The organism is Bacteroides sp. PHL 2737 (assembly GCF_004115325.2).
Classification (GTDB): Bacteria; Bacteroidota; Bacteroidia; order Bacteroidales; family Bacteroidaceae; genus Bacteroides; species Bacteroides hominis.
In genome coordinates this window covers 5478788-5522430 of the sequence record NZ_CP040630.1, presented here as the reverse complement: position 1 = coordinate 5522430, position 43643 = coordinate 5478788, and the positions used below count along the sequence as shown (strand labels likewise).

Annotated in this window: 31 protein-coding genes and 1 tRNA gene (1 of these 32 cut by a window edge); 16 read left to right on the top strand and 16 right to left on the bottom strand. The window is 42.7% G+C overall.

Annotated features, from left to right (window positions below; genetic code table 11):
• Positions 1-348: 348 nt before the first annotated feature.
• The gene (locus tag DBK98_RS22920; RefSeq protein WP_005781423.1) at positions 349-1242 is read right to left on the bottom strand and encodes an MlaD family protein; all 894 of its coding nucleotides are present in this window, start codon (positions 1240-1242) and stop codon (positions 349-351) included.
• 19 nt (positions 1243-1261) lie between these two features.
• On the bottom strand, positions 1262-2515 hold the full coding sequence (locus DBK98_RS22915; RefSeq protein ID WP_032536993.1) for an N-acetylmuramoyl-L-alanine amidase: 1254 nt from the start codon (positions 2513-2515) through the stop codon (positions 1262-1264).
• A gap of 108 nt (positions 2516-2623) precedes the next feature.
• Here DBK98_RS22915 and DBK98_RS22910 point away from each other — a divergent pair, with 108 nt between their 5' ends.
• The 3 genes from DBK98_RS22910 (at position 2624) to DBK98_RS22900 (ending at position 5172) form a co-directional block, all read left to right on the top strand.
• A complete protein-coding gene (locus DBK98_RS22910) occupies positions 2624-3517 on the top strand; it encodes a hypothetical protein (RefSeq protein WP_005808451.1) in 894 nt (297 codons plus the stop codon).
• Between the two features lie 95 nt (positions 3518-3612).
• Positions 3613-4083 (top strand): GNAT family N-acetyltransferase, encoded by a 471-nt coding sequence (locus DBK98_RS22905; RefSeq protein ID WP_005808450.1) that lies wholly within the window; start codon positions 3613-3615, stop codon positions 4081-4083.
• Between the two features lie 348 nt (positions 4084-4431).
• Positions 4432-5172, top strand: coding sequence for a CPBP family intramembrane glutamic endopeptidase (locus DBK98_RS22900; protein WP_005808448.1), 741 nt, complete (start codon positions 4432-4434; stop codon positions 5170-5172).
• Positions 5173-5194: 22 nt separating this feature from the next.
• Here the strand turns inward: DBK98_RS22900 and DBK98_RS22895 are convergent, their stop codons facing one another.
• Positions 5195-7288: a retroviral-like aspartic protease family protein gene (locus tag DBK98_RS22895; RefSeq protein WP_033572602.1), complete on the bottom strand. Its 2094-nt coding sequence runs from the start codon at positions 7286-7288 to the stop codon at positions 5195-5197.
• Between the two features lie 194 nt (positions 7289-7482).
• The gene (locus tag DBK98_RS22890; protein ID WP_005781411.1) at positions 7483-9789 is read right to left on the bottom strand and encodes a family 20 glycosylhydrolase; all 2307 of its coding nucleotides are present in this window, start codon (positions 9787-9789) and stop codon (positions 7483-7485) included.
• Between the two features lie 461 nt (positions 9790-10250).
• Here DBK98_RS22890 and DBK98_RS22885 point away from each other — a divergent pair, with 461 nt between their 5' ends.
• A complete protein-coding gene (locus DBK98_RS22885) occupies positions 10251-10787 on the top strand; it encodes an HD domain-containing protein (protein ID WP_005808444.1) in 537 nt (178 codons plus the stop codon).
• A gap of 89 nt (positions 10788-10876) precedes the next feature.
• Complete coding sequence (locus tag DBK98_RS22880) at positions 10877-13585, top strand: putative LPS assembly protein LptD (RefSeq protein WP_005781407.1); 2709 nt, start codon at positions 10877-10879, stop codon at positions 13583-13585.
• Positions 13586-13674: 89 nt separating this feature from the next.
• Here DBK98_RS22880 and ung read toward each other — a convergent pair whose 3' ends face one another.
• Positions 13675-14337, bottom strand: a complete 663-nt coding sequence (gene ung, locus DBK98_RS22875) for a uracil-DNA glycosylase (RefSeq protein WP_005781405.1) — start codon at positions 14335-14337, stop codon at positions 13675-13677.
• A gap of 6 nt (positions 14338-14343) precedes the next feature.
• A complete protein-coding gene (gene asnA / locus DBK98_RS22870; protein ID WP_005781403.1) occupies positions 14344-15381 on the bottom strand; it encodes an aspartate--ammonia ligase in 1038 nt (345 codons plus the stop codon).
• A 218-nt stretch (positions 15382-15599) separates the two neighbouring features.
• On the opposite strand from asnA, the gene DBK98_RS22865 reads away from it, so the two are divergent.
• Positions 15600-15671: transfer RNA gene (locus DBK98_RS22865), tRNA-Arg, on the top strand.
• A 55-nt stretch (positions 15672-15726) separates the two neighbouring features.
• Here the strand turns inward: DBK98_RS22865 and DBK98_RS22860 are convergent.
• Positions 15727-16455 (bottom strand): HAD family hydrolase, encoded by a 729-nt coding sequence (locus tag DBK98_RS22860; protein ID WP_005808441.1) that lies wholly within the window; start codon positions 16453-16455, stop codon positions 15727-15729.
• Positions 16456-16552: 97 nt separating this feature from the next.
• Here DBK98_RS22860 and DBK98_RS22855 point away from each other — a divergent pair, with 97 nt between their 5' ends.
• The gene (locus tag DBK98_RS22855; protein WP_005781399.1) at positions 16553-17059 is read left to right on the top strand and encodes a DUF5035 family protein; all 507 of its coding nucleotides are present in this window, start codon (positions 16553-16555) and stop codon (positions 17057-17059) included.
• A gap of 78 nt (positions 17060-17137) precedes the next feature.
• On the opposite strand, the gene DBK98_RS22850 is transcribed toward DBK98_RS22855, so the two are convergent.
• The 3 genes from DBK98_RS22850 to lysS form a co-directional block, all read right to left on the bottom strand.
• Positions 17138-18475 (bottom strand): glucose-6-phosphate isomerase, encoded by a 1338-nt coding sequence (locus DBK98_RS22850; protein WP_005781398.1) that lies wholly within the window; start codon positions 18473-18475, stop codon positions 17138-17140.
• 25 nt (positions 18476-18500) lie between these two features.
• Positions 18501-19496, bottom strand: coding sequence for an NAD(P)H-dependent glycerol-3-phosphate dehydrogenase (locus DBK98_RS22845; RefSeq protein WP_005781396.1), 996 nt, complete (start codon positions 19494-19496; stop codon positions 18501-18503).
• Positions 19497-19595: 99 nt separating this feature from the next.
• Positions 19596-21323, bottom strand: a complete 1728-nt coding sequence (gene lysS, locus DBK98_RS22840; protein WP_005781393.1) for a lysine--tRNA ligase — start codon at positions 21321-21323, stop codon at positions 19596-19598.
• Between the two features lie 107 nt (positions 21324-21430).
• On the opposite strand from lysS, the gene DBK98_RS22835 reads away from it, so the two are divergent.
• Together DBK98_RS22835 and DBK98_RS22830 are read left to right on the top strand one after the other, a co-directional pair.
• Positions 21431-22819 (top strand): MATE family efflux transporter, encoded by a 1389-nt coding sequence (locus tag DBK98_RS22835; protein ID WP_005808434.1) that lies wholly within the window; start codon positions 21431-21433, stop codon positions 22817-22819.
• Between the two features lie 79 nt (positions 22820-22898).
• The gene (locus tag DBK98_RS22830) at positions 22899-25109 is read left to right on the top strand and encodes a patatin-like phospholipase family protein (RefSeq protein ID WP_032536997.1); all 2211 of its coding nucleotides are present in this window, start codon (positions 22899-22901) and stop codon (positions 25107-25109) included.
• Between the two features lie 141 nt (positions 25110-25250).
• Here the strand turns inward: DBK98_RS22830 and DBK98_RS22825 are convergent, their stop codons facing one another.
• On the bottom strand, positions 25251-25403 hold the full coding sequence (locus tag DBK98_RS22825; RefSeq protein WP_080594325.1) for a hypothetical protein: 153 nt from the start codon (positions 25401-25403) through the stop codon (positions 25251-25253).
• 161 nt (positions 25404-25564) lie between these two features.
• Here DBK98_RS22825 and DBK98_RS23700 point away from each other — a divergent pair, with 161 nt between their 5' ends.
• Positions 25565-25747 (top strand): hypothetical protein, encoded by a 183-nt coding sequence (locus DBK98_RS23700; protein ID WP_128900005.1) that lies wholly within the window; start codon positions 25565-25567, stop codon positions 25745-25747.
• A gap of 241 nt (positions 25748-25988) precedes the next feature.
• Here the strand turns inward: DBK98_RS23700 and DBK98_RS22820 are convergent, their stop codons facing one another.
• The 3 genes from DBK98_RS22820 to DBK98_RS22810 all read right to left on the bottom strand — a co-directional run bounded on the left by DBK98_RS22820 (position 25989) and on the right by DBK98_RS22810 (position 28963).
• A complete protein-coding gene (locus DBK98_RS22820; protein ID WP_032536998.1) occupies positions 25989-26342 on the bottom strand; it encodes a hypothetical protein in 354 nt (117 codons plus the stop codon).
• 657 nt (positions 26343-26999) lie between these two features.
• Positions 27000-27569, bottom strand: coding sequence for a Crp/Fnr family transcriptional regulator (locus DBK98_RS22815; RefSeq protein WP_005781385.1), 570 nt, complete (start codon positions 27567-27569; stop codon positions 27000-27002).
• 41 nt (positions 27570-27610) lie between these two features.
• A complete protein-coding gene (locus DBK98_RS22810) occupies positions 27611-28963 on the bottom strand; it encodes an MATE family efflux transporter (protein ID WP_005781382.1) in 1353 nt (450 codons plus the stop codon).
• Between the two features lie 163 nt (positions 28964-29126).
• Here DBK98_RS22810 and DBK98_RS22805 point away from each other — a divergent pair, with 163 nt between their 5' ends.
• Entirely contained in the window at positions 29127-29756 is a 630-nt protein-coding gene (locus tag DBK98_RS22805) for an AAA family ATPase (RefSeq protein WP_005781380.1), read from the top strand.
• Positions 29757-29843: 87 nt separating this feature from the next.
• Here the strand turns inward: DBK98_RS22805 and DBK98_RS22800 are convergent, their stop codons facing one another.
• Entirely contained in the window at positions 29844-31508 is a 1665-nt protein-coding gene (locus DBK98_RS22800; RefSeq protein ID WP_032536999.1) for a putative transporter, read from the bottom strand.
• 923 nt (positions 31509-32431) lie between these two features.
• Between DBK98_RS22800 and mutA the strand changes: the two genes are divergently transcribed.
• Together mutA and scpA are read left to right on the top strand one after the other, a co-directional pair.
• On the top strand, positions 32432-34330 hold the full coding sequence (gene mutA / locus DBK98_RS22795) for a methylmalonyl-CoA mutase small subunit (protein WP_005808421.1): 1899 nt from the start codon (positions 32432-32434) through the stop codon (positions 34328-34330).
• Position 34331: 1 nt separating this feature from the next.
• Positions 34332-36479, top strand: coding sequence for a methylmalonyl-CoA mutase (scpA, locus tag DBK98_RS22790; protein WP_005781369.1), 2148 nt, complete (start codon positions 34332-34334; stop codon positions 36477-36479).
• A gap of 129 nt (positions 36480-36608) precedes the next feature.
• On the opposite strand, the gene DBK98_RS22785 is transcribed toward scpA, so the two are convergent.
• Positions 36609-38000, bottom strand: a complete 1392-nt coding sequence (locus DBK98_RS22785) for an alpha-L-fucosidase (RefSeq protein ID WP_005808417.1) — start codon at positions 37998-38000, stop codon at positions 36609-36611.
• A 124-nt stretch (positions 38001-38124) separates the two neighbouring features.
• On the opposite strand from DBK98_RS22785, the gene DBK98_RS22780 reads away from it, so the two are divergent.
• The 3 genes from DBK98_RS22780 to DBK98_RS22770 form a co-directional block, all read left to right on the top strand.
• Complete coding sequence (locus tag DBK98_RS22780) at positions 38125-40275, top strand: DNA topoisomerase 3 (protein ID WP_032537012.1); 2151 nt, start codon at positions 38125-38127, stop codon at positions 40273-40275.
• A gap of 89 nt (positions 40276-40364) precedes the next feature.
• Positions 40365-41087 carry a DUF4396 domain-containing protein gene (locus DBK98_RS22775; protein ID WP_005808413.1) on the top strand — a complete coding sequence of 241 codons (723 nt, stop codon included), beginning with the start codon at positions 40365-40367 and terminating at the stop codon, positions 41085-41087.
• A gap of 245 nt (positions 41088-41332) precedes the next feature.
• On the top strand, positions 41333-43643 hold the 5' portion of the coding sequence (locus DBK98_RS22770; RefSeq protein ID WP_032537001.1) for a bifunctional proline dehydrogenase/L-glutamate gamma-semialdehyde dehydrogenase. It continues 1121 nt past the right edge of the window; only the first 2311 of its 3432 coding nucleotides appear in the window; its start codon is at positions 41333-41335; its stop codon lies beyond the right edge, outside the window.

Genomic DNA, 43643 nt, shown 5'->3' with positions numbered 1-43643 from the left:
AGCGGCTGTAATACATTTATTAATTAAGCAAAACTTCTACGATTGCAAAATTGGGAATCTTATTTGAGAAAAACAAATCTCTTTTTTCTTGTATTTCTCACTGAAAGAATAATGTGTTTACTTTCAATGACTTATCATTTTCCTGTAAAATACCCCTTGCCGGAAGCTATTGCTTTTTTGTAACTACTTATTAATTAATTGTTTATCAGATAAATTTCCACATACTATTCTTGAACCTGATAGCCGGTACAGATATCCTTTCTGTCTATGGATAGACTTTTAAAGGATTTCATCCTGTCCTTGTTTTGTAGGCGCTTATTTAGATAAATTCTATTTAAGAGGTTTCACCTACTTATCTTTTTTGCCAAACAGGGAGAAGTGGACATATCGTTTGGGATGTTCCTTCAGGTCTTCAAGCAAACTTGCTGCATTGATGGTAGTTTGGTTCAGGTTATTGTATAATTGTGGATCGTTTAGCAGCAAACCAACGGTGTTATCTTTGCTGTTAAGCTTTTCTGTAAGCATTTTTACGTTACTGAGGGTTGCGTCTATTTTTTTGAACGTAGTGGCATAATCAATTTCTTTCAGATTGCCACTGATTACGATAAAGTTGTCTCCGATGGTATTCAGCTTCCCTGTTAATTGTGGAATATCATTATTCATCAATACTTTCAGCTGGCGGCTGGTAACTTCCAGATTGGCCGTCGTCTTTTCAATAGAATGCAGAGTTGCCGGGATACTTTGATCCGCCATAATCGTGTTCAGTGAAGTGAGGATAGAATCTAATTTAGGCAGCATCTTTTCTACGGCGGGCATCATAGCTGCTACCTTTTCCATCATTCCGTTGTTCAGAGTTCCGGGAATTGTATCACCTACCATATAACGTTCGCGCGGATTATTAGCCAATAAGATATTCATTCTTACTCCTCCCATCAGTTCGGGCACCAATTCGGCAGAGCTTCCTTTCGGTATGCGAAGATCAGTGTCTACTTCTACTTCCACGATGACATTTTCCGGTTGGTTGTAATCATAGGCAATATCACGGACAATACCTACACGGACACCGTCGGCAAATACCGGGCTGGACTGTGCCAGACCGTTTACATTATGGAATTTTACATAAAAATAGCTGGCAGGCTTAAACATATTAATGCCCTTCAGATAGTTAATTCCGAAAACGAGTAAGCACAAGGCTGCAATACCTGCTATTCCTATTCTGACTTCTTTCGTAATGAGTTTCATGTTTTGTTATTTAGTCTTTTTATTTATTTCTTCTTTTCTTAAATTCGGCTATAGCCTCATTGATATTCATTTTCTCTCCGTTGCGGAATGCAATGATGAAAGCATCCTTAAATAATGGAGTCACCGTATTACGGCGCGTCCGCAGCACCTTGTTATAATCAGGAGATGCCCCGTAAGTGTATTTGTATATTCCGCCTTCTTTATAGTAATCTACGTCTTTCAATCCCTTCAGTCGTTTGTCATTTTTGGCCAATGGACGTGAGGAAGTAAGTATTTGTATCTTAAACGTAATTTCGGAGTCGTTTGTTGTGCTTTCTGCAACAATTGGACGTTGAGTTTTCGCTTCTGCCATTAACTCTTTGGGGCGTGAAGAGTTTTTAGGTCTTTCTGCTGCTTTTTCTTGTGCACTATCTGTCTGTACAATCACAGGTGCTTCTGTAGCTTCTTCGTCATCATTTGGCAAAATGGTACGACTGGCACCGGTCAAACGGATTTCGTGTTCTCTTTTATAAGCCAGAAATGCCCGATAGATTCCTCTTGCCAAAGTAGTAGTTCCTTCATCCGTATTCAGATAGCGTTCCTCTTCAGGAGTGGAAATGAAACCAAGCTCAACGAGAATACTTGGCATGGCACTGGCCTTTAATACCAGAAACCCGGCTTGGTGTACACCACGGTCTATCCGTTTGCAATGATGGCGAAACTGTTTTTGAACCAGAGATGCCAGATGCACACTCTGCTCCATATATTTATCTTGCATGAATTCGAAGATGATATATGATTCTGCAGAATTAGGGTTGAAACCTGCGTAACGGGTTTTATAATCATCTTCATATAGGATTACAGAGTTCTCCCGTTTGGCGACTTCCAGGTTGGCATCCGATTTGGCCAGACCTAATGTCCAGGTAGAAGCACCTTTGGCTGTCCGGTTATTGGCTAAAGCATTGGTGTGGATTGAAATAAATAGATCGGCTTTGGCATTATTGGCAATTTCGGCACGGCGATCCAGTGGTATAAAAACATCTTTGCTGCGGGTATATACTACTTTTACGTCGTTGCAGTTTTGCTTAATCTGATTTCCCAATTTCAATGCTACCTTCAGATTGATGTTTTTTTCTTTAGATATCTTTCCGATGGCTCCGGGATCATGACCGCCGTGTCCGGCGTCAATAACGACAACAAAATCTTTTGCCCAGGTACTACCGACGTTTAGTGGAGAAACGAGTAGCCAAAGGCAAATCAGTATATATAATATGTGTGGTCTACGTAGTTCCATATAAAAATAATGTGCAAATGTAGCAGAATTTTGTTGAAAACTCACTATTTAGTGTTAAGTTTTGAGTTTTTTACCTTACTTTGCACTCGAAATTTAAATGATATAACGATGCTGAAGTTCTTGAAAAATTGGACGCTTCCGGTAGCGATGTTGTTAGGCGCCATTGGTTATCCTGTATTTATCAGCCTTTCTTTTTTGACTCCGATACTGATTTTCACTATGTTACTGCTTACTTTTTGTAAAGTATCTCCTTGTGATCTAAAGCCTAAACCCTTACATTTGTGGCTTTTGTTGATCCAGATATTCGGTTCATTGGCGGTTTATCTTCTTCTTTATCGTTTTAATAAAATTGTAGCGGAGGGAGCAATGGTTTGTGTCATTTGTCCTACAGCTACGGCAGCGGCGGTCATTACTTCTAAATTGGGTGGAAGTGCTGCCAGTCTGACTACTTATACGTTGATTGCAAATATTGGGGCAGCTGTTGCAGTTCCTATTTTCTTTCCGTTAATAGAGGCAAATCCGGATATTAGTTTTATAGATGCATTTCTGGTTATTTTGAGTAAAGTCTTTCCATTGTTGATTTGTCCTTTTCTGGTGGCCTGGTTTCTGCAGAAGTTCATTCCCAAAGTTCATCAGGTATTGTTAAGCTATCACGAATTAGCATTTTATTTGTGGGGTATTTCTCTTGCCATCGTAACGGCACAAACTATTTATTCGCTGATTAACGATCCGGCGGACGGACTGACGGAAATCATGATTGCAGTAGTTGCTTTGATAACTTGTTGCTTGCAATTCTTTTTAGGGAAAACCTTGGGTAGTGTCTATAATGACCGAATCAGTGGAGGACAAGCTTTGGGGCAGAAGAATACGATTCTTGCCATTTGGATGGCTCATACTTATCTGAATCCACTTTCGGCTGTGGGACCGGGGAGTTATGTTTTATGGCAAAACATTATTAATAGCTGGCAATTGTGGAAAAAGAGAAAGAATGATATGAAATAGAGAATGTAAGATACCGATTTGAAGCTGTTGGACTTTGTTTTATTACTGGATTACTATACTGGCGATGTTGTCAGAAAATAAATAAGGATGTAATTATGGATATTGTTTCATTGCGAAAGAATCCTCAATATTTAGAGGAAGCGATTGCTTATTTCCAAAGTAAATGGGCTGACGAAAACAGTAAAATGGTCTATGACAACTGTTTTAGAACCTGTGTGGTGTCAGAATCTCCCTTACCACAGTTCTATCTTCTGATGGATAACGAAGAAATAATAGGTTGTGCCGGACTTGCAACAAATGATTTTAATTCACGAATGGATTTGTATCCGTGGCTGGTTGCCTTATTCATAGAGGAGCGATATAGAGGACATAATTATGGAAGATTATTAATCGAAACCGTAGAAAAAGATACCCGACAATTGGGGTTTGGGGATTTATATTTGTGTACAAAACATATAGGCTATTACGAACATTTCTGTTTTAATTATGTAGGAGATTGCTATCATCCGTGGGGGGAGCATACACGAGTTTACCAAAAACATATCACTTTCTCAGCTGATCTTTAGAGATACTTCTGGCATTTACACGTTTGCCACAAGTTTAGTATATTCCTTTGTTTATATAGCAAACTAAACCTTACTTCTATTGGAACCAAAATATCTGTGGTAGTAAAAAGAAAAACAATCTTTTTCTTTTTACCAGCTTTGTTTTTATGATTGGCTACCTTTTGTTACCTTTGTGTATCAGGCTCATTATTCGGTGAATATTTTTGTTTTCTTACTATCTTATTACCCCGTTATTAATTATAAGAGTATATTTAGTTTGGTATATCTATAGCCGGTATAATGTACAGTGGAGATAAAGAATTTAAAGTGCCCTCTATCCGGTGGGACGGAACTATAAAATATTGGATTATGGATAAAATATTGCGAGCTTTCTGGAATCGTTATTTTCATTATGATTGGGCTTTTGGTCTGTTCCTGATTTTATTATTCGGTGTTCCCCGGTTTGTTATTGTCCTGCAATCTTACGTGACAAGAAGTTATGGTATAGTGATGTTTGTTTTTTTAGCCATGTGGTTTGTACCCTTTATTTTCCTTACCGGATACGGACGAAAATGTATTGGCATAAGGAAGCCTGATCACTGTGGACGTTTGTTTTTGTCTTTTATTGCGGGAGGGATGTCTTGTGCTGTTATATTTGCCCTTTTCTTTTTATTATATGATAAAACAATAGATAACGCGTTTGTATATATAGGAGGGAATAATCCCGGGGCATTCATTTCAGGACCTGATAAGCAGCTTTATTTTTGGATAGCTGTTATTCCAAGTATGATATTTAGCCCGATAGGGGAAGAGTTTCTATACCGTGGGATGATACATGGCAGTTTTGTTCAAAGGTTTGGTGAGTCGAAGGCCTCTGTTTTAGATTCATTGGCCTTCGCTGTTACCCATGTTGCCCATTTTGGTATTGTTTATGTTTCTGGTATTTGGCAATTTCTTCCTTTCCCGGCTATTCTTTGGGTTTTATCCATGTTCGTAGTCAGCCAAATTTTTTTCAGATGTAAGCAGTTTTGTAATTCCATTTGGGGAGCCGTGTTTGCACATGCGGGTTTCAATTGCTTTATGATGTATTTTATTTTTTATCAGTTATAGAACACACTCTCACTTTCTGAATTTAGTTAAGTTCTGATAGTTTCATGTGCTCTACATCGAATACTACTTTTTTGTTTGCTCTGCTTAATTCCTGCAAAGAAATCTGTTGGGCATTGGGAGTGGGATTACCTATCGAATACCGTTTTGTATTGTCGTCCGGATCACGGAAACAGAATGTATAGTTTATCAACAGTAGCGGGTATTGTTTGGCATTGGGATAGGTCTGAGGGTGTTGTACCAATACGATCCTTTGATTTTCAATAGAAAACTGAGGAAGCAGGCGTATGAAAGTGTTCCCTAATACAATTTCTATTTCCTCTGCGATGTCGAACTGTACATTGTTTATCAATAGGTCACCTAACCTCAATTCATCGGCTATTGCCATGCGCTTCTTGCCACCTTTACCAGTACTGTCTTCAAATTCAATGATTTTCATTTTAAGTTTCTGGGCATCGGCTTCCGATATGCTTGAAAAACTGTGGTCTGGAGCAAAGTAGAGTTTACTTTTTATTTCATTTATCTTTCCCCTTACTAAAAGTCCTTTTTCGTCAAGAGTAGTACTGATAGATACTTCCGGTTTTGTCCAAATGAGCCGCTGTGCCCCGAAAGGCTCTAAAGCTACGCATTTATTGTATCCGTTTATTATGTCAGGGACAGCTTGTGCACAGATTTTCATTAATTCGCCTGCCTCTTTATACATTCCCAGATAGGCTAATGAAGCGGCACGCAGGTTGAGTACAGAAAGTATACTTCCCCCAAGCTCCTGTTGGTATTTGCCTAACAAACTGTCTGTGTAGTGGATACAGCTTTCCGGATTATTTTTCATAAACCCGATAAATGCATTGGTAAGCCATCTGCCTATTTCGTCGGTAGTTTTCTCTATCCGTTCATATTGAGCATCCAAGCCCATAATGTCTCCGCTATTGATATATTCTGAATAATTTTTACGTAACTGATAATCTTTGCCGGAGAAGTTCATACGGTCGAAGTTGAGTGTACAGGTTTCGAATCCGTAGAAGAATGGGAACCCTAATAATCCGGATTGTCTGGTTATGGAATCCGCTGTATATGTATTGAAGAATTGTACCGGACAATCATTCACGTCCATCACTTTGACGGAAGCCGTGTCCGGTGTGTGTATGAAACTTCCTTCTCCGCCTGTGTCTAATAGATAACTCCGGTTGTTCGCGAATAGAAAAACACAACCGGTTTCTGCGAAACATATATTAGGATCGATGGGCTGCCTTTGCTCCTCTTTTCTGAAAGTTAATTTGCCAAATTCGAATTCTATTTTAGAGATTCTCCGGAGTTCTTTTATTCCTAAGATGGCGTCGTGACCGGAAAAGATAGGATCCTTTTCAACAAGAGAAACATGGACTACCGTGTTGTGGAAAGTGATATTACCCAATTGTAAAGTCTCTACGAAACCGGTGGTGGCTTGTGAAGTACCGAACATGCTGTTTACGGATATGGTATCTCCCATACATGTCACGTTACATTTGCGTGCCATCTCCTGAGTGAGAAAAGTATAGGGTGCTCCTGTATCGAAGATGGTGTTAGGCAATTCGGTTTCATTTATTGTCATTGAGAGTATTAACGGATATGTATAACTTGTAGGAAGTGTACAGGATGTTCCTGGAAAATCTATCCGGAAATTATTTTTTTCCGATAAACCTTGGATTGTTTTTTCTGAACAAAGGAAGTTTCCTTTTCCTTCTATCGCCTGGTAGAGCTTTTTATCTTTGCGCAAGGTCTGCCACCAGGAATTGAGTTGTCTGTAGTTCCCTTTTTCCAGAAGTTTCTCTGTTTTGGCATAACAATAGGCCAACTTTTGTTCCGGAGTACATTCTTCCGGATATAGAGTGAGGAGAGAGTCTACGCATTGAAGCATTTCGTCGGGGCGATTAAAATAATAATTCAATGATACTTTTGCATGTAACCGGGTTGCTTCATCCATCACAGAAGAAGAATCGTTATACAATTTCCACAGTTGTGGAGCATCCTGATAATCGTCTAATGCTAATATTTTCGACCTTAAAGAAGTGGTTGTTTGTGAAAAGGCAGTCATTGAAAAATAAATTGTACAAGTAAGAATGCCGAGCTTTAGTCTTGCCATAGTAGTATATGTTATAATTCAATTAGTTCTTGTGAGTTTATGTGTTTGTTATGCGGAGTCATCAGTGTCGGCATCAGAATCCGGCATCCTTTTTATATAAGCCATAGATTACACTAAATGTAGATAATCTGTCAGTTCTACCTTCAATGTAATCTATGGCATATTAATGTAGTTTTGTTCGTTGACCCGAATCTTTAGTGTGCGAACAAGTCGTTTGTCGGAATTTTATTTCCTTCGCTACCTGTTACAGTCATTTTCAGTTGTCCACCGTTTTGGTCAAAGTATCGTACTTCTATTGGGTGATATCCTTTGGCCAATGCTTTCTGTCCAATCACTTCGCGCGGTCCGTGCGGTCCGTCGTTGTTGATAACTTCTTCACCGTCTATCAGTAAGGTACTGCCGTCATCAGACAGCAGGGCAAAAGTGTAAATGTCATCTTTCGGAGCATTGATAAATCCCTTGATTACCAAACCGATGTTTCCCTTTGCTTTTTCTGGGATCATTATTTTCTCAATGACATAAGTTCCGTTCAGTGGAGCTTTGGGGATGTCATCGCATTTGCTGCCTTTAAATTCATACCATTCAGCTTCCAGACCTTTGTTGGAAGGAGTGGTAGTTGTGGCTGGAGCATATTCGCTCTTAATGAAACGCGTACGTGCGATATCACCGGCTTTCCCGTTAGGACGGAACGTACGGAAGGTAAAATCGGTTGTTTCTTTCACTGGGATAGGACCTTCGTATCTGGATGATTGCAGCGTCGGAATGCTTCCGTCGGTAGTATAACGAATATCTGCACTCGGATCCAGGCAAGTCACACTAACACTTCCCTCACCAATGAAAGCGTTGTTGCGGTGGAAACCTTCCAGATCGGGGATACGATAATTGATACCCATGATGTTGAGGCGTTCGAACTGATTGGCCAACCGTTGCGCGAAGGTATTCCAGTCTTTCTGCGAAGCCTGGCTCCATCCCAATTCGGCAATAGCCAGCAGACGTGGAATAGCCATGTATTGCATCCGTTCGCGTGAGGGAATCCATTCGCACCAGATGTTTCCTTGTACGCCTTTGATCAGTCCTTGTTGTTCAGGAGTCGCTCCCTCGATCGTCAGGTCGAGATCGTAAATGTTGCGTACAGAATTCTTATCTTGCTGATAATCCAAGTAGAACTGGCTGTTGGGGGAGAAGATGATTGGGTTGCCCTGTTGGGTAGTCTTTTGCGGAGCATCCTTGACCCAGCTTCTCCACCACATGACGGTAGCAGTCGGGCTTAATCCACCTTCGATGATTTCGTCCCAACCGATCATCTCTTTGCCTTTTGAGTTGAAAAACTTTTCCATGTTATGGATAAACCAGGCTTGCAGTTCTTCTTCTGTCTTCAATTGGTTGTCTCGCATACGTTTCTGGCAGTCGGGACATTTTTTCCAGTTTGTCTTTTCCACTTCATCGCCGCCGATGTGCACGTATTTATAAGGGAACAGGTCTATCAGTTCGCTATATATGTTTTTACAAAACTCTATTGCCGATTCTTTTCCGGGGCAAACAGGAGAGGAGAAAGTGCTTCCCCAACCTACTTTGTCTGTACAGGCTACTCCGGAATAATTGCTGACGGCTGCCAGCATGTGACCCGGCATATCGATTTCGGGAACAATATCGATGCCGCGTACTTTGGCATATTCTATCACTTCTTTTATATCCTCTTGTGTATAATATCCGCCATACAGCGTGTCACCTTCCACGATGCGAAGCTTGTTTACCGGAATCTGATAATCGGGGTTATCTTCCGATTTAGCCAGTTCCATGCATGACCGGTCGTGTGAATTGAACGTACGCCAAGCTCCTTTTTCGGTGAGTAACGGATATTTTTTGATTTCAATGCGCCATCCCTGGTCATCTGTCAGGTGCCAGTGGAACTTATTCATTTTATAAAGTGCCATTACGTCAAGCAGTTCTTTTACTTCTTCTTTGGTATAGAAGTGGCGGGATACGTCGAGCATAATACCACGCCATTCGAAGCGCGGGGCATCTTCAATCTGTACGGCGGGTATGGCCCATGTCACGCTGTCCACCATCTGCTTCGATTCAATCTGAGGTGGAAATAACTGGCGGAGTGATTCGATACCGGCTATCACACCGTTATAAGAATTTCCCGTAATCTCTATTTGATCGGGTTTTGCGGTGAGCGTATATGCCCCCTCCTTGCCTTCTATGGCAGCGGTAGAAAGAGTGATGTTTCCTTTGCCTTCTTTCACCTGGATGTTATATCCGGTGGCTACTGACAGAATACCTTTCAGGTACTCTGCTGCTGGAAGCAGTTCTGGATTGGTGGTACCGATGATGGTGTTTGGGGTTAATACAAACGCACCATGGTTCTGTTGCACTTTGTTTGGCAACGGTACAATAGAAACATCTCTGGTAGCGGGAGTGGGGCTACAGCCCGTCAGCAGTAATGCGCCGGTGAAAGCACAGGTTGCTAACCATTGTTTGTAAGATGGTTTTGTCATAAGGATAATTATTGGATTGTTTTTCAAATTAGTTTTAGTCTGCTTACTTTTACTGTATGAAAAGCACAAATATACAATCAATTCTTTTGATAATCTTCATTCCTGATTGAAAAACTGTTGCTATCTTTGCTCTTACGTAAACTTTCGCAGTCGGCTGTATGTTTCTTCTTCAGAAGAAATCGGTTTATTAAGTTGCTTTTTGCCTGTTTGTCAGTGTTTGTCATGGGATGGCTAATGTTTTGACGTATTGCTTCTTTCGATTTATGTACGTGCCTTCTTGAGACCACGGCTGTGATTCAAAGAGATCGCAATTGTGAACTGATGGAACCACAGTTGCAGATTGAACTGAATAACAAACTAAAAACTGTTGATAAATGCGTGAAATTGATAAGATAAACAGTGTGAATTTGCTTACTGAATAAGGAATGAGCAAGCCGGAAATTATAAAAAGTGAATAGAATATGGGAGCGCTTGATTTAATTGATAAATATTATCCTCAGGATAATGAGTTAAGAAATATATTGTTGGTTCACAGTCGTTCGGTTGCCGATAAGGCATTATGGATAGCCGATAAGCACCCGGAGTTGAACCTTGATACTACTTTTCTGAACGAAGCTGCCATGTTGCATGATCTCGGAATTTTTCTGACACATGCTCCGGGCATTAAGTGTTTGGGTAAGGAGCCATATATTTGTCATGGATATCTGGGAGCCGAGCTGGTGCGCAAAGAAGGTTTTCCGCGACATGCTTTGGTTTGTGAGCGTCATACCGGTGCGGGACTTTCACTGGAAGAGATTATTAAACAGCAGCTTCCTATTCCGCATCGTGAAATGTTGCCGGTCAGTATAGAAGAACAAGTGATTTGCTTTGCTGATAAATTCTTTTCGAAAACACATCTTGATCGTGAAAAATCGGTGCAAGATGCCCGTAAAAGTATTGCCCGGTACGGTGACGAAGGACTTCGACGCTTTAACAATTGGTGTGAGCTGTTTCTTTAGTGCCTAAAAAAGAATTAAAAATCAAGATTCTCAAGTATATTTGGTGAAGATTGTGTACTTTTGCCCCTTCAAGCGTAAACTATTAGTTAATGACGCCATTGAAAGCAAATACAATACTATCATTTATACTATTATTGATCCTCTTGATGCTTCCGGATGAAGCGATGGCTCAACGTCGCCGTGTCAGAGAGGTGAAGGGGCCTATCACTTATTCGCCCCAGCAAACTGATTCATTAAAAGCAGATACGTTGAAGGCTGATACCTTGTCGTTGCAATCTGCCAGGAAGAAGAAACAACCTCTGGATGCCCCTGTGGTTTATTCGGCTAACGATTCCATTGTTTTTACCGAAGGTGGCTTTGCACATCTGTATGGCGATGGTAAAGTGAATTATGAAAAAATAGAATTGGGGGCACAGATTATCACCATGAATATGGATAGCAGTACGGTGTATGCTCGTGGTGTGACTGATTCGTTAGGGGTTGAACAAGGCAAACCTGTGTTTAAGGATGGCGATACGCCTTATGAAACCAAAGCAATCCGGTATAATTTCAAAAGTAAAAAAGGATTTATCAATAACGTTGTAACTCAGCAGGGTGAAGGATATGTTGTGGGTAATAATGCCAAGAAAGGAGCTAATGATGAACTGTTTATGGAAAACGGACGTTATACGACCTGTGATCATCACGATCATCCACACTTCTACATGCAGTTGACCAAGGCCAAAGTTCGTCCCAAGAAGAATGTGGTGACTGGGCCTGCCTATTTGGTGGTAGAAGATGTACCGTTGCCATTGGCTGTACCTTTCTTTTTCTTTCCTTTTTCCAGCAGTTACTCTTCTGGTTTTGTGATGCCAAGCTACATGGACGATTCCAGTCGTGGTTTCGGATTGACGGGAGGTGGTTATTATTTTGCCATCAGCGATATAATGGATCTTAAGTTGACCGGAGATATATTTACGAAGGGGTCATGGGCCGGTAATCTGGAGACTAATTACAATAAACGTTATAAATATTCCGGTTCGTTACAGGCCGGATACCAGGTTACTAAATTGGGAGATAAGGGATTGGCTGACTATTCGGTTGCCAAAGACTTTAAGATTGTATGGAATCATCGGCAAGACCAGAAGGCCAGTCCGAACAGTACTTTCTCGGCAAGTGTGAATTTTGCAACCAGTAGTTATGAGCGTACCAATATCAATAACCTCTATAATTCTCAGCTAATGACTCAGAATACGAAAACTTCGAGTGTCAGTTACTCTCGCAGTTTTCCGGATCAGAAGCTGACGCTTGCAGGTACTTTCAACATAGCCCAGACCATGCGTGATTCTTCAATAGCTGTCACTTTGCCTGACTTAAATATCACTCTTAGTACTATTTTCCCTTTTAAACGCAAACGTGCGGTAGGTGAAGAGCGTTGGTACGAAAAGATTTCCTTGCGTTACTCGGGGCGTCTGACCAACAGCCTGAAAACCAAAGATGACCGCTTGTTTAAAGCAGGTTTTAGAGAGTGGGAGAATGCGATGCAGCATAACATTCCAGTGCAGGCTACTTTTACTCTTTTCAAGTATTTGCAGGTAGTGCCTTCATTCAATTATACAGAGCGTTGGTATACCCGTAAGGTGATGAAGAGCTATGATGAAACTACTCAGAAATGGGATACACACCCCGGTGATACGATTCATGGGTTCTACCGGGTATTTAATTATTCGGCCAGTTTGTCGTTGAGCACAAAGATGTATGGTATGTATCAACCTCTGTTTATGAAGAAAAAGGAAATACAGATTCGTCACGTCTTTACACCGCAGATTTCGTTGAATGGTTCTCCAAGCTTCGGACAGTTTTGGGAATACTATCGTGATGCAGACGGTAATGACCAGTATTACTCTCCTTATTCCAGCCAGCAGTTTGGTACGGCTCCGCGTGAAAAGTCTGGAACGGTTAGTTTCGATGTATCGAACAACCTGGAAATGAAATACCGTAACAAGAAGGATTCTCTTATGAAAATAAGTCTGATCGATGAGATAGGCTTTAATCTTTCTTATAATATGGCGGCAAAGAAACAGCCGTGGAGTAACCTGAATATGCGTTTGCGTATGAAGTTTAAAAAGTTTAATAACTATACGCTGAACATGAATGCGGTGTTTGCCACTTATGCTTATACATTCGATAAGTCGGGTAATGTAATAGTCGGTGATCGTACAGAATGGTCTTACGGACGTTTCGGACGATTCCAGGGATGGGGATCTTCTATCAACTATACTTTTAACAATGATACTTGGAAGAAGTTGTTCGGAAAAGATAAAGATAGCGATCAAAAAAAGAAAAAGGATAGTGCTGACGACGAGGGAGGAGATTCAACCGGTGACGAAGTGGTTACTGAAAAGAAAGTTGAGAAAGCACAGGCAGACAGTGACGGATATCAGGTTTTCAAGATGCCATGGTCACTGAATGTTAACTATTCGTTCCGTATTAGTGAGGACCGTAGTAAGCCGATCAACCGTAATACCATGCGTTATCCGTTTAAGTATACGCAAAATATCAATATGTCGGGTAATCTGAAGATTTCCAATAACTGGTCGTTTACATTCAATTCCGGATATGATTTCGAAGCGAAGGAGATTACTCAGACCTCTTGTACGATTACTCGTGATTTGCACTGTTTCAATATGTCCGCCAGTATTTCTCCTTTCGGACGTTATCGCTATTATAACTTTACGATCCGTGCAACGGCCAGTATCCTGCGTGATTTGAAGTGGGATAAGAGAAGCCAGACTCAAAGCAACATCCAGTGGTATTAATAAATATCTATGAACGATAAACGGTGAACAATTTGTAGCATGAAGGCGTAAATTGTTCACCGTTTATCGTTCATAGATGGCTGTCTTCACTACCAGTTTATCTCTGTTTTTCCGTGGGTCTTCAAGTATTCATTCGTTTTGCTGAAATGCTTATTCCCAAAGAAGCCGTTGTAGGCAGAGAGGGGAGAAGGGTGTGCCGAACTAAGTACCAAATGCTTGTTACGATCAATAAAGGCACCTTTCTTCTGTGCATAACTTCCCCATAGGATGAATACCAGATTTTCTCTTTCTTCCGCCAGAACACGGATAGCAGCATCTGTAAATTCTTCCCATCCGTGGCGTTGGTGCGAACCGGCCTGATGGGCACGTACTGTCAAAGTAGCGTTGAGCAACAGGACACCTTGTTCAGCCCACCGTGTCAGATTACCAGTGGGAGGAGTTGCCGTACCAATATCTTCTTTTATTTCTTTGAATATATTCACCAAAGAAGGTGGAAAGGCTACTCCATCATTTACCGAGAAACAAAGACCATGTGCTTGTCCGGGACCGTGGTAAGGGTCTTGTCCGATAATGACTACTTTTACTTTGTCAAAGGGACATAAATTGAATGCGTTGAATATCAACTTTCCAGGAGGAAAGATCTGGTACTGGCTATATTCGCTTCTGACAAATTCGGTCAGTGTGCGGAAGTAGTCTTTCTCAAATTCTGGTTGTAAATGAGCTTTCCAGCTCTCTTCTATTTGTACGTTCATAGGCTATTAAATAAGGTGTATATTAAGGGCTGTACATTCACGACGCATTTCTTCAGGCCAGATACTTGCTTGAATCTCACCGATATGCGCTTTGCGCAAATAGAACATGCATAAGCGTGACTGACCGATACCTCCACCGATAGAGAGTGGAAGGGTATCATCCAATAATCTCTTATGGAAATAGAGTTCCAGTCTTTGTTCTTGATTTTCTTGTTTTACTTGGCGCAAAAGAGCTTCTTTATCCACACGGATACCCATGGAAGACAATTCAATGGAACGTTGTAGTACATCGTCCCATAATAACAGGTCACCGTTCAGGCCAGGTAAGTCGTTCAGCCCTTTGCTGGTATAGTCGTCATAGTCCGGAGCACGTCCGTCATGTTTTTTACCATCACTCAGTTTGCAACCGATACCAATGATAAATACGGCTCCATACTTTTTACAGATGGCATGTTCACGGCATTTAGGTTCCATATCCGGATATAACTGGCGTAATTCTTCAGAGTGGATGAAGTGTAACTTTTGTGGCAGGCAAGGTTTGATCTGCGGATACATTTCGTATACCATATATTCCGTACGGATCATGGCGGCATAGATACGGTTGACAATCTCCTTAAGGAAGTCTGCATTGCGGTCCTCGGCAGTAATTACCCGTTCCCAGTCCCACTGGTCTACATAAAGTGAATGCAGGTTACCCAGTTCTTCGTCCGAACGAATTGCGTTCATATCCGTATAGATACCATAACCCGGTTCAATGTGATAATCTGCCAAAGTAAGTCGTTTCCATTTAGCAAGTGAGTGGACTACTTCAGCTTGTGCATCACCCAAGTCTTTAATAGGAAATGAGACAGGACGTTCTATGCCATTCAAATCATCATTGATACCCATTCCTTTGAGCACAAAGAGTGGAGCTGTCACACGTCGCAGACGTAATTCCGATGAAAGATTCAACTGGAAGAACTCTTTAATTTGTTTGATGCCCAATTCTGTCTGTTTCAGGTCAAGCAAAGGTTTATAATTCTGAGGTTTTATTAGGTAACTCATAGGTTTATTGATTGTTATTTGTCGGCAAAGATATGAATAATATCTATATCTGTACGAATAATTGGCTAAAATGTTATCAAATTGATCGTTTTATATAGCATAAGAGTTGCAAAATAATATTTGAGGATATGGCGTTCGGTAGATAGATACTACAAAAAATGGTGAATCATTAGGAAAATGCGAAGTTTTTTTATACTTTTGTCGTCGCATAAAACAATGCTCCTGTAGTTCAACGAATAGAATGTAGGTTTCCGGTACCTAAGATAAGGGTTTGATTCCCTTCGGGAGTACAAAGATATAGCTGATAATTATTTAATTATCAGCTATTGTTGTTTTAAGGAGCGGTTAATGTAAGAACCGGGCTAACGCTTCCCATGACTCACATAGAGCTTGCATGGAAGGAAAGAGTAAATCGGCTCCGGAGTTTAACAGTACCTGCCCATCCAATGGACCAGTATTAACAGCAATGGTGAATATTCCGGCTTTGTGTCCGGCCTCTACTCCCAAAGGGGCATTTTCAATAACAATGGCTTCATAAGGCTTTAATCCTCCCTTTTCCAGTGCCATCAAATAGGGTTCCGGATTCGGTTTTCCGTATTTGACGTCGAAAGCAGTTACCATCAGTTCTTGTCGGAACATTCCCGGAAAATTGTGTTCAAGTCTGTCTAATAATGAAGCTTGTCCGGATCCGGTGACTACAGTCGGAATGATACCTTCAGATTTAATTTTTTGTAGTAATTCCCAGGCACCCGGCATACGTTCGGCTTGGGGATGCTTGTTGAACTCAATGCTCTTTTCATGATAAATACTCTCTATCTCTTCCGGGGTGGCGTCGCGTCCCAGTTGACGCTGACATACGATGTTGATGGTTCCCGCTCCGGTGCGGCCTTCGTGCAAATAAGCTTCTTCTTTGCTCAAATGAAGTCCGTGAGCTTCCATCGTTTTGTGCCATGCTTCGGCGTGATAAGGCATGGAGTTGAAAAGTACGCCGTCCATATCGAAAAGTGCGGATTTCAACTGAATGGATTGATAATGATTTTGTTGGAGATATTGCGTAATTGCTTCCTGAAACATGATATATACCTATTGATTTGGAGTGCAAAGATACGATTATTTTGGTGAATCGAACAGAATATGTATTTTTGCAAAATCTATAAAGTGATATGATTGCATGAGAAAACTATTTTTTCCTTTACTGTCGTTATGCTTGCTGACTACTGCTTGCAAAGATTCTGTTCCCAGTCCTACAATCGAAATGGAAGGGCTTTATATCAATGACGGAGAGATGGATTATGCCCGGCAAATGGAGGCATTACCCCCTCTAAAAGTAGATGATGAACTTGAAATTTCGCTGAAACTGGATGGAAACGGAGAAGAACTAAATACGTTTCTGGTGAAGGAAGAGACTTTGGGTAGTGAGGTAAACGCTGTGGCGATTGATTTTAATGAATTGCCGGAAGAAGCTCTCAGTGATGATAAGGAGTTTACGGATAAGGATAATGGTAAATTAGGTTTTAAAGATGGAGTCTCTCAGACTAAAGTGGGGCTGCGGGCAAAGGTGCAGCAAGTCACCGAGGATGGAGTGAAGCTTAAGTTTTACCTTTTTTCCAAGCCCGTCAATTGCGAGGGAGCTAAGTATGAACTGGAAATTAAAACTTCCGAGAATCAAACAGATTAATTGGATGACCCGATATATAAAAAGAGCGATGCTTCCAACAGCATCGCTCTTTTTATATATCGGTAATCTTATAGCTTTTTACAGTTTCGCCCGGATTGCTTTTGATTCTTCTTCATATCCCGGCTTGTTCAGCAAAGCAAACATATTCTTTTTGTATGCTTCCACACCCGGCTGATTGAATGGGTTTACGCCCAGCAGATAACCACTGATACCACATGCTTTTTCGAAGAAATAGAGTAACTGTCCGATGCTGTATTCACTCAGTTCAGGAATGACGATACGCATGTTAGGAACACCACCGTCTACATGAGCCAATTGAGTTCCCAGTTCGGCCATCTTGTTCACTTCGTCTACACGTTTGCCTGCCAGGAAGTTTAAACCGTCCAGGTTAGCTTCGTCCGAAGGAACTTCCAGCTTATGATTCACTTTATCTACCGAGATCACTGTTTCAAAGATGGTTCGTTCACCTTCCTGAATCCACTGACCCATCGAGTGCAGGTCTGTAGAGAAGTCTACTGCTGCCGGGAAGATACCTTTGTTGTCTTTTCCTTCAGATTCTCCGTAAAGCTGCTTCCACCATTCACTCACGTAGTGCAGTTTCGGACAGAAGTTTACAAGAATTTCTATCTTCTTTCCACTTTTATACAGTTCATTGCGGGTAGCGGCATAGATTGCTGCGGGATTTTCCGCAAAAGGAACCTCGGCTCCACAAGTCTTTTCCATATCGGCGGCACCTGCTACCAGTTTTTCAATGTCGAATCCGGCTACTGCAATAGGCAGCAAACCTACCGGAGTCAGTACAGAAAAACGTCCTCCGACGTTGTCAGGGATAATGAATGATTTGTATCCTTCTTTATCTGCGGTGACGCGGGCTGCACCTTTCTTTGCATCTGTAACGGCAACGATTACTTTTTTGGCCATCTCTTTGCCGCGTTGGTCTTCGCATTGCTTCTTCAGCAAGCGGAACGCCAAAGCTGTCTCTGTAGTCGTACCGGATTTGGAGATATTGATCACACCGAATTTCTTGTCTTTCAGGAATTCTGTCAGTTCATACAGATAATCTTCACCGATATTATGGCCGGCATAGATGATGACCGGAGCTGTTTTCTTTTCCTGCAACCAGGTGAAGCTGTTTGACAATGCCTCGATCACCGCACGGGCGCCCAGGTAACTTCCGCCGATACCGGCTACGATCACCACTTCACAGTTGTCTCTCAATACTTGTGCAGTAGCCTTCAGGTCAGCCAGATGCTCTTTGCTGATAGAAGAGGGCAAATGCAACCACCCCAGAAAGTCATTACCTTTACCTGTGCCGTTTTCCAGCGCTTCCTGTGCGGCTTTAACCTGAGCTTCATAGGCAGAAACCGATTCTTTGGAGATGAATCCAAAAGTCTTTTCAATGTTCAAACTAATCATATCTTTTTTATTTTTACGTTATTAACTATCTAAACGAGTCAGTCAACAGTTTAATTTCAATCATCGGAGATATGCGTTCGTATAAGATGTTGTATACAGCATCGAGTATCGGCATATTTACATGATGATGTTTATTGATTTCCTTAATACATTTTGTTCCGTAATATCCTTCCGCTATCATTTCCATTTCTATCTGGGCACTCTTTACGGAGTATCCCTTCCCGATCATGGTACCGAACGTGCGGTTACGGCTGAAGTTAGAATAGCCTGTTACCAATAAATCACCCAAATAAACAGATTCGTCCACGTTTCTGTTTATGGGATGCACCGTATTTAAGAAACGGTTCATCTCTTGAATGGCATTTGATATCAATACAGCCTGGAAATTATCTCCGTATTTCAGACCGCTGCAAATACCTGCAGCGATGGCATATACGTTTTTCAGTACGGAACTGTATTCAATCCCTATCACATCGTCGCTGACAGACGTTTTGATGAAGCTGCTGCCCAGTCTACGGGCAAAAACACGTGCCTTATCCTTGTCCGGGCAAGCGATGGTGAGATAGGAGAGGCGTTCCAGTGCCACTTCCTCAGCATGACAGGGACCAGCCAATACAGCGATGTTTTCGGGAGGAACACCATATTCTTTATTAAAGTATTCCGAAACAATCAGATTGTCATCGGGAACAATACCTTTGATAGCGGTAATAATGAACTTGTCTCTGATCCGTGTTTTCAGCTTTTTCAGGTGAGCTTTCAGATATGGAGAAGGAGTGACGAAAATAAGCGTATCAGATTCTTTCACTACATCGTTGATGTTAGAGCTGAAATTGATGCGCTTCATGTCGAACTTTACGCCTGTCAGATAGGCTGGATTATGTCCGAGTCGTTTAAAATCGGCAATGCGGTCGTCGCGCCTCATGTACCAATTGATAGACTCTTCTTGAGCCAGACACATCTTTGCGATGGCTGTAGCCCAGCTTCCTCCGCCCATTATCGCTATCTTACCGGGTAATTTCATTTCTATAAATTAAGAATTAAAAATGAAGAATGAAGAATGGTGCATGAAAGATAGGGAGACAAATGTTCCGGTTCTTCATCACCATTCTTCATTCTTGATTTATTTAATTTTCTGTATCCACTCGGCTACATCGTTTACTGACGGATTAGTCAGTTCCAATTTGTATTTCTTATTGATGCCACAAATATCCTGATGTAATTTCTGCGGATTTACATCTTTCATATCGGCTACCAGGTTGTATCCGGCTTTTTGAATTGCAGGCACCCAGTCTTCGGCAATGCCTAACTCCATGAATTTGGCGGCACTATCTTTCGGTACGACTTTTTCCGGACGCATCTGCGGGAAGAACAATACTTCCTGGATAGTTGATTGTCCGGTCATCAACATAGTAAGGCGGTCCATGCCGATACCCATACCCGAAGTAGGAGGCATGCCGTATTCCAGTGCACGGACAAAGTCTTTGTCGATAATCATTGCTTCGTCGTCTCCTTTTTCACTTAGCTTCATCTGATCTTCAAAGCGTTCCAACTGGTCGATCGGATCGTTTAACTCAGAATATGCATTACACAATTCTTTACCGTTTACCATCAACTCGAAACGTTCTGTCAGTTCAGGGTTGGTACGGTGCTTTTTGGTCAGCGGAGACATTTCGATCGGATAGTCAGTGATGAAAGTCGGCTGGATATAAGTTCCTTCACAGAACTCACCGAATATTTCATCGATCAGTTTACCTTTACCCATCGTTTCGTCGATTTCCATATTCAGTTTCTGGCATACTTCGCGGATTTGTGCTTCGTTCATACCTGTCAAGTCGTAACCGGTATGTTCCTTAATGGCATCCAGCATGGTGACGCGTCTGTACGGAGCCTTGAAGTTAATGATATTGTCACCTACTTTTACTTCAGTAGTACCATTTACGTCCAGACAGATCTTTTCAATCATCTTTTCGGTAAATTCCATCATCCAGTTATAGTCTTTGTAGGCTACATATATCTCCATGCAAGTAAATTCTGGATTGTGCGTACGGTCCATACCCTCGTTACGGAAGTTTTTACCGATTTCATATACTCCCTCAAAGCCACCGACAATCAGACGTTTCAGATACAACTCGCTGGCAATACGCATATAGAGTGGGATGTCCAAAGCATTGTGATGGGTCATGAACGGGCGTGCGGCAGCTCCTCCGGCGATGGCCTGGAGAATAGGAGTTTCTACTTCCATGTAGCCTTTCGAATTGAAATATTCGCGCATAGAACTGTACACCTTGCTGCGTTTCATGAATATATCTTTGATACCTTCGTTTACGGCCAGGTCGACATAACGCTGACGGTAACGGAGTTCAGGATCTTCGAAAGAGTCGTAAGCCACACCGTCTTTGTATTTTACGATAGGCAGTGGTTTGATCGATTTGGCAAGTACAGTCAGTTTCTGTGCATGAATACTGATTTCGCCCATCTGAGTGCGGAACACGAAACCTTCAATTCCGATAAAGTCGCCTAAGTCGAGCAGGCGTTTGAACACAGTATTGTACATCTCTTTGTCCTCTCCCGGACAGATGTCATCGCGAGTGATATACACCTGAATACGGCCTTTAGAATCCTGTAGTTCGATAAAAGAGGCTTTGCCCATCACGCGGCGGCTCATCATGCGGCCAGCTACAGATACCTGGCGAGGTGCTTCGTCGTCTTTGAATTCGGCTTTAATATCGGTTGAGAAAGCGTTGGTTACATACTCTGCTGCGGGATAGGGTTCGATGCCCATCGCGCGAAGTTCATTCAGACTGTTACGTCGGATGATTTCCTGTTCACTTAGTTCTAATATGTTCATTTCGTTAGATATTAACTCAATTTTGGAGGCAAAAATACGAAACTTTTCTTAGAAATACGGCATTGTAACTCTTATTCTTTATTCTTCACCTTTAATTCTAAATAGATTTGTATCTTTGCACCCTCAAAACAATAGGTATGACAGGACAAAAGACACCCACTGCGCTGGGTACTGAAAAGATTGGAAAACTTCTGATGCAGTATGCCATTCCGGCTATTATCGCCATGACTGCATCTTCTCTTTACAACATGGTGGACAGCATTTTTATAGGTCACGGAGTGGGTCCGATGGCTATTTCCGGACTTGCTCTGACTTTTCCCCTTATGAATCTTGCCGCTGCTTTCGGCTCCTTGGTTGGAGTGGGAGCCGCTACGCTGATTTCGGTTAAACTGGGGCAGAAAGATTATGATACGGCACAACGGGTATTGGGCAATGTGCTGGTACTGAATATCATTATCGGGCTTGCTTTCACCGTATTAACCCTTATTTTTCTTGATCCTATTCTTTACTTCTTTGGAGGCAGTGACGAAACGGTGGGCTATGCCCGTGACTATATGAAAGTGATTCTTTATGGGAATGTCATCACCCATATTTATCTGGGGCTGAATGCGGTACTTCGTTCAGCAGGTCATCCGCAGAAGGCGATGGTTGCTACCATTGCGACAGTGGTTATCAATACCATTCTCGATCCTTTGTTTATTTATGGTTTTGGTTGGGGCATCCAGGGAGCGGCCATTGCTACGATTACGGCACAAGTGATTGCCCTTGCCTGGCAGTTCAGGCTCTTTGGCAATAAGGAGGAATTACTCCATTTCCACCGAGGAGTTTTCCGGTTGAAGCGAAAAATTGTTCTCGATTCGCTGGCTATAGGTATGTCTCCTTTCCTGATGAATCTTGCATCGTGTTTCATTGTGATTCTGATAAATCAGGGTTTGAAACGGTATGGGGGGGATCTTGCCATCGGGGCATTTGGCATTGTCAACCGTCTGGTATTTCTATTCCTTATGATTGTGATGGGACTGAACCAGGGTATGCAGCCGATTGCCGGATACAATTATGGGGCAAAGTTATATCCCCGTGTCACTCGTGTGCTGAAACTGACCATCTATGGTGCGACCATTGTCACCACTATCGGTTTTCTGATGGGAATGTTTATTCCCGACCTGGCAGTGTCCGTCTTCACATCGCACGAAGAGCTGATTCGCCAATCTGCCGAAGGCCTCCGCATTGTGGTACTCTTTTTCCCGATTGTCGGCTTTCAGATGGTCACTTCCAATTTCTTCCAGAGTATCGGGATGGCAAGTAAAGCTATTTTCCTTTCCATTACCCGCCAGGTACTCATCCTGATTCCCTGTCTGTTGATTCTTCCGCGTTTTTGGGGGCAGACGGGTGTCTGGATCAGTATGCCGGTTTCCGACCTGATAGCCAGCCTGATATCCGCTACCATGTTGTGGTGGCAGTTCCGCCAGTTCCGTAAAGCTGCTGCCCGGGTATAGGATTCTTCGGTCTGCGCTAAACAAATCATTGCCTGCATTTGTCTTTTATCTGTAACGATCTGAAAGCAATGTAGCAGCCATGAAAAAGTATGTAAGTTTCTTGTTGGTTTTATTTGTCAGTCTGTTTCTTTTCCTGCCCGTGCATGCGCAGCAGCGCAAATCAGTAGCTGTGGTGCTAAGTGGGGGAGGAGCGAAGGGAGTAGCCCATATCGGTGCCCTCAAAGTGATCGAGGAAGCAGGTATTCCTATCGATTATATCGTAGGTACCAGCATGGGGTCTATCATTGGCGGGCTTTATTCCATCGGATATACCCCCTGTCAGCTTGATAGTATGGTCAATCACCAGAATTGGTCTTTTCTGTTGAGTGACCGTATCAGTTGGGAAGATCAAACGATGACTGAACGGAAGAATTCTGAAACTTATATTCTTTCTGTCCCTTTGAAAAAGGATTTGAAGGCGAATGTGTTCGGAGGGGTCATTAAGGGGCAGAACCTGGGTAATCTTTTCTCCGAACTGACTGTAGGCTATCACGATTCCATTAACTTCAATAAGCTGCCTATTCCGTTTGCTTGTGTCTCCGAGAACATTGTGAACGGTGAAGAAGTAGTGTTTCACAATGGTGTATTGGCTACCGCTATGCGTGCCAGTATGGCTATTCCCGGCGTATTCACACCCGTTCGTATGGGCGACGAGATACTGGTTGACGGAGGGATGAAAAACAACTTTCCCACGAACATAGCCCGGGCTATGGGAGCCGATGTGATTATTGGTGTCGATGTACAGAATGATCTCCGGACTGCAGATGAACTGAATAATCTTGGTGAGATATTCAACCAGATCATCAATCTGACCGGCCAAACCCGATATGAAGAGAATATTAAATTGGCAACGGTGTATATTAAAGTGGACGTAAAAGGTTATTCTGCCGCAAGTTTCAACATTCCCGCACTCGACACATTGATGCACCGTGGCGAAGAGGCAGCCCGCGCGCAGTGGACTGCTTTGCGCAGACTGAAGAAAGAGATCGGTCTACCCGAAGATTACGTTGCTCCCCGACACGGTCCGTTTACTTCTTTATGGTCCGAGAAAGATATATTTGTGAAAGAGATCACCTTTGACGGTATCGAAGACAGTGACAAGAAATGGATTATGCACCGCTGTCACCTGAAGGAGAACAGCCGGATGCGCATGGAGCAACTTTATGAAGCACTTGCTACGTTGCGCGGAAGCCAGGCTTATTCCAATGTCAGTTACAAACTGACTGATACCGACCAGGGATATCTGCTACACTTTATTTTGGAAGAGAAGTACGAGCGTAATCTCAATCTGGGGATCCGTTTCGACTCGGAAGAGATCGCTTCATTGCTGTTGAATGTGAGCACCCGTCTTAATACGCGTATTCCATCGTGGCTTTCACTGACCGGACGTCTTGGAAAACGCTATCTGGCCCGGGTTGACTATACATTGGCACCGATGCAGATGCGAAATTTCAATCTCGCTTATCAGTTTGAGTATAACGATATTAATATCTACGATCACGGGAAACGTGCTTATAACACTACTTATAAATACCATTCCGGTGAGTTGGGGTTTTCGGATGTGTGGTATCGTAACCTTCGTTTTGGAGCCGGACTGCGTTTTGAGTTCTTCAAGTATAAGGACTTTCTATATAATGCGGGCGGGCAACAGTTGAAGGTGAAACCCCAACACTTCTTCAGCTATTATGCCCAACTGCATTATAATACATACAATAAGGGATATTTTCCCTCGAAAGGGACCGATCTTCAGGGGAATTATTCACTTTATACCGATAACCTGACACAGTATAAAGATCATGCTCCCTTTTCTGCTTTGACCGCCTCGTGGGCCAGTGTCTTTTCGGTTACCGACCGTTTTGCTTTGATTCCTTCTTTGTATGGACGTATTCTTATAGGCAAAGATATCCCTTATCCCTATCTGAATGCCATCGGTGGAGATAATTTCGGTCATTACTTGCCCCAGCAACTTCCTTTTGCCGGGATCACCAATCTGGAGATAGTCGATAATTCTGTTATCGTAGCCGGTTTGAAGGTGCGCCAGCGTATCGGGGGGAAGAATTATGTCACTCTTACCGGGAATGTGGCGTTGCGGGAAGATAACTTTTTTGATATCCTGAGTGGTAAGCCGGTTTGGGGAGGCAGCTTGGGATATGGCTACGATAGCTTGTTCGGTCCGTTAGAGGCCTCTTTCGGCTATTCAAGCAGGGCACACGATGTAGGATTCTATGTGAATCTGGGATATGTCTTTTAGATTTCGACACCTGTACTTCGTGAGGCAGTACATCCTCCGGGTGTTCAAAGCCATTGCTTGTGATGGAACTCCGGAAAATAAATCAATGCAAAGCCTTCTCATGCGAAAAATGGTTCTTCTTCAAATTTGGTGGTAAATTCTTTATTTCTTTATTTTCAAGTTGATAATTGTCCTTTTTGCTTGCTTTAATAGGAATAAATAGACACCGGCTGAATAAGATAACTCAAGTTTCGGAAGTGAATTTGCGCCGTCTGAACCGGTATCTTCATCCTTATCTCTTTTTTCAATTAACATTGTTAACGCCTTTTGCAGTTTGTCAGGTTCTTATGCGCAAATAATAAGTCTTTTGCATTTAAAGAACTTGTTATTCACATCCAAAGAACAAGCTTTAACTCTGTGTTAAAACAAAGTTTTTGAGGACAGAAATCTTACTTTTTAAAGATATTGATTTTCAGATGGTTTATTCTAAAACTCGCTTCTTCACCTCATGGATGAACTCTTCGGTGGAAAGCCGGGATACTTGCTTTTTTGTCAACTATAAACGAGGGCTTACACTTCCGAAAACGGAATTAGATTCCATTCTTGTTCAACCGGAAATGGTGCAATCTACATCCGGTCCCGTGTACACGTGCCCATGAGCACGCGTACACGGTACTGGGTAAAGATACCTATACGAATGATTAAATGCTGATAATTAAGGAATTAAATATGCAATAGAATAAAGAAACGATTCATGTGAACTGGTTAAATGAAAGAAAAAGAACCGCTGTCCTCCGGGGGGTAGAGTGGCAGCGGTTCGGCGAGTCAACTGGTTTTGGTGGGTCGGATTTAGATTCAAAGTCAATTATAAAAGAGAATTTATTTTGCAAAATTAAAGTTCTATAGTCCGTCTTCAATTTTAGGCGTTTTGTAATAACGACTAAGTTTGCACATCTGATCGATTCGGGATATATATCTGGAAGCGATGTATGCCTGGCTTGGTGTACGTTTCAGGGATAAATATTTCACTTTGTGGATTTCCAAAAGAATCTCGGCCAGAAACTCAATCATGTCTGCACGTTCGATATGTGAAGGTGAAGTGAAACACCCTAAATATTCCTGATCCCGGGTAGAAAGGGTATAATGCAGGGTCTTTTTGCCTCGTTGGAAAATATAGTCCACCCGATACCAACCGTTGGCGTTGGTTCGGCGCCAGTGAAAATACAAGATTCTGATATTTAAATGTTTGCCCATAGTACAAACGTGTTAATCGGGCAGGGGAAGAATGAACGGCCCTGCTGACCCGTTTGAACTATTTGACATTCGATGCCGAAACAAGGAAAGAAATATGCTAACCCATTACGAAGTTAGACACGGGGGCAGAGCCGTCTTTATCCAGAAACTGTAGGTATATAAAATTATACACCTACAGTTAGTGTAAAAACAAAGGTTATTTATTTCCTTTGTTTCTGCCTTATAAATATCAAATAGTTCACCACAAAGATGGTGATTATTTCTGAAATAGCATAGCAAACGGACGAAAAATGTTCAATAAAACACTTTTATCAGGAGGATTGTTTACTGAACGCCGTTAGTATAGGGAGATTTAACGAAAAGAGAGCGGATCTGTGTTTACCCGCTTGCGTTATGTAAATTCAATGCAGAACAAGGAAAAAATATGTGCCGACCCATTTTTAAACATTCATCAGGACATGGACAGGCAGCCGGCCACCTTCGTGCGAATAAAGAACCTGCTATATTATAATAGATTAGTGAAATGCCATTGCGTCATATATTTCAATTCCCACCGGCTGGCTTGCATATATACTTTCTGTAAACAGGAGTTGATCCTGTATCAGGTTTGACATTTCTTTCTCAAAAGACGATTACATTTTTTGGGGGGGAGGCCGATCACATCTTTATTTCTCCTCGGATTCTGCTCAGTGACTGTGGCGTTATCCACAGATAGGAAGCTATGTGTTTCAAAGGTACGTTTTGTAGCAGTTCGGGATGTTCTTTGATAAGTGTCAGGTAACGTTCTTTGGCTTTTGGACTTCCGGCACTGATCAACCAGTTTTCAGTGCTGAGTAATTGTTGCTCCATCAGGCGGCGTCCCAGATTGGCAAGACCGAGTGATGAGGTATAAAGACCGTTCAATGTTTGTCCGGATATACAATAAGCTATGCTGTCGCACATCACCTCGATGGTGATGTGCGATGCTGTATTTTCCACGTATCCCCATACCGAAAAAGCGGCTTCGCCCTCCCCGGCAAACCAGATGGTGGTATCAACCCCGTCTTTCAGATAATGAGCGCGCCAGATGCCTTGCTTTATCAGATATAAATTTCCGTTTCTGGAACCTTCATGAACAATGACTTCTTTCTTTTTGAAACGCACCTCCTCCATATAATTGAGAAGAGTCTGCGTATCGGTTTCCGAAAGACGATAGCTATTCCTGAATTTTTCAATAAATGTTTCCATAAGGCTCTTTTACATCTGTTTGAACGATGCAAAGATACGCATCATCGGCGAGTGGAGAAAGAGTCTTTCAGGTAAATTCCAATAATCAGCAGCAAAGTCAGCAGTTCGGCAAGAGGGACGGCAAGCCAAATACCTTTTATTCCCAGTATCGGAGGCAGGAGCAGGAAGCCTGTCAACATAAACAATGTTCCCCGGAAAAGGGTGATGACAGTGGCTCGCCGGGCACGTTCGATACTTTGATAATAACCGATACCAACTATGTTGAGTGCAAAGAACAGATAACCGACTGCAAAATACGGAATTCCATCTACTGCAATGTCATACGCTTTGTAACTTTTGTCGATGAATAGTCCTACTATTTCGTGATTGAATACAAGAGTTGCGGTAAAGAATAAAATACCACATCCCAAAGCTGTTTTCAATGCCAGTCGGATGGTACGTGCCACTCTGCCCGGATTCTGTTGCCCGAAATTGTAACTGATGATGGGCTGTGCCGATTGGGCGATGGCGTTGTATACCATAAAGATAATAGGAAAGAAGTAACACACGATGCTGAATGCTGCTACACCACTTTCTCCCAAATGGCTGATAAATACGTAATTCCCCAAAAACATCATACTGGCTATAGATGCTTCGCTGATGAATGCCGAAGAGCCGAGCCTCACCATATAGCCGATATTGCGGAAGGTAAGCTGCATACTTTTCCGGCTAAGTTTGATACGATAAATGCCCACGTTGCGGGAAAAACGGAGTAGATAAATAAGAGTCATCAATCCGCCGACCATAGTTCCCAAACTGGTGGCAAAGGCAGCTCCCATCATTCCCCAACCTAATTGGAAGATGAAAATATAATCGAGTACGATATTGATAATGGCTGACACGGCATTGCACATCATAGCATAGTTGGGCGATCCGTCCAGACGGATATAAAACATGCCGGCACTCAAAAGCAGATAGAAAACGAGAAAAGGAACATACCAGTTCATGTATTCCACTACCAACGGCAGCAATCGTTCCGAACTGCCGAGTAATCGTCCTATCGGTTCTGCAAAGTAGCAGCAAAGTGCTGATAATACCAGGATCAGGAGGGATGAAAAGGCAAGTGCCTGTGTGATATTGATACTTGCCACTTTTCGTTTGCCTTGTGATAAATGGATGGACGCCACGACAGATGCACCTACTCCGAACATCAATCCGATGCCGGTGGTGATCATAAATAGCGGGGCCGTGATATTGACTGCCGCCAAGGCGTCGCTACCAATTCCTTTACCGACAAAGATACCATCGGTAATTACAAAAATGGCGGAAAAAACCATTCCGAGTACTGTTGGAATCAACAACTTCCTGAACAGTCTCGGGATTTCCATGTTTCCGAAATCAATACTGTCTTTCATAAAATCTATGTTTTTTTTAGCGGATGCAAAGATACGTCTATGGAAAAGAAGAAAAGTTACCAATTGATAAGAAATGCGATGTGCCGGATATTGGTACATTATTTATTTCCTTCTTTCGGAAATAATGTGTATGTTTGCTATTGAACCAATATACAAATGTACTATGAACGGTAATTATGTCATCAATATCGGCCGTCAATTGGGCAGTGGCGGAAAAGAGATCGGGGAAAAACTGGCAGCCAGGTTAGGCATTGATTTTTATGATAAAGAGCTGATTAATCTGGCTTCAGAGGAGAGTGGACTTTGTCGGGAATTTTTTGAGAAAGCGGATGAAAAAGCTTCCCAAGGTATTATAGGTGGATTGTTTGGGATGCGTTTTCCTTTTATCAGTGATGGTGCTATGCCCTGTACCAATTGTCTGAGTAATGATGCTCTCTTTAAAATTCAGAGTGATGTCATCCGGCATCTTGCAGCAGAGAAATCTTGTGTATTCGTGGGGCGTTGTGCCGATTACATTTTGCGCGAACATCCCCGTTGCGCCAATATTTTCATTTCTGCTTCGCACGAAGACCGTGTGGCGCGTTTGTGCCGTATTCATGGCATTTCCGAAGAAGCTGCTGAGGAAAAAATGAATAAGGCAGATAAGAAACGCTCCGAATATTATAATTATTACAGTTATAAAACTTGGGGAGCGGCCGCAACCTATCATCTTTGTATTGACTCTTCGGTATTGGGAATCGATGAAACGGTAAGGTTTATAGAAGAGTTTATAGTTAAAAAACTAAATTTATAAATCAGAATCGGGCATGCTATAATATGTTAATGGCCAACTACGGTGTACATGAAAACACAGTAATTGGCCATTGCTATTTTTGATTTGTTACATCATTAACAACAAAATCATTTGTCCCGCAAGGATACGGAGGAACATAGACAGCGGATATACTGTAGAATAGCCTACTGCCGGAGCATCGCTACCGGTTGCCTGGTTGGAATATGCCAATGCGGGAGGGTCTGTATTACTACCCGCAATCAATCCCATCAGCATGAAATAATTAATTTTATAGTATGATCGTGCTATAATTCCGATAATCAGCAAAGGGATAATCGTAATCAGGAAACCACAACCTACATAAAGCAGACCGTCTCCATGGATCACAGTATCCACAAAATTAGCTCCGGCTTCGATGCCCACACTGGCAAGGAAAAGAACAATGCCGATTTCACGTATCATCAGGTTGGCACTTTGAGTTGTGTAGGTTACCAGATGTAATTTGTGCCCGAAACGTCCTATCAGGATAGCCACCACCAATGGTCCGCCGGCAAGACCGAGTTTTACCGGAGTCGGCATGCCCGGGAATGCAATGGGAAGGCTGCCGCAAAGGATACCCAGGAAAATACCTACGAACAATGTGACAATGTTCGGTTCGTTAAGGCGCTTCAGTGAATTACCCAGTACACTCGCTACTCGCTCTACAGCATCTTCGGAGCCTACCACCATGACACGGTCACCTACCTGAAGTACCAGATTCGGGTTGGCAAAAAGATCGACACCCGAACGGTTCACACGCGTGATGTTGACATTGTACATGCTGCGGAAGTTCAACATACCAAGTTTCTTTCCATTAATTTCCGGTTTGGTTACCAGAATACGACGGGATACCATCGGCATATCTTGCTTTTCCCAGTCTACTTGCACTTCACGTCCGATAAAGGCTACAATAGCATCTGAGTCTTCTTCTGAACAGACCACAAATAATTGGTCGTTCTGTTCCAGAATAGTACTGTGATTCGGAATGCTGACATGTCCGTCTTTACGGATGCGTGAACAAACAAACGGACGTCCGAGGAAGCTGCTGATTGTGCCCAGAGTTTTTCCGTAGATGGCTTCATTATGCACTTCCAGGCTCATCAGGTGTGGTTTGTGGTGTGTACCGTCAGTTTCTTGATTCCAGTTTTCTTCTTCTTTGGCGAAATTGATACGGAAGATGTAGCGGACAGCAATGATGGAGCCTATAATACCCACTACTCCTAACGGATAAGCACAGGCATAGCCTAATGCGATCTGTGGCCCGGAGTAGCTCAATTGATTCAGTGCTTCTTGTGCGGCACCGAGCCCCGGGGTGTTTGTGACTGCGCCGTATAGGATACCCACCATCATAGGGAGCTCGATTCTGCCTCCCAGAATGAAATAAAGTGCCATTGCTACGGCGATGTTTAAGACCACAATTCCTACGGCCAGCATGTTCAGGGTCATTCCGCCTTTCTTGAATGAAGAAAAGAAAGAAGGCCCCACTTGGAGACCGATACAGAATACGAACAATATCAATCCGAATTCACGGATGAAATGTAGGATATGGGTATCGCCTGTGAAGCCAAAATGTCCCATCAGGATGCCGGCAAACAAAACAAAAGTAACCCCTAACGAAACTCCGAAGATTTTGATTTTTCCCAAATAGACACCTGCTGCCACTACGAAGGCGTAGAGGAAAACAATGTGGGCTACGGAGTTGGGGTTCCATAATAAATCTTGTAACCAATCCATAATATAGTAGTTTATAATTTTTTGTAAACGGGTGCAAAATTAGCTATAACCTCGGAGGTAATCAAATATTTGCCTGCCTTTTATTTTAAGGGAAGCGCGGGGGGACGGCTCTTTCATTTTACAACCGTCTTCCTCCCTTGTCTTCCCTCCCCCTAAAAAAAGCCTTCCATTCGCACACGAGGCTGTGTCGAAACTTTTTTCACCACGGAGTAGCACAGAGTCTTTTTGTTAATAATCAACAACTTAAAATCGCCTCTGTGTCACTCTGTGTCCTCTGTGGTGAGTTTTGGCAGCCTCTCGTTATTTCTTTTTTAAGAAAGAATTCGGGCGGCTATTACCGGAGAAGTGTAGTAGATTAACCATTGTCATAAAACTCTTTAGTCCATCCTGCATACCCGGGCCGGTGAGCCCGCATACCCGGGCCGATGGGCCCGCACACCCGGGCTGATGAGCCCGCATGCCCGGGCTGAGATAAAGATCCGGCCATTTGTACTAAAGATAGTAAGGAAAATGAAATGCTTTTAGAGAGATAAACGGATAAGAAATTGGATGTATCCATTTGCTTTACAGTCTGTTATCACTGAAATATCCCCTAAAACAGTGGGTGGAAGATGGAAGATAGGGGTGGAAGATAAATGGCATAAAAATCGCATCTTCCACCAAGTTATGTGTCTCACAATCAGTAATATGTGTTCTGAAAGGTGGAAGATGGAAGATCGAAACGTGTTTTTTGTATGAGAGCAAGGCAGGTTAAATGAAAGAGCCGTGGTACGGAGGCGGTGGGTAGTGCGAATTTTCCCTAAAAAAAGCGTAGGGTTTAGACTATTTCAGTATATTTGCAAGTCGCAATCTTACATTTTGATAAAGGATTCAGAGAAATAAATTGAGATAACAATCTTATTTTAATTTTAAATAAATAAACTATGGCAGACAGTAAAGAAAAACTCTTCTCAGATTTTTCTCCTGTTTCCACCGAGAAGTGGATGGAGAAGGTCACAGCCGACCTGAAAGGAGCTGATTTTGAGAAGAAACTCGTTTGGAAGACAAACGAAGGATTCAAGGTAAAACCTTTCTACCGGATGGAAGACCTGGAAGGACTGAAAACAACCGATGCGCTTCCCGGAGAATTTCCTTATTTAAGAGGTACAAAGAAGAACAGTAATGAGTGGTTGGTTCGCCAGGAGATTAAGGTGGAATGTCCGAAGGAAGCCAACGCCAAGGCTCTGGATATTCTGAATAAAGGTATCGATTCTCTTTCTTTCCATGTGAAGGCTAAAGAACTCAATGCGGAATACATTGAGACTTTGTTGAACGATATTTGTGCAGAATGTGTTGAGTTGAATTTTTCTACTTGTCAGGGGCACGTGGTAGAACTGGCTGATTTGCTGGTAGCTTATTTTCAAAAGAAAGACTATGATTTGACAAAGCTGCAAGGCTCTATCAATTACGATTTCTTCAATAAAATGCTGACAAAAGGCAAAGAGAAAGGGGATATGGTACAAACAGCCAAAGCGCTGATCGAAGCTACTGCCCAATTGCCTAAATACCGTGTACTGAATGTGAATGCCCTGACACTGAACAATGCAGGTGCTTATATTTCTCAGGAATTGGGATATGCATTGGCATGGGGTAATGAATATATGAGTCAGTTGACCGAAGCTGAACTTCCTGCTGCCATCGTAGCCAAAAAGATTAAGTTTAATTTCGGTATCAGTTCTAATTACTTCCTTGAAATTGCAAAGTTCCGTGCTGCCCGTATGTTATGGGCTAACATAGTGGCTTCTTACAACCCGGAATGTCTGCGTGATTGCGAAAATAAAGGACCTAACGGAGAATGCCGTTGCGCTGCTAAAATGAAGGTACATGCTGAAACATCTACTTTTAATCTGACTCTGTTTGATGCTCATGTAAACTTGCTTCGTACACAAACTGAGGCAATGTCGGCTGCTCTGGGTGGTGTAGATTCAATGACGGTGGTTCCTTTTGACAAGACCTATGAAACTCCGGATGAGTTTTCCGAACGTCTGGCCCGTAACCAGCAACTGCTGTTGAAAGAAGAATCACATTTTGATAAAGTAATTGACCCGGCTGCCGGTTCTTACTACATTGAAAATCTGACAGTCTCTATTGCTAAGCAGGCATGGGAAATCTTCCTTGCCATTGAAGAAGAAGGAGGCTTCTATGCAGCATTGAAAGCCGGTACTGTTCAGGCTGCTGTGAATGAAAGCAATAAAGCACGCCATAAAGCTGTGGCTCAGCGTCGCGAGATTCTGCTGGGTACTAACCAGTTCCCAAATTTCAATGAAAAAGCGGGTGATAAGAAGCCGGTAGAAGCCACATGCTGTTGTGGTGGACACGATACTTGTGAAAAAGATGTTACTACATTGAACTTCGATCGTGCGGCAAGTCAATTTGAGGCGTTGCGTCTTGAAACCGAAGCCAGTGGGAAACGTCCGAAAGCATTTATGCTGACGATCGGTAATCTGGCTATGCGGCAGGCACGCGCACAATACTCTTGTAATTTCCTGGCTTGTGCCGGATATGAGGTGGTTGATAATCTTGGTTTTGAAACGGTTGAAGCAGGCGTAGAAGCTGCGATGGCTGCAAAAGCCGATATTGTGGTGCTCTGTTCAAGCGATGAAGAGTATGCACAATATGCTGTTCCGGCTTTCCAGGCTTTGAATGGCCGCGCCATGTTCATCGTTGCCGGAAATCCGGAATGCGCCGAAGAACTGAAAGCAGCCGGTATTGAGAACTTCATCCATGTACGTGTAAATGTACTGGAGACACTTAAAGAGTTCAACGCTAAATTATTGAAGTAAGATGAGAAAAGATTTTAAAAACTTAGATATCTACGCAGCATTCCAGCCCGCTAATGGTGCAGAATGGCAAAAGGCTAACGGAATCGAGGCCAACTGGAAGACTCCGGAACACATCTGCGTAAAGCCTGTTTACACAAAAGAAGACCTTGAAGGAATGGAACATCTGGACTATGCTGCCGGTCTTCCTCCTTATTTGCGTGGTCCGTATTCGGTGATGTATACCCTTCGTCCATGGACTATCCGCCAGTATGCAGGGTTCTCTACAGCTGAAGAGTCGAATGCTTTCTATCGTCGTAACTTAGCTTCCGGACAGAAAGGCCTGTCGGTTGCTTTTGACTTGGCTACACACCGCGGTTATGACCCTGACCATGAACGTGTGGTAGGTGACGTTGGTAAGGCCGGCGTGTCTATCTGTTCGCTTGAAAATATGAAAGTCTTGTTTGATGGCATTCCTTTGAACAAGATGTCTGTATCTATGACAATGAATGGTGCCGTACTTCCGATTATGGCATTTTATATCAATGCCGGATTAGAACAGGGAGCCAAACTTGAAGAGATGGCCGGAACGATCCAGAATGATATTCTGAAAGAATTTATGGTGCGTAATACCTATATTTATCCGCCTGCATTCTCTATGAAGATCATCTCTGATATTTTTGAATATACTTCACAGAAGATGCCGAAGTTCAACTCTATCTCCATTTCTGGTTATCACATGCAGGAAGCAGGTGCCACAGCTGATATTGAGTTGGCTTATACGTTGGCTGATGGTCTGGAGTATCTTCGTGCCGGTGTTGCTGCAGGTATCGATATCGATGCTTTTGCTCCGCGCCTCTCTTTCTTCTGGGCTATCGGAACAAACCATTTTATGGAAATTGCCAAAATGCGTGCTGCACGTATGTTATGGGCAAAGATCGTGAAACAGTTTAATCCGAAGAATCCGAAGTCGCTTGCATTGCGTACTCACTCGCAGACTTCCGGTTGGTCATTGACTGAGCAAGATCCGTTTAACAATGTAGGACGTACTTGTATCGAGGCTATGGCTGCTGCGCTGGGACATACTCAGTCGTTGCACACCAATGCGCTTGATGAAGCTATTGCTTTGCCGACAGACTTTTCTGCCCGTATTGCCCGTAATACTCAGATTTATATTCAGGAAGAAACTTATATTTGCAAGAACGTAGATCCGTGGGGTGGTTCTTACTATGTAGAGTCATTAACTAATGAACTGGCTCACAGTGCTTGGGAACATATTCAGGAAATTGAGAAGTTGGGCGGTATGGCGAAAGCTATCGAAACCGGTATTCCGAAGATGCGTATTGAAGAGGCTGCTGCCCGGGCACAAGCTCGTATCGACAGTGGTTCACAGACTATCGTCGGTGTAAATAAGTATCGTCTTGAGAAAGAAGACCCGATTGATATTCTTGAAGTTGACAATACCGCTGTTCGTAAAGAGCAGATCGAGAACCTGAAGCGTTTGAAAGAAGGCCGTAACCAAGCTGAGGTGGACAAAGCATTGGCTGCCATTACCGAATGTGTCAAAACCGGTAAGGGCAATTTACTTGAGTTAGCTGTAGAAGCTGCTCATGTTCGTGCAACATTGGGTGAAATCTCGTATGCTTGCGAACAAGTAGTAGGACGTTATAAAGCAATAATTAGAACTATATCAGGCGTGTATTCATCAGAAAGCAAAGGCGACGCTGACTTTAAGCGTGCTTGCGAACTCACTGAGAAGTTTGCAAAGAAAGAGGGACGTCAACCTCGTATTATGGTTGCAAAGATGGGCCAGGACGGTCACGATCGTGGTGCCAAGGTAGTAGCTACCGGTTATGCCGACTGTGGTTTCGACGTGGATATGGGACCGTTGTTCCAGACTCCTGCGGAAGCAGCTCGTGAAGCGGTAGAGAATGATGTTCACGTAGTCGGAGTTTCTTCGTTGGCTGCAGGGCACAAGACATTGGTTCCGCAGATTATTGAAGAATTGAAGAAGTTGGGACGTGAAGATATCGTAGTAATAGCCGGTGGTGTAATTCCTGCCCAGGATTATGACTTCTTGTATAAGGCCGGTGTAGCTGCGATCTTTGGTCCGGGTACTCCGGTGGCTAAGGCTGCTTGTCAGATTCTGGAAATCCTGATGGATGAAGAATAAAAAAACAGTCTTTGAGAAATGATAAACGAAGAGGCGGAGTATTGCAATACTCCGCCTCTTTATGATTTTAGTTCTATTCCGGTCAATATCATCTACGTATTATTTATGGAATAAATGGTTGCATGACTATTATTGGGGGGTGAAGGAGAATGCAAGCGCGTTCACCTCTGTTTTCAGATTCTGAGGTAAATAGACACGTACCCGATTGTTCTTTATTTCCCATCTTACTTTTTTACCGTTTTGAAGGCAGTAAACAGCACTTCCTTTAGCAGGAATATTATTTTCCCATTCTATGTAGTTAGGAAGAGTCCGGGCTTTCGGATCACTGTATAATGCATACATTGTTTTTTTGTTTTTGTTCATGGTAAACCAGATGCCTTCACTATGATAGTCAGGAGTCGTAACGGTATTGTAGATAGCCGGGCCGTTTTTCGTCATCCATTCTCCTATAGTGTCCAACCGGCTGACAATTTCTTCTTGTAATATTCCTTCAGGGGTAGGGCCGACACCGAGTAGTAAACTTCCGCCTTTAGCTACGATTTCCATTAACTTTGCTATCACTGTAGTGGGTGATTTGAATACCGCATGTGGAGTGTATCCCCAGTCTACTCCCAGTGTCATGCAAGTCTCCCATGGGTAGGGAAGTTGTTTGTCCGGGATTTGTTGTTCCGGGGTCTGATAATTTTCGTATTTACCATGGATGGTGCGGTCTACGAATAAAATACCCGGTTGTGCTTTTCGTGCCATTTGCGATATACGGTCCATGTCCAATACCGATTTGGTTCCGGGGTTATTTACCCATCCTCCGTCTAACCATAAAATGTCGATAGAACCGTAGTTGTGCATCAACTCGCTGATTTGGTTGTAAGTGAACTCTTTGAATTGATTCCAGCGCCAGGGGTTCTTTTCTATATTGTAATTCTGTGTACGGCGGGGAGTAGCGTAGCGGGGCCACCAATAATATTCCGAGTGCCAGTCCGGTTTAGAAAAATAGGCTCCTACCATTAAGTCGTTGTTGCGAAAAGCTTCAAACACATATTTGGCTACATCTGCCCGGGGATTTGTTTTGAAAGGACCCTTTGAAATTGAAAAATCGGAGTAAGCCGTGTTGAACATATTGAATCCATCGTGATGTTTGGTGGTGAAGATGGCATAACGCATACCTGCCGCTTTGGCAGCCTGTGCCCACTGTTCCGGGTTGAAACGGGTAGGATTGAATGAATCTTTCAATCCCCAGTACCATTTTTTATAATCTTCATAGGCAATGGTACTATCACGCGGTATCCAATCCGCTTCTTCCGAACAGATGGACCATGATTCTACAATTCCGGCAACGGAATATAATCCCCAGTGAATCAGCATTCCGAACTTCTGGTCCTGCCAGTGATGGAGTTTCCTGACCACCAGAGAATCTTCGGGAGGTGTATATTGGTCAGAGCGTTCATGGACATATTGTGCTTTCGCATTGAAAGCAAATACAAAGAGTAAGGTAAGTGCAAATAATAATTTGTAGCTTTTCATGTCTTTTTAAATTTTAAAGATTGTACAGAGCAAAGCTACAAAATAAATGGCGATGGATTACTACTTCCCCCTTTCTATTTTTTTGTATCTTTGTCTGCTCAATTCTCATTATAATAAAAAACAAATGATAGTTTGCATTGCCGAAAAGCCCTCTGTGGCACGTGATATTGCTGATATATTAGGAGCCCGCGAACGGAAAGAGGGGTATATTGAGGGGAACGGATACCAGGTAACCTGGACGTTCGGCCATCTTTGTACCCTGAAAGAACCCCATGAATATACTCCCGGATGGAAATCATGGAGTTTGGGCAGTCTGCCTATGATTCCTCCTCGTTTTGGCATCAAACTGATAGAGAACCCTACTTACGAAAAGCAATTCCGTATTATTGAAAGGTTGATGCAACAGGCCGATGAGATTATCAATTGTGGTGATGCCGGCCAAGAAGGAGAGCTGATTCAGCGGTGGGTGATGCAGAAAGCCGGAGCGCGGTGTCCGGTAAAACGTTTGTGGATTTCTTCGCTGACCGAAGAGGCTATAAAAGAGGGTTTTGCAAAGTTAAAAGATCAGGATGATTTTCAACCGCTTTACGAGGCAGGTATGTCCAGAGCCATTGGCGACTGGCTGCTTGGGATGAATGCTACGCGGCTTTATACCGTAAAATATGGACAGAACCGACAAGTGCTTTCTATCGGACGTGTTCAGACACCTACTCTTGCCCTTATTGTCAATCGGCAGCTTGATATTGAAAATTTTCAGCCAAAACAATATTGGGAACTGAAAACAATGTACCGTGATACGACTTTTTCTGCCCTTATTCGTAAGAGTGATGAAGAGTTGGCTGCTGAAGAAGAAAAAGCCGGTGGCAAGACTAAGAGAACAGAGAACCGGGGCATTGACCCGATAGCTAACCGTGACGAGGGGATGGCATTGGTAGAACGTATTAAAAACCTGCCTTTCGTGGTAACTTCTGTGGTTAAGAAAGATGGGAAAGAGTATGCTCCCCGTCTGTTCGACTTGACCTCTCTTCAGGTGGAGTGCAATAAGAAATTTGCCTATTCTGCTGACGAGACCCTGAAACTGATTCAGTCGCTTTATGAAAAGAAAGTGACTACTTATCCGCGTGTAGATACTACTTTCCTCAGTGATGATATTTATCCCAAATGTCCGAATATCTTAAAAGGGCTGAAAGATTACGAAGTACTGACTGCACCGTTGTCCGGAACTTCATTGCCTAAGTCAAAAAAAGTTTTTGATAGTTCGAAAGTAACCGATCACCATGCCATTATTCCCACAGGGGTTCATCCGCAAAATCTGACGGATATGGAACGTAAGGTTTTCGATCTGATAGCCCGTCGGTTTATAGCCGTTTTTTATCCTGATTGTAAAGTCTCTACCACGACTGTAATGGGGGAGGTAGATGGCATTGAATTCAAGGTGACTGGAAAGCAGATTCTGGAACCGGGATGGCGTGTGGTCTTTTCCAAAGATGTGAAAGATCCGAATGAAGAAAAAGAAGGTGAAGAGGAGAATGTACTTCCTGTTTTCGTGAAAGGAGAAAGTGGCCCGCATCTACCCGACTTGAATGAGAAATGGACTCAGCCACCTAAACCTTATACCGAAGCCACTCTGCTTCGTGCGATGGAAACTGCCGGTAAATTGGTTGACAACGATGAACTTCGAGATGCGTTAAAAGAAAATGGTATTGGTCGGCCGTCTACCCGCGCAGCTATTATCGAGACCCTTTTTAAGCGTAATTATATCCGTAAGGAGAAAAAGAACCTGATAGCTACCCCTACAGGAGTGGAATTGATCCAGTTGATTCATGAAGAGTTGTTGAAATCAGCTGAGTTGACGGGTATTTGGGAGAAAAAATTACGTGAGATAGAGAAGAAGACTTATGATGCACGGCAGTTTCTTGAAGAGTTAAAGTTGATGGTAGCCGAAATAGTCAACAGTGTTCTGTCTGATAATACGAACCGCCGTATCACTATTCAGGAAGCGGCAACGGCAGAAGAAGAAAAGAAGAAGAAAGAACCGAAGAAACGAGAACGTAAACTCACTACTCCGAAAGAGAAAAAGATGAAAGTCATTTCTGCAACTGAGAATGCGTCTCCTGCCACCGGATCGGCTCAACCGGATGTGCTGACAGGGGCAGACTCTTTGGTGGGACAACTTTGTCCGCTTTGCGGAAAAGGAACGATTATTAAAGGTAAAACTGCTTATGGTTGTTCCGAATGGAGAAATGGATGCACTTATCGGAAAGCCTTCGAGTAGTCTTGTTGTTTTGTTAATACATAATTTTAACTGAACTATTTTGCAAAAGGCTCGTTATTAATACCACTTATCAATTAATAATGAGCCTTATGAATACAATGTTTTTCAATGCAGTATCTTGCTTTTTCGTATGTGCCGGTCTTATCATAGCCCTTATTCTGGCAATTAACGTAATATTTCACAAACAATCCATGAAGATAATGAATATAGTCTGGGTGCTTACCGGGCTGTGGGGACATTATTTTGCGTTGTTTGCCTATTATACTTTTGGTATCCGGAAAGATAGCATGGTAGAAGTGGCTCCCGTAGAAAGTATGAAGATGGATATGAAAATGCCGATGGAGATGGACATGCCTGATATGCGTCCCAAATGGCAGTCCATCACTTTGTCTGCTTTTCATTGCGGGGCGGGTTGTACGCTGGCAGATCTTATTGGAGAATGGTTTACTTACTGGGTACCTCTACGGATAGGGGGGAGCTTGATAGCAGGCAGCTGGGTACTTGATTTTGTTTTAGCATTGGTTATAGGCGTTTTCTTTCAATTTGCCGCAATCCGTGAAATGGAGAAAATCTCTTTTAGTAAAGCTGTTTCGCGTGCCTTTAAGGCCGATTTCTTTTCATTGTTAGCCTGGCAGGTGGGTATGTATGGTTGGATGGCTGTTGTTACTTTTGTACTTTTTACAGATGCACCTCTTGAGAAAACATCCTGGACATTTTGGTTTATGATGCAGATTGCCATGCTTTTTGGTTTTATCTTATCCTATCCGGTGAACGCATTGTTAATCAAAGCGGGTATCAAAAAAGGAATGTAATTTTCTGATTCAGGAAAAATAGCCCAAAGAGCATTGATTCTTAGAAAATATCTATATATTTGCAGATACACACCTCCTTAAATTATACTATTATGGACCGATATCTGCTTTTTGACCGGTTTTCACAGCAAGCGTTGCAGACTTTGCATCGCTATCGTGCCGTTATGTTCAGCCCTACCATGTTTCTGTAATTGTAAGTTGAGATTATTTTCTGATTCAATACATTACTTTAACATTGATTTCTTATGGACAGACCAACTATTGCTGAAGTAAACGAATGGGTACTGAAACTCTACAATACCTGTGAAGCAACCATTACAAGTGAAGAGCGTCGTGAGCAACATAAATATGCCGTAATGGTGCAGCGTCCTCAAGATAAAAAATTCCTGGTGAAAATGCTGGACGAATCTTCCCAGATACGTGACCGGAAGAAACTTGCCAAACGAATCAAAACACTGATAGATGAATATGGAGTTCCTGAATTTCTAAATAAAAGGGATACTTTTCTTTTTAAAGTGTATCAGGCTTTCGGACATCATTTTGATTTTATCGCTATCCCTATTATCAAGAAGCGATTGCGTACGGATACCTCTAAAGTGATTATTGACGAATCGCGTCCGAACCTGACAGAACATTTAGCGTCTCGTTTTAAAGAGAAGATCGGACAAAACGTCAATTTGTTGGGGGAAGTGGTTTTGGGTAATGGAGAGGCTGATCATCGGTATCATCATTATCTGGAAGCTTTGGAATCTCCGGATATAAATTATATATCGGTTAAAATCTCCGGCATCTATGCTCAGACACATGCATTGAATTATCGGGAGAGTTTTCCTGAATTGGTCAGACGCATGTCTGCTCTTTATCAAAAGGCGATCGATAATCCATATGTAGACGAAGACGGGCTGAAACGTGCTAAGTTTATCAACCTTGATATGGAGGAGTATAAAGATGCACATTTCACTATGCGTCTGTTTAAAGAGGTGCTGAGCAAACCCGAGTTTAAAAATTATTCGGCCGGTATTGTCGTTCAGGCATACTTGCCCGACGCTTATGATTTTCAGACTGAGTTGCTTGAGTTTGCCAAAGCACGGGTAGAATCCGGGGGGGCACCTATCAAGATGCGTCTGGTGAAAGGCTGTAATCTGGAAATGGAAACCGTTATTTCTTCACTTCGTGGATGGCCTAATCCGGTACGCCCGTCAAAGACGGAAGTAGATGCCAATTATTTGCATTTGTTGGAGCGTGGCTTACAACCCGAAAATGCTGAAGTGCTTCATTTGGGAGTTGCTTCGCATAATCTGTTCTCTATAGCATATGCCTATTTGTTGAGCCGGAAATTGGGTACATCAGACTATATGACGTTTGAGATGCTTGAAGGAATGGCCAATCATTTGTGGCGTGCACAGTCTATGTTAGGTAACCGGGTGATTCTCTATACTCCGGTTGTGAAAGACGAACATTTCCTCAATGCAGTGTCTTATCTGGTGCGGCGTATGGATGAAAATACGGCTCCTGATAATTTTCTGACCCATTCGTTCAATTTGAAGCCGAATACCGATACCTGGAACTTTCTGGCTCAACAGTTTGAAGATGCTTATGCGATGAAAGATCATCTGACTCATACTTCGCCACGAGTACAGGATCGGAATAAACCTTATACGCCGGCTATGCCTTCAGACCGAATGGAAAATGAGCCGGATACAGATTTCGACCTGAAGCAAAACCAGGAGTGGGTGGAGAAGATATTTGCCAAATGGAAAAAGTCGAAAGAGGATGTGCCCGAAATTATTCCATTGCAAATTGGAACTGAAAATATAATTACGGAGAAACGTTATAAATATCTGGATCGTTGCCAGGAAGAGGATGTTTGTATATGTGAGATGTCACAGGCCAATGCGGAGCAGGTGGAACGGATACTTTCTATAGCCGAAGCCGATCCTGCCGGATGGAGAAAAACCAAATTGGAAGACCGGCATAAGATAATGTATGCTGCTGCCAATAATCTGGCGGAGATGAGGGGAGATTTGATAGGCTGTATGTGTGCAGTAACCGGAAAAACAGTTGTTGAAGGAGATGTAGAAGTATCTGAAGGAATCGACTATGCACGTTTTTATACTACAACGATGAGAACTTTTTCGGAGTTGGGTGATGTTAGTTTAACAGCAAAGGGGACTGTACTGGTTATTTCTCCATGGAATTTTCCTTGTGCCATTCCCATAGGTGGCATTGTTGCCGGCCTGGCCGGGGGAAATACTGTTATACTGAAACCCGCTACGGTGGCAGCTCCGGTGGCTTGGTTGTTTGCCAAAGCTTTTTGGGATGCGGGAGTACCCAAAGAAGCATTGCAAGTGATCATAACTGATCGGGAGGCTTTGAAGCTGCTTACCACTTCTCCGATAGTGAAACATATTATTTTGACCGGTGGTACAGATACAGCCCGTAGTATAGCAAAATCAGCTCCGGTTACTCCACTTTCGGCAGAGACCGGAGGAAAGAATGCCATTATACTTACCGCTTCCGGTGATCGTGACCATGCTATTATGAATATTGTTTCTT

Coding starts and splice junctions, on each gene's coding strand:
- asnA (WP_005781403.1), bottom strand. CDS start 15,381: ATGAGTTACCTAATAAAACCTCAGAATTATAAACCTTTGCTTGACCTG.
- DBK98_RS22815 (WP_005781385.1), bottom strand. CDS start 27,569: ATGGAAACATTTATTGAAAAATTCAGGAATAGCTATCGTCTTTCGGAA.
- DBK98_RS22775 (WP_005808413.1), top strand. CDS start 40,365: ATGAATACAATGTTTTTCAATGCAGTATCTTGCTTTTTCGTATGTGCC.
- DBK98_RS22890 (WP_005781411.1), bottom strand. CDS start 9,789: ATGACAAAACCATCTTACAAACAATGGTTAGCAACCTGTGCTTTCACC.
- DBK98_RS22885 (WP_005808444.1), top strand. CDS start 10,251: ATGGGAGCGCTTGATTTAATTGATAAATATTATCCTCAGGATAATGAG.
- DBK98_RS22900 (WP_005808448.1), top strand. CDS start 4,432: ATGGATAAAATATTGCGAGCTTTCTGGAATCGTTATTTTCATTATGAT.
- DBK98_RS22820 (WP_032536998.1), bottom strand. CDS start 26,342: ATGGGCAAACATTTAAATATCAGAATCTTGTATTTTCACTGGCGCCGA.
- DBK98_RS22810 (WP_005781382.1), bottom strand. CDS start 28,963: ATGAAAGACAGTATTGATTTCGGAAACATGGAAATCCCGAGACTGTTC.
- DBK98_RS22855 (WP_005781399.1), top strand. CDS start 16,553: ATGAGAAAACTATTTTTTCCTTTACTGTCGTTATGCTTGCTGACTACT.
- lysS (WP_005781393.1), bottom strand. CDS start 21,323: ATGAACATATTAGAACTAAGTGAACAGGAAATCATCCGACGTAACAGT.
- DBK98_RS22850 (WP_005781398.1), bottom strand. CDS start 18,475: ATGATTAGTTTGAACATTGAAAAGACTTTTGGATTCATCTCCAAAGAA.
- DBK98_RS22785 (WP_005808417.1), bottom strand. CDS start 38,000: ATGAAAAGCTACAAATTATTATTTGCACTTACCTTACTCTTTGTATTT.
- DBK98_RS22805 (WP_005781380.1), top strand. CDS start 29,127: ATGAACGGTAATTATGTCATCAATATCGGCCGTCAATTGGGCAGTGGC.
- DBK98_RS22910 (WP_005808451.1), top strand. CDS start 2,624: ATGCTGAAGTTCTTGAAAAATTGGACGCTTCCGGTAGCGATGTTGTTA.
- DBK98_RS22825 (WP_080594325.1), bottom strand. CDS start 25,403: ATGTTAATTGAAAAAAGAGATAAGGATGAAGATACCGGTTCAGACGGC.
- DBK98_RS23700 (WP_128900005.1), top strand. CDS start 25,565: ATGGTTTATTCTAAAACTCGCTTCTTCACCTCATGGATGAACTCTTCG.
- scpA (WP_005781369.1), top strand. CDS start 34,332: ATGAGAAAAGATTTTAAAAACTTAGATATCTACGCAGCATTCCAGCCC.
- ung (WP_005781405.1), bottom strand. CDS start 14,337: ATGAACGTACAAATAGAAGAGAGCTGGAAAGCTCATTTACAACCAGAA.
- mutA (WP_005808421.1), top strand. CDS start 32,432: ATGGCAGACAGTAAAGAAAAACTCTTCTCAGATTTTTCTCCTGTTTCC.
- DBK98_RS22830 (WP_032536997.1), top strand. CDS start 22,899: ATGAAAAAGTATGTAAGTTTCTTGTTGGTTTTATTTGTCAGTCTGTTT.
- DBK98_RS22800 (WP_032536999.1), bottom strand. CDS start 31,508: ATGGATTGGTTACAAGATTTATTATGGAACCCCAACTCCGTAGCCCAC.
- DBK98_RS22920 (WP_005781423.1), bottom strand. CDS start 1,242: ATGAAACTCATTACGAAAGAAGTCAGAATAGGAATAGCAGGTATTGCA.
- DBK98_RS22905 (WP_005808450.1), top strand. CDS start 3,613: ATGGATATTGTTTCATTGCGAAAGAATCCTCAATATTTAGAGGAAGCG.
- DBK98_RS22780 (WP_032537012.1), top strand. CDS start 38,125: ATGATAGTTTGCATTGCCGAAAAGCCCTCTGTGGCACGTGATATTGCT.
- DBK98_RS22895 (WP_033572602.1), bottom strand. CDS start 7,288: ATGGCAAGACTAAAGCTCGGCATTCTTACTTGTACAATTTATTTTTCA.
- DBK98_RS22880 (WP_005781407.1), top strand. CDS start 10,877: ATGACGCCATTGAAAGCAAATACAATACTATCATTTATACTATTATTG.
- DBK98_RS22860 (WP_005808441.1), bottom strand. CDS start 16,455: ATGTTTCAGGAAGCAATTACGCAATATCTCCAACAAAATCATTATCAA.
- DBK98_RS22915 (WP_032536993.1), bottom strand. CDS start 2,515: ATGGAACTACGTAGACCACACATATTATATATACTGATTTGCCTTTGG.
- DBK98_RS22845 (WP_005781396.1), bottom strand. CDS start 19,496: ATGAAATTACCCGGTAAGATAGCGATAATGGGCGGAGGAAGCTGGGCT.